The organism is Mesobacterium hydrothermale, assembly GCF_035818635.1.
In the GTDB taxonomy this organism is placed as follows: Bacteria; Pseudomonadota; Alphaproteobacteria; order Rhodobacterales; family Rhodobacteraceae; genus Mesobacterium_A; species Mesobacterium_A hydrothermale.
This window is the reverse complement of record NZ_JAYLLH010000003.1, coordinates 167,749-223,500: the sequence shown is the minus strand read 5'-3', so window position 1 is coordinate 223,500 and position 55,752 is coordinate 167,749. Positions and strand designations below refer to the sequence as shown.

57 protein-coding genes (2 of these 57 cut by a window edge) are annotated in these 55,752 nt (G+C 63.2%); 35 read left to right on the top strand and 22 right to left on the bottom strand.

Annotated elements, in window-relative coordinates; translation table 11 throughout:
* The 3 genes in view from VK792_RS03960 to VK792_RS03950 are tightly spaced (at most 21 nt apart) and all read left to right on the top strand, a layout consistent with a single transcriptional unit that may run on beyond the window.
* On the top strand, positions 1-151 hold the 3' portion of the coding sequence (locus VK792_RS03960) for an MmgE/PrpD family protein (protein ID WP_326296050.1). It extends 1,199 nt beyond the left edge of the window; only the last 151 of its 1,350 coding nucleotides appear in the window; its start codon lies beyond the left edge, outside the window; it ends in the stop codon at positions 149-151.
* Between the two features lie 21 nt (positions 152-172).
* Complete coding sequence (locus tag VK792_RS03955) at positions 173-2,581, top strand: GcvT family protein (protein WP_326296049.1); 2,409 nt, start codon at positions 173-175, stop codon at positions 2,579-2,581.
* A 17-nt stretch (positions 2,582-2,598) separates the two neighbouring features.
* Entirely contained in the window at positions 2,599-3,855 is a 1,257-nt protein-coding gene (locus tag VK792_RS03950) for an aminotransferase class V-fold PLP-dependent enzyme (RefSeq protein ID WP_326296048.1), read from the top strand.
* Positions 3,856-3,861: 6 nt separating this feature from the next.
* On the opposite strand, the gene VK792_RS03945 is transcribed toward VK792_RS03950, so the two are convergent.
* The 6 genes from VK792_RS03945 to VK792_RS03920 all read right to left on the bottom strand — a co-directional run bounded on the left by VK792_RS03945 (position 3,862) and on the right by VK792_RS03920 (position 11,288).
* Complete coding sequence (locus VK792_RS03945) at positions 3,862-4,332, bottom strand: DUF2314 domain-containing protein (RefSeq protein WP_326296047.1); 471 nt, start codon at positions 4,330-4,332, stop codon at positions 3,862-3,864.
* A 26-nt stretch (positions 4,333-4,358) separates the two neighbouring features.
* Positions 4,359-7,802, bottom strand: coding sequence for a pyruvate carboxylase (locus VK792_RS03940; protein ID WP_326296046.1), 3,444 nt, complete (start codon positions 7,800-7,802; stop codon positions 4,359-4,361).
* A gap of 217 nt (positions 7,803-8,019) precedes the next feature.
* A complete protein-coding gene (locus tag VK792_RS03935) occupies positions 8,020-9,159 on the bottom strand; it encodes an alpha-hydroxy acid oxidase (RefSeq protein ID WP_326296045.1) in 1,140 nt (379 codons plus the stop codon).
* A 152-nt stretch (positions 9,160-9,311) separates the two neighbouring features.
* A complete protein-coding gene (locus tag VK792_RS03930; RefSeq protein ID WP_326296044.1) occupies positions 9,312-10,376 on the bottom strand; it encodes a YeeE/YedE family protein in 1,065 nt (354 codons plus the stop codon).
* Between the two features lie 88 nt (positions 10,377-10,464).
* Complete coding sequence (locus tag VK792_RS03925; protein WP_326296043.1) at positions 10,465-10,812, bottom strand: ArsR/SmtB family transcription factor; 348 nt, start codon at positions 10,810-10,812, stop codon at positions 10,465-10,467.
* 26 nt (positions 10,813-10,838) lie between these two features.
* Positions 10,839-11,288 carry a thioredoxin fold domain-containing protein gene (locus tag VK792_RS03920; RefSeq protein WP_326296042.1) on the bottom strand — a complete coding sequence of 150 codons (450 nt, stop codon included), beginning with the start codon at positions 11,286-11,288 and terminating at the stop codon, positions 10,839-10,841.
* Here VK792_RS03920 and VK792_RS03915 point away from each other — a divergent pair.
* The 12 genes from VK792_RS03915 to VK792_RS03860 all read left to right on the top strand — a co-directional run bounded on the left by VK792_RS03915 (position 11,287) and on the right by VK792_RS03860 (position 22,792).
* On the top strand, positions 11,287-12,024 hold the full coding sequence (locus tag VK792_RS03915) for a cytochrome c biogenesis CcdA family protein (protein ID WP_326296041.1): 738 nt from the start codon (positions 11,287-11,289) through the stop codon (positions 12,022-12,024). The genes VK792_RS03920 and VK792_RS03915 overlap by 2 nt on opposite strands.
* Before the next feature lie 28 nt (positions 12,025-12,052).
* Positions 12,053-12,631 (top strand): thioredoxin family protein, encoded by a 579-nt coding sequence (locus VK792_RS03910; RefSeq protein ID WP_326296040.1) that lies wholly within the window; start codon positions 12,053-12,055, stop codon positions 12,629-12,631.
* A 125-nt stretch (positions 12,632-12,756) separates the two neighbouring features.
* Positions 12,757-13,230, top strand: coding sequence for a sulfur oxidation c-type cytochrome SoxX (soxX, locus tag VK792_RS03905; RefSeq protein ID WP_326296039.1), 474 nt, complete (start codon positions 12,757-12,759; stop codon positions 13,228-13,230).
* Between the two features lie 30 nt (positions 13,231-13,260).
* The gene (soxY, locus tag VK792_RS03900) at positions 13,261-13,677 is read left to right on the top strand and encodes a thiosulfate oxidation carrier protein SoxY (RefSeq protein ID WP_326296064.1); all 417 of its coding nucleotides are present in this window, start codon (positions 13,261-13,263) and stop codon (positions 13,675-13,677) included.
* 25 nt (positions 13,678-13,702) lie between these two features.
* Positions 13,703-14,029, top strand: coding sequence for a thiosulfate oxidation carrier complex protein SoxZ (gene soxZ / locus VK792_RS03895; protein ID WP_326296038.1), 327 nt, complete (start codon positions 13,703-13,705; stop codon positions 14,027-14,029).
* 61 nt (positions 14,030-14,090) lie between these two features.
* The gene (gene soxA, locus VK792_RS03890; protein WP_326296037.1) at positions 14,091-14,942 is read left to right on the top strand and encodes a sulfur oxidation c-type cytochrome SoxA; all 852 of its coding nucleotides are present in this window, start codon (positions 14,091-14,093) and stop codon (positions 14,940-14,942) included.
* A 100-nt stretch (positions 14,943-15,042) separates the two neighbouring features.
* Positions 15,043-16,740, top strand: a complete 1,698-nt coding sequence (gene soxB / locus VK792_RS03885) for a thiosulfohydrolase SoxB (protein ID WP_326296036.1) — start codon at positions 15,043-15,045, stop codon at positions 16,738-16,740.
* Positions 16,741-16,764: 24 nt separating this feature from the next.
* Positions 16,765-18,051, top strand: a complete 1,287-nt coding sequence (gene soxC, locus VK792_RS03880) for a sulfite dehydrogenase (RefSeq protein WP_326296035.1) — start codon at positions 16,765-16,767, stop codon at positions 18,049-18,051.
* Positions 18,035-19,219, top strand: coding sequence for a c-type cytochrome (locus VK792_RS03875; protein ID WP_326296034.1), 1,185 nt, complete (start codon positions 18,035-18,037; stop codon positions 19,217-19,219). The genes soxC and VK792_RS03875 overlap by 17 nt, the downstream gene beginning before the upstream one ends.
* 285 nt (positions 19,220-19,504) lie before the next feature.
* Positions 19,505-20,239 carry a c-type cytochrome gene (locus tag VK792_RS03870; protein ID WP_326296033.1) on the top strand — a complete coding sequence of 245 codons (735 nt, stop codon included), beginning with the start codon at positions 19,505-19,507 and terminating at the stop codon, positions 20,237-20,239.
* Positions 20,240-20,489: 250 nt separating this feature from the next.
* Positions 20,490-21,752 (top strand): NAD(P)/FAD-dependent oxidoreductase, encoded by a 1,263-nt coding sequence (locus VK792_RS03865; RefSeq protein ID WP_326296032.1) that lies wholly within the window; start codon positions 20,490-20,492, stop codon positions 21,750-21,752.
* 119 nt (positions 21,753-21,871) lie between these two features.
* Positions 21,872-22,792, top strand: a complete 921-nt coding sequence (locus tag VK792_RS03860) for a cation diffusion facilitator family transporter (RefSeq protein ID WP_326296031.1) — start codon at positions 21,872-21,874, stop codon at positions 22,790-22,792.
* On the opposite strand, the gene VK792_RS03855 is transcribed toward VK792_RS03860, so the two are convergent.
* Positions 22,789-23,970 (bottom strand): FAD-binding domain-containing protein, encoded by a 1,182-nt coding sequence (locus VK792_RS03855; RefSeq protein WP_326296030.1) that lies wholly within the window; start codon positions 23,968-23,970, stop codon positions 22,789-22,791. The genes VK792_RS03860 and VK792_RS03855 overlap by 4 nt on opposite strands.
* Before the next feature lie 163 nt (positions 23,971-24,133).
* On the opposite strand from VK792_RS03855, the gene VK792_RS03850 reads away from it, so the two are divergent.
* From VK792_RS03850 to VK792_RS03825, 6 genes are all read left to right on the top strand, one after another.
* Positions 24,134-24,766 (top strand): ATP-dependent Clp protease proteolytic subunit, encoded by a 633-nt coding sequence (locus tag VK792_RS03850; protein WP_326296029.1) that lies wholly within the window; start codon positions 24,134-24,136, stop codon positions 24,764-24,766.
* 149 nt (positions 24,767-24,915) lie between these two features.
* On the top strand, positions 24,916-26,187 hold the full coding sequence (clpX, locus tag VK792_RS03845) for an ATP-dependent Clp protease ATP-binding subunit ClpX (RefSeq protein WP_326296028.1): 1,272 nt from the start codon (positions 24,916-24,918) through the stop codon (positions 26,185-26,187).
* Positions 26,188-26,258: 71 nt separating this feature from the next.
* Entirely contained in the window at positions 26,259-26,618 is a 360-nt protein-coding gene (locus VK792_RS03840; protein WP_326296027.1) for a RidA family protein, read from the top strand.
* 80 nt (positions 26,619-26,698) lie between these two features.
* Positions 26,699-27,082 (top strand): NADH:ubiquinone oxidoreductase subunit NDUFA12, encoded by a 384-nt coding sequence (locus VK792_RS03835; RefSeq protein WP_326296026.1) that lies wholly within the window; start codon positions 26,699-26,701, stop codon positions 27,080-27,082.
* Between the two features lie 4 nt (positions 27,083-27,086).
* A complete protein-coding gene (gene mlaD, locus VK792_RS03830) occupies positions 27,087-27,545 on the top strand; it encodes an outer membrane lipid asymmetry maintenance protein MlaD (protein ID WP_326296025.1) in 459 nt (152 codons plus the stop codon).
* Entirely contained in the window at positions 27,542-27,901 is a 360-nt protein-coding gene (locus tag VK792_RS03825; protein WP_326296024.1) for a DUF2155 domain-containing protein, read from the top strand. The genes mlaD and VK792_RS03825 overlap by 4 nt, the downstream gene beginning before the upstream one ends.
* Here the strand turns inward: VK792_RS03825 and aat are convergent.
* From aat to VK792_RS03805, 4 genes are all read right to left on the bottom strand, one after another.
* The gene (aat, locus tag VK792_RS03820; protein WP_326296023.1) at positions 27,865-28,503 is read right to left on the bottom strand and encodes a leucyl/phenylalanyl-tRNA--protein transferase; all 639 of its coding nucleotides are present in this window, start codon (positions 28,501-28,503) and stop codon (positions 27,865-27,867) included. The two genes, VK792_RS03825 and aat, sit on opposite strands and share 37 nt — an antisense overlap.
* A gap of 10 nt (positions 28,504-28,513) precedes the next feature.
* Positions 28,514-29,866, bottom strand: a complete 1,353-nt coding sequence (gene accC, locus VK792_RS03815) for an acetyl-CoA carboxylase biotin carboxylase subunit (protein ID WP_326296022.1) — start codon at positions 29,864-29,866, stop codon at positions 28,514-28,516.
* 13 nt (positions 29,867-29,879) lie between these two features.
* A complete protein-coding gene (accB, locus tag VK792_RS03810; RefSeq protein WP_326296021.1) occupies positions 29,880-30,368 on the bottom strand; it encodes an acetyl-CoA carboxylase biotin carboxyl carrier protein in 489 nt (162 codons plus the stop codon).
* Between the two features lie 108 nt (positions 30,369-30,476).
* On the bottom strand, positions 30,477-30,836 hold the full coding sequence (locus tag VK792_RS03805) for a hypothetical protein (RefSeq protein ID WP_326296020.1): 360 nt from the start codon (positions 30,834-30,836) through the stop codon (positions 30,477-30,479).
* 175 nt (positions 30,837-31,011) lie between these two features.
* Here VK792_RS03805 and VK792_RS03800 point away from each other — a divergent pair, with 175 nt between their 5' ends.
* Entirely contained in the window at positions 31,012-32,295 is a 1,284-nt protein-coding gene (locus tag VK792_RS03800) for an MFS transporter (protein ID WP_326296019.1), read from the top strand.
* A gap of 100 nt (positions 32,296-32,395) precedes the next feature.
* Here the strand turns inward: VK792_RS03800 and acs are convergent, their stop codons facing one another.
* From acs to VK792_RS03770, 6 genes are all read right to left on the bottom strand, one after another.
* The gene (acs, locus tag VK792_RS03795; RefSeq protein ID WP_326296018.1) at positions 32,396-34,345 is read right to left on the bottom strand and encodes an acetate--CoA ligase; all 1,950 of its coding nucleotides are present in this window, start codon (positions 34,343-34,345) and stop codon (positions 32,396-32,398) included.
* 87 nt (positions 34,346-34,432) lie between these two features.
* Positions 34,433-35,188: an ABC transporter ATP-binding protein gene (locus tag VK792_RS03790; RefSeq protein WP_326296017.1), complete on the bottom strand. Its 756-nt coding sequence runs from the start codon at positions 35,186-35,188 to the stop codon at positions 34,433-34,435.
* A gap of 84 nt (positions 35,189-35,272) precedes the next feature.
* Entirely contained in the window at positions 35,273-36,028 is a 756-nt protein-coding gene (locus VK792_RS03785; RefSeq protein WP_326296016.1) for an ABC transporter ATP-binding protein, read from the bottom strand.
* Between the two features lie 12 nt (positions 36,029-36,040).
* Positions 36,041-37,228 carry a branched-chain amino acid ABC transporter permease gene (locus tag VK792_RS03780; RefSeq protein ID WP_326296015.1) on the bottom strand — a complete coding sequence of 396 codons (1,188 nt, stop codon included), beginning with the start codon at positions 37,226-37,228 and terminating at the stop codon, positions 36,041-36,043.
* A gap of 3 nt (positions 37,229-37,231) precedes the next feature.
* A complete protein-coding gene (locus tag VK792_RS03775; RefSeq protein ID WP_326296014.1) occupies positions 37,232-38,281 on the bottom strand; it encodes a branched-chain amino acid ABC transporter permease in 1,050 nt (349 codons plus the stop codon).
* Between the two features lie 103 nt (positions 38,282-38,384).
* A complete protein-coding gene (locus VK792_RS03770; RefSeq protein WP_326296013.1) occupies positions 38,385-39,731 on the bottom strand; it encodes a substrate-binding protein in 1,347 nt (448 codons plus the stop codon).
* A 219-nt stretch (positions 39,732-39,950) separates the two neighbouring features.
* Between VK792_RS03770 and VK792_RS03765 the strand changes: the two genes are divergently transcribed.
* The 5 genes from VK792_RS03765 to VK792_RS03745 all read left to right on the top strand — a co-directional run bounded on the left by VK792_RS03765 (position 39,951) and on the right by VK792_RS03745 (position 45,881).
* Complete coding sequence (locus tag VK792_RS03765) at positions 39,951-41,276, top strand: helix-turn-helix domain-containing protein (RefSeq protein WP_326296012.1); 1,326 nt, start codon at positions 39,951-39,953, stop codon at positions 41,274-41,276.
* Positions 41,277-41,363: 87 nt separating this feature from the next.
* Complete coding sequence (locus VK792_RS03760; RefSeq protein WP_326296011.1) at positions 41,364-41,732, top strand: response regulator transcription factor; 369 nt, start codon at positions 41,364-41,366, stop codon at positions 41,730-41,732.
* Complete coding sequence (locus VK792_RS03755; protein WP_326296010.1) at positions 41,729-42,013, top strand: hypothetical protein; 285 nt, start codon at positions 41,729-41,731, stop codon at positions 42,011-42,013. Before VK792_RS03760 ends, VK792_RS03755 begins: the two co-directional genes overlap by 4 nt.
* Positions 42,014-42,018: 5 nt before the next feature.
* Positions 42,019-44,703, top strand: a complete 2,685-nt coding sequence (locus VK792_RS03750; RefSeq protein ID WP_435404827.1) for an ATP-binding protein — start codon at positions 42,019-42,021, stop codon at positions 44,701-44,703.
* 68 nt (positions 44,704-44,771) lie between these two features.
* Positions 44,772-45,881, top strand: coding sequence for a flagellar motor switch protein FliM (locus VK792_RS03745; protein ID WP_326296008.1), 1,110 nt, complete (start codon positions 44,772-44,774; stop codon positions 45,879-45,881).
* Positions 45,882-45,921: 40 nt separating this feature from the next.
* Here the strand turns inward: VK792_RS03745 and VK792_RS03740 are convergent, their stop codons facing one another.
* The 4 genes from VK792_RS03740 to VK792_RS03725 all read right to left on the bottom strand — a co-directional run bounded on the left by VK792_RS03740 (position 45,922) and on the right by VK792_RS03725 (position 48,164).
* Entirely contained in the window at positions 45,922-46,344 is a 423-nt protein-coding gene (locus VK792_RS03740; protein WP_326296007.1) for a protein tyrosine phosphatase family protein, read from the bottom strand.
* A 4-nt stretch (positions 46,345-46,348) separates the two neighbouring features.
* A complete protein-coding gene (locus tag VK792_RS03735; RefSeq protein ID WP_326296006.1) occupies positions 46,349-46,789 on the bottom strand; it encodes a DUF6691 family protein in 441 nt (146 codons plus the stop codon).
* Positions 46,789-47,214: a YeeE/YedE family protein gene (locus VK792_RS03730; RefSeq protein WP_326296005.1), complete on the bottom strand. Its 426-nt coding sequence runs from the start codon at positions 47,212-47,214 to the stop codon at positions 46,789-46,791. Before VK792_RS03730 ends, VK792_RS03735 begins: the two co-directional genes overlap by 1 nt.
* Before the next feature lie 86 nt (positions 47,215-47,300).
* Positions 47,301-48,164 carry an MBL fold metallo-hydrolase gene (locus tag VK792_RS03725; protein ID WP_326296004.1) on the bottom strand — a complete coding sequence of 288 codons (864 nt, stop codon included), beginning with the start codon at positions 48,162-48,164 and terminating at the stop codon, positions 47,301-47,303.
* A gap of 133 nt (positions 48,165-48,297) precedes the next feature.
* Here VK792_RS03725 and VK792_RS03720 point away from each other — a divergent pair, with 133 nt between their 5' ends.
* The 3 genes from VK792_RS03720 to VK792_RS03710 all read left to right on the top strand — a co-directional run bounded on the left by VK792_RS03720 (position 48,298) and on the right by VK792_RS03710 (position 51,008).
* Complete coding sequence (locus VK792_RS03720; RefSeq protein ID WP_326296003.1) at positions 48,298-48,633, top strand: TraR/DksA family transcriptional regulator; 336 nt, start codon at positions 48,298-48,300, stop codon at positions 48,631-48,633.
* A gap of 40 nt (positions 48,634-48,673) precedes the next feature.
* Entirely contained in the window at positions 48,674-48,904 is a 231-nt protein-coding gene (locus VK792_RS03715) for a hypothetical protein (protein WP_326296002.1), read from the top strand.
* Between the two features lie 118 nt (positions 48,905-49,022).
* The gene (locus tag VK792_RS03710; RefSeq protein WP_326296001.1) at positions 49,023-51,008 is read left to right on the top strand and encodes an enoyl-CoA hydratase-related protein; all 1,986 of its coding nucleotides are present in this window, start codon (positions 49,023-49,025) and stop codon (positions 51,006-51,008) included.
* A gap of 6 nt (positions 51,009-51,014) precedes the next feature.
* Here the strand turns inward: VK792_RS03710 and VK792_RS03705 are convergent, their stop codons facing one another.
* The gene (locus VK792_RS03705) at positions 51,015-51,230 is read right to left on the bottom strand and encodes a hypothetical protein (RefSeq protein WP_326296000.1); all 216 of its coding nucleotides are present in this window, start codon (positions 51,228-51,230) and stop codon (positions 51,015-51,017) included.
* Between the two features lie 120 nt (positions 51,231-51,350).
* Here VK792_RS03705 and VK792_RS03700 point away from each other — a divergent pair, with 120 nt between their 5' ends.
* From VK792_RS03700 to VK792_RS03680, 5 genes are all read left to right on the top strand, one after another.
* On the top strand, positions 51,351-51,608 hold the full coding sequence (locus VK792_RS03700; protein WP_326295999.1) for a DUF2312 domain-containing protein: 258 nt from the start codon (positions 51,351-51,353) through the stop codon (positions 51,606-51,608).
* Positions 51,609-51,818: 210 nt separating this feature from the next.
* The gene (gene ppk2 / locus VK792_RS03695; protein WP_326295998.1) at positions 51,819-52,841 is read left to right on the top strand and encodes a polyphosphate kinase 2; all 1,023 of its coding nucleotides are present in this window, start codon (positions 51,819-51,821) and stop codon (positions 52,839-52,841) included.
* A gap of 124 nt (positions 52,842-52,965) precedes the next feature.
* The gene (locus tag VK792_RS03690; RefSeq protein WP_326295997.1) at positions 52,966-53,601 is read left to right on the top strand and encodes a DUF1007 family protein; all 636 of its coding nucleotides are present in this window, start codon (positions 52,966-52,968) and stop codon (positions 53,599-53,601) included.
* On the top strand, positions 53,601-54,485 hold the full coding sequence (locus VK792_RS03685) for a nickel/cobalt transporter (RefSeq protein ID WP_326295996.1): 885 nt from the start codon (positions 53,601-53,603) through the stop codon (positions 54,483-54,485). The genes VK792_RS03690 and VK792_RS03685 overlap by 1 nt, the downstream gene beginning before the upstream one ends.
* Positions 54,486-54,551: 66 nt before the next feature.
* Positions 54,552-55,752, top strand: the 5' portion of a protein-coding gene (locus tag VK792_RS03680) for an MATE family efflux transporter (protein WP_326295995.1). The gene runs 173 nt beyond the window's last position; only the first 1,201 of its 1,374 coding nucleotides appear in the window; it begins with the start codon at positions 54,552-54,554; its stop codon lies off the right edge, out of view.

Below are 55,752 nucleotides of genomic sequence, written 5' to 3'. Positions count from 1 at the left end.
GCCCGAGGATATCACCGCGAAATACATGGAATTCGCCGGTCCCGTGCTGGGACAGGCGCGCGCCGCCGCCCTGCGCGACGCCATCCTGAACCTGCCGAAAGGCGGCGATTTTTCTGCCGTCGCGGCCCATCTTTATGACCCCACCGTTTGACGACCCCGGAAAGGACGCCCCATGCGCACCCATGCTCAGGCCGTTGTGATCGGCGGCGGCCTTGTCGGCTGCTCCATCCTCTATCACCTGACGAAACTTGGCTGGACCGACGTGGTTCTGCTGGAACGCTCTGAACTGACCTCTGGCAGCACCTGGCACGCCGCCGCCAACATTCACGGGCTGCACGACAGCACAAATATCTCGCGGCTCCAGCACTATACGATGACCCTGTATAAACAGTTGGAGCAAGAGACCGGCCAAAGCTGCGGCGTTTACCAGCCCGGCTCTTTGTACCTTGCGCAGACAGAAGCCCGCGAACACCAGCTGCGCTTGCAAGAGGCCAAGGCCCGCCGCTATGGCATGAATTTCCACGAGGTCAGCCGCGACGAGGCCGAACGCCTGCACCCGCTGGTCGATTTCGACGGTATCCGCTGCATCATGTTCGAACCCGATGGCGGCAATGTCGATCCGTCGGGCGTGACCCATGCCTATGCGGCGGGCGCCCGCCAGAACGGGGCAGAGATCCATCGCTTCACCCCGGTCACGGGAACCGAGGCGCAGACCGATGGCACTTGGATTGTGCGTACGGAACAGGGCGATATCCGTACACCCTGGGTGATCAACGCCGCCGGTCTCTGGGCGCGCGAAGTGGCGGCGATGGCGGGGCTGGAGCTGCCGCTCTTGCCGACCGAACACCAGTATTTCGTCACCGAAACGATTGCCGAGATCGCGGCGCTGGATCGCCGCCTGCCCTCGGTCGCCGACCGCGACGGGGAATATTACCTGCGGCAGGAAGGCAAGGGCCTGCTGGTCGGGGCCTATGAAAAGGACATGCGGTTCTGGGCCGAGGACGGCACGCCGATGGGTTTTGGCCACGAACTGTTCCCCGACGATCTGGAGCGGATCGAGGAAAACATGCTGCGCGCCATCGACCGGGTGCCGGTTGTGGGCACCGCCGGCATCAAGCGGGTCATCAACGGCCCGATGATCTGGTCGCCGGATTCATCCGCCCTGTTCGGGCCGGTGCCGGAAATGACCGGCTATTTCTGCTGCTGCGGCATCATCCCCGGCTTTTCGCAATCGGGAGGCTTGGGCAAGCTGGCCGCCGAATGGATGGTCGAAGGCGAACCCAGCCTGGACATGTTCGGCTGGGACATGGCGCGCTTTGGCGCTTGGGCGGGCAAGGCGTTCACCCGTGCCCGGGTGCAGGACCAGTATGCCCACCGCTTCAAGATCCATTTCCCGGGCGAAGAACGCGCAGCGGGCCGCCCGGTGCGCACCCGCCCGGTCCACCCCGACCAGCAGGCGCTGGGCGCGGTGTTCGGGCTGAACTATGGCTGGGAACATCCGCTGTATTTCGACGCGGGTACCCCCGACAGCGCCGGGTTCACCCGGCAGCCGTGGTGGGACAGCGTGGGCCGCGAATGCGCGATGCTGCGCGACAGGGCCGGGATCATCGACATTTCGAACTTTGCCAAATACCGCGTCAGCGGGTCGGGGGCGGAACAGTGGCTGAACGCGATTTTCGCCAACCGCATGCCGACGCGCGTTGGCCGGTCCTGCCTGACGCCGCTGATCGGCAAACGCGGCGGGATCGCCGGCGATTTTACTGTAACCCGGCTGGCAGAGGACGAATTCTGGGTGATCGGCTCGGGCATGGCGGAACGGTTCCACCTGCGGTTCTTCCGCCAGGTGCCTCTGCCCGAAGGCACGACATTCGAAAGCCTGACCGAACAGGTCTGCGGCTTCAATGTCGCCGGGCCGTTGTCGCGCGACCTGTTGCAACGCCTGACCAATGCCGACCTGTCGAACGATGCCTTCCCGTTCTTCCGGTCCCAACGGATCACCGTGGCGGGGATCGACGTGGTGGCGGTGCGGGTCAGCTTTACCGGCGATCTGGGCTGGGAACTGCATTGTGCCGAATCCGACCAGCGCGCGCTTTACGCCGCGCTGCTGGAGGCCGGGCAGGCGGTTGGCGCCGGGCCGGTTGGCAGCCGCGCGTTGATGAGCCTGCGTGTGGAAAAGGGCTATGGCAGCTGGGGCCGGGATTATTCGCCGGAATACTGGCCGCAGGAATCCGGTCTGGACGGGCTGATCCGCGCCGACAAGGCGTTCCTGAACAAGGCAGCCTGGGAAAGGATCCGCGACAAGGCCCCCCGCGACCTGATGCTGATGCTGGAAATCGACGTGCAGGATGCCGACGCCACCGGAGGAGAGCCGGTGTTCCTGCCCGATGGCACACCGGTGGGACAGGTCAGTTCCGGCACCTACGGCTACACGGTCGGCAGGTCGCTGGCGATCGCCTACCTCAAGGCGGGGCTTGCGGGGCCGGGCGATGCCGTGCAAGTGGCTATCCTGGGACGGCCGCACGATGCGCGCGTTCTGGACCGCCCACCGTTTGACCCAGAGGGTGCGCGTCTGCGCGCCTGACCGCAAGGAGAGATGCCATGATCGCCGACACCCCCGGCCTGATGCAGGCCGTTCGCGACCGTTTTGCCCATGTCGATGCCTGCCCCTTCACCGGGCCACGGGTGTTTTTCGAAAACGCGGGCGGGGCGCTGCACCTGAAGTCGGTGGTTGAAACCTCGGCCTTCTATGCCTCGATCCCCGACAACCAGGGCCGCGACAACGCCGCCAGCACGGCGCTGGTCGAGACGATCGCGCGGGGCAAGGCCGACATGGCGCTGTTCTTCAACGGGGCGGCCGGCCGCGTCTTCGTCGGCGAAAGCGGGACCGAGGTGCTGTTCCGCCTGATCCGCACCGCGGCGCTGGCGGCTGCCCCGGGGGGCACCATGGTGGGCTCGACGCTGGAACATCCGGCCTCCAACAGCGCCATGGCGCGCTATGCCGATGTGACCGGGCGCAGCCACCTGCGCGTCGCCCATGACGATGCCACAGGCGTGGTCGGGGTCGAGGCCTATCGCGCCCTGCTGACGCCGGACACCCGGGTGGTCAGCATCGTGCACACCTCGCCGGTGACCGGCATGGCGGTCGATGTGGCGGCAGTGGCGGCCCTGGTGCGGGAAATCGCGCCCGAGGCGTTCATCATCGTCGACGGCATCCAGCACGCCAGCCATGGCGCGGTGGACGTGGCAGGGATCGGCGCCGATGGCTATGCGGTGTCACCCTACAAGATGTTCTCGCGCCATGGCTATGGCGTGGGCTGGGCATCGGAACGGCTGAGCCTGACCATGAAGGACCAGCTTGTCGGCTCTGCCGCCGACGCCTGGGAACTGGGGACGCGCGACACCGGGGCCTACGCCACCTTTTCCGACGTGATCGCCTATTTCGACTGGCTGGGCGGAGAGGTAAGCGACGCCACCGATCCCCGATCCCGGCTCGAGGCTGCGGCAGGCGCGATCAAGCTTCAGGAACAGGCGCTTGCGCGCGCCCTGATCGAAGGCACCGGCAACCTGCCGGGGCTGGGCGAACTGCCCGGCGTCACCCTGATCGGCGGTGACCGGATCGAGGGGCGCGAAGGCGTGGTGTCCTTCGTGCTCGAGGGCGCGGCCTCGGCCGATGTGGTGGCGCATCTGAACGCCGCGGGCGTCCGGGTGCACATGCGCAAGAACGACAACTACAGCGGCAACGTGCTGGACCCGCTCGGCCTCGACAGCTGCGTGCGCGTGTCGCCGTCGCACTACAACACGCTGGGCGAGGTGGCCCAGCTTCTGGCAGCGATGAAGGCGTTGGTCGACGGCTGAACGCGGTTACCAGCCGTCGGGCAGAGGCTTGGCCGACAGTAGATCACTGATTTGCTTGGCCTCTTTCTTTGGCAGCGTTGTGACAATGACGCGGGTGGTATAGTGGCCATAAAGCCGTCCGTCGCTGCCAAAGACGCCCCAATCCGCGATCTGATCCAGTCCGAAATCAAGGTGGTCCCCAACTGCGCCGTCAAAATAGACCGGTTCGTTGGCCAGCTCTCCGCGCAAGCCAGTGCCCCTGCGGCGGACTTCGTCGACCCAGATGACTTCGTTGTCCATGCCCGGTGCGTCAACCGGAACCGCCACTTTCAGACTGAGTGCCGGATGGGCGATGCCATCCGGCGCAATCAGGTGGTCCAGAACGGTTGGCAGAAAGCTGCGGGCCTCTTCGATGGCAGCGTTCATCTGCCGGTCGTCGCTATCGAAGTTGATCAGCGGGTCCAGCGCGACAGCCGCGCAGGACAGTGACAGGCTCATGACGCAGGCGGCCAAAACAGTGCGCATCATTCCAGTTCGACCAGCAGGTCCTTGGCGTCGATCTGCGCGCCTGCGCCGACGTGCACAGCCTTCACCACCGCATCACGTTCGGCGTGGATACCGGTTTCCATCTTCATGGCCTCGATCGTCAGCAGCAGGTCGCCTTCCTTGACGGTGTCACCCGCGGCCACCACGATCGACGCCACGACACCCGGCATCGGCGCGCCGATGTGGTTGGCGTTCCCGATCTCGGCCTTGGGCCGTGCGGCGCTGCTGGCCTTGGCCTTGCGGTCGGGCACGCGGATGGTGCGCGGCTGGCCGTTCAGTTCAAAGAACACCCGGACCTCGCCATCGTCCTGCGGCTCGCCCACCGCTTGCAGGCGGATCTCCAGCGTCTTGCCGGGGTCGATTTCCGCGGTGATCTCTTCGCCGGGCTCCATGCCATAAAAGAACGTGCGCGTCGGCAGGGTGCGCACCGGGCCATAGATTTCATGCCGCTCGGCATAGTCGGTGAAGACCTTGGGATACATCAGGTAGCCGTTCAGGTCCTCGTCGTCGATCGCCAGCCCGTTCAACTGCTCCGACAGCTTGGCGCGGGTCTCTTCGATGTCGATCGGCGCGGCATGCAGGCCGGGGCGGTCGGTGAAGGGCGCCTCATCCTTCAGGATCTTCTTCTGGATCGCCTTGGGCCAGCCGCCCGGCGGTTGGCCCAGGCTGCCCTTCATCATGTCGATGACCGAATCCGGGAAGCTCAGTTCGGTCCCCGGGTCTTCGACCTGCGCCCGGGTCAGGCCCTGGCTGACCATCATCAGTGCCATGTCGCCCACCACCTTGGACGACGGGGTGACCTTGACGATATCCCCGAACATCTGGTTCACGTCGGCATAGGTCTGGGCGACCTCGTGCCAGCGTTCCTCCAGCCCCATGCTGCGCGCCTGCGCCTTGAGGTTGGTGAACTGCCCGCCGGGCATTTCGTGCAGATAGACCTCGGATGCGGGGGCCTGCATGCCGGATTCAAACGCGGCATACTGGCCGCGCACGGCTTCCCAGTAGTTGGAAATCTCGCGGATCGCGGCGATGTCCAGCCCGGTGTCGCGCTGGGTGAAGCGGAAGGCCTCGACGACCGAACCCAGCGTCGGCTGGCTGGTGTTGCCCGACAGCGCGTCCATCGCGGCATCGACGGCATCGACCCCGGCATCCGCCGCCGCGATGATCGTGGAAATCGCGGCGCCCGAAGTGTCATGGGTGTGGAAATGGACGGGCAGGCCGACCTCTTCCTTCAGCGCCTTGACCAAAGGCCCGGCGGCAGGCGCCTTGAGCAGGCCCGCCATGTCCTTGAGCCCCAGCACATGGGCGCCCGCGTCGCGCAGTTCCTTGCCCATGGCGACATAGTATTTCAGGTCGTACTTGGCCCGGTCGGGGTCAAGGATATCGCCGGTATAGCAGATCGTGCCTTCCAGCACGCGGCCGGTGTCCAGCACGGCATCCATCGCGACGCGCATGTTTTCGACCCAGTTGAGCGAGTCGAACACCCGGAACACGTCGACACCGGTCTCTGCCGCCTGCTTCACGAAGAACTGCACCACGTTGTCGGGATAGTTCGTGTAGCCCACACCATTGGCCCCGCGCAGCAGCATCTGGGTCATGACGTTGGGCATCGCCTTGCGCAGGTCGCGCAGGCGCTGCCAGGGGCATTCCTGCAGGAACCGATAGGCGACGTCGAAGGTCGCGCCGCCCCAGCATTCGACGCTGAACAACTGCGGCAGCCTGGCGGCATAGGCCGGGGCGACTTCGATCATGTCGCGCGACCGCATCCGGGTGGCCAAGAGCGACTGATGTCCGTCACGCATCGTGGTGTCGGTGATCAGCAGCTTGTCGTGCGCCAGCATCCAGTCCGCCACGGCCTTGGGCCCTTCGGAGTCCAGCAGGGTCTTGGTGCCGGCGGGGGCGTCATCCTTGCGCACCTTGGGCGCGCGGGCGGGTTTCAGGTCGGCAGCCGGTTTCGGACGTCCCTGCACCTCGGGGTGACCGTTCACCGTGATGTCGGCGATATAGGTCAGAACCTTGGTGCCCCGGTCGCGGCGCTTCTTGAAATCGAACAGTTCCGGCGTGGTGTCGATGAATTTGGTCGAATACTGGTTGTTCAGGAAGGTCGGGTGCTTCAGCAGGTTGATGACGAATTCGATATTCGTGCTGACGCCGCGGATGCGGAATTCGCGCAGCGCGCGGTCCATCCGGTGGATCGCCTTTTCCGGTGTCTGTGCCTTGGCGGTGACCTTGACCAGCAGCGAGTCGTAATAGCGCGTGATCACGCCTCCCGCATAGGCGGTGCCGCCATCCAGACGGATGCCCATGCCGGTGGCCGACCGAAAGGCGGTGATGCGGCCATAGTCGGGGATGAAGTTGTTGGTCGGGTCCTCGGTGGTGATCCGGGTCTGCAGGGCATGGCCTGTCAGGCGGATGTCATACTGGCTGGCCTTGCCGGTGGCCTCGGCCAGCGACTTGCCCTCGGCGATCATGATCTGGGCCTGCACGATGTCGATGCCGGTCACTTCCTCGGTCACGGTGTGTTCGACCTGAACGCGGGGGTTGACCTCGATGAAGTAAAACTTGCCGCTGTCCATATCCATCAGGAATTCGACGGTGCCGGCGCATTCGTAATTCACATGGGCGCAGATCTTGCGCCCCAATTCGCAGATTTCCTCGCGCTGTGCCTCGGACAGATAGGGGGCCGGGGCGCGTTCGACGACCTTCTGGTTGCGGCGCTGGACCGAACAGTCGCGTTCATACAGGTGATAGATATTGCCATGCTTGTCGCCCAGGATCTGAACCTCGACGTGGCGGGCCCGGGTGATCATCTTTTCCAGATAGCCTTCGCCGTTGCCAAAGGCGGCCTCGGCTTCGCGCCGACCTTCCAGCACCTTGTCCTTCAGTTCGTCGGGGCCGTTGATCGGGCGCATGCCGCGACCGCCGCCGCCCCAGCTGGCCTTGAGCATCAGCGGATAGCCGATCTCGTCCGCTTCCCTGGCGATGGCGTCAAAGTCGTTGCCCAGCACCTCGGTCGCGGGGATGACCGGGACGCCGGCGGCGATGGCCACCTTGCGGGCGCTGGCCTTGTCGCCGAGCGCGCGCATAGTGTCGGCCTTCGGACCGATGAAGGTGATGCCGTTGGTCACGCAGGCATCGACGAAATCGGGGTTTTCCGACAGCAGCCCATAGCCCGGGTGGATCGCGTCCGCGCCACATTCCTTGGCGACACGGATGATTTCATCGATCGACAGGTAGGCGGCGACCGGGCCCATGCCTTCGCCGATGCGATAGGCCTCGTCGGCCTTGAACCGGTGCAGGCCCAGCTTGTCTTCCTCGGCGTAGACGGCGACGGTTTTCTTGCCCATCTCGTTGGCGGCCCGCATGATGCGGATCGCGATCTCGCCTCGGTTGGCGATCAGGATTTTCTGGAAATCGGGCATCGGGTCGGGGCCTCCTGTCGGCGGAATTTCGTGTTGCACATTGCTAGCGCCACGCCGCAGTGCAGCGCAAGCCTGCTGGGGGGCAGGTGTAAGATTTCTGTAACATTTCGCAACGTGGTGTTGCGCCGCAATCTGCCCGGTGCGGTGACAGGTTGCGGTGTTGGATTTGAGTATTTGAAGAAAGATGAAAGGGTTACGGGGGGAGCCCAGCCATTCGTCACGGCGCGGGCACCAGCCGGGCTGGCAGGTCGGACAGGCGGGCGCAGCCAAGCTGGCCCATGTTGGCCTCAAGATCCTTTTTCAGCATGTCGATGAGGTGCGGCGGGCCGGCGTCGCCGAGGGCCGCCAGCGCGTAATGCCAGGCGCGGCCCATCATCACGAAGTTGGCGCCGAGGGCGAAGGCGCGGAGAATGTCGAGGCCGCCTTCGATGCCGCTGTCGACGATCAGGGGCAGGGGCGTGGTGGTGCGGATCGCGGGCAGGACTTCGATCGGGGCCGGGGCGGCGTCGAACTGGCGGCCGGCGTGGTTCGACAGCCAGATCGCGTCGACGCCCTCGGAGTCGAGCCGGGGCACGTCGGCGACGTTGAGCACCCCCTTGACCACAAGCGGGCCATCCCAGGCGTCACGCAGCCAGCGCAGGTAGTCCCAGTCGGGCGAGGTGCGCAGCAGGTAGCCGGCGTGCTGGGTTGAGCCCAGTCCGGTGATCTGACCGGCGTAGTCGTCGATCAGCCGCATCCGGGGCATACCAAACCGCGCGGTGCCCAGGGCCCAGGCCGGGCGTTGCGCCACCTGCCACAGCAGCCGCGAGGTCAGCCGGGGGGGCGAGGTCAGGCCGGAGCGGACCTGCCGTTCGCGGCGCGAGGCGACGGGCACGTCGACGGTCAGCACGAGCGTGGAAAAGCCTGCGTTTTTCGCGCGTTGCAGCATGTTGCGGCGGATGTCTTCGTCGCGTGGCGGGTACATCTGGAACCAGCCGTTGCCGTCGATGCAGGGCGACAGGTCCTCGGGCGTTCGGGAGGCGACGGTGGACAGGCCGTAGGGCAGGCCGGCCCGGGTGGCGGCGCGGGCCAGGCGGCGTTCGGCATCGGGCCAGAACAGGCCGGACATGCCGACCGGGCTGACGCCGAAGGGCAGGGGAACGTCGCGGCCCAGCAGGGATACGCCGAGGTCCGGGGTCAGTTCGCCGTGCAGGATCGAGGGCATCAGCAGCACTTCGTCGAGCTTCTGGCGGTTGCGGCGCTGGGTGGCTTCGGTTCCCGTGGCGCTTTCGAGGTATTCCCAGACGAACCACGGCATCCGGCGCCGGGCGCGGGACTTGAGGTCGGACAGGGCGGGGTAACGGGCGTGCAGATCCATGGCGCCACGTTTGCCACAGCGCGAAAACTTGTCCAGTGGGAACCGGCGGCCCGGCCCGGAAAACGGGGGGCACATTGCATGCACAGCCTATGCACATCCCATGCGCATGGCGTGCGCCTTGCGCGGGCGGGTCGGTGCCGGCAGGAGAGCGGTTATTCGGCGGGCTGGAAGCCGACGATCAACTGGCGCAGGCCAAGCGCCGCGCCGGCGAAGATCGCCGCCATGGTGATCGGGGCCGAGACCGCGAGGACCGACATCGCCGACAGGCCCTGGCCCACGGTGCAGCCAAGCGCGATGACCGCGCCGACGCCCATGATCGCCGCGCCGATGATCTGGCGGCGCAGTTCGCGCGGGTCTTCGCAGGCTTCCCAGCGGAAATGGCCGCGGATCAGCGAGCCGATGAAGGCGCCGCCCCAGATGCCCGCGACCGAGCCCACCGCAAAGCTGAGGGGCCGGGCGCTGCCGGTCATCCACCACAGGATGGTGTCCCCCACGGGGGCCGAGAAGCTGTGCGAGACCACCGGGATCGCCTCGAACCCGGTGTTGGCGATCCACTGGGTGCCGGCCCAGCCCGACAGGATGCCAAGGCCCACCACGGCCGACCAGAAGATCTGCGCCGGTTTCTTGCGCAGGCCCGGGGACAGCAGGGAAAAGCCCAGGATCAGCACACCGATCACGATGCCGACCGTATTGGCGGACATGCCGGTTGCGGCACCAAGGTAGTGGGCGATGCCGGGCGGGATTTCATCGGGCAGGACATCGGTTTGCGGGAAGATGGCGGCGCGCAGGGGGGCGAACGGGCCGTTCAGCACCACGAAGGCCGATACGCCCATCACCAGAACGATGACGAAACTGCGCAGGTCGCCGCCGCCCAGCCGGGCGATGGCACCGAAGCCACAGTTGCCAGCCAGCGCCATGCCATAGCCGAACAACAGGCCACCGACGACAGAGGCGAGCGGCATCCAGCGGATCGACAGATAATAGGTTTCGCGGTCGGTCAGGTAGCCGCTCGCCATCAGGGAAAAACTGCCGATGACGGCAACGCCAATAGCAATGCCCCACATCCGCAGGCGCACGTCCGTGCCGCCGTAAAGATAGTCCTCGATCGCGCCGAGCGTGCAGAACCGGCCAAGACGCGCGGCCAGACCCAGAAGGATGCCGCCTCCAAGGCCGACAAGCGCGGCGAGGTTCGACTCTGACAGAAGATCGAAAAGCATCTTTGCCGGGGCCTCCTTCCGCCCTGACCTAGGAAAAACGAGTTTTCAGTATGCGGCTGTACGCAGACAAGGGCAAGTGCCCCTGCAATCACGTTTTGTCGGCCTCGTCGCCGCAAAACAGGTCATAGACCGTTTCCAGCATCTTTGTCGGGCGCGGATCGGCCAGCCGGTAATAGATCGCCTTGCCGTCGCGGCGGGGCACGACCAGGCCTTCGAGTCTGAGTCGCGACAGTTGCTGAGACACGGCGGCCTGCCGGGCAGAGAGCAGTTCTTCGAGTTCGGTGACGGTCTTTTCGCCCGAGACGAGGTAGCACAGAATCATCAGCCGCCCTTCGTGGCTGATCGCCTTGAGGAAGGACGAGGCCGTGGTCGCCTTGTCGACGATTTCTTCGAGTTCGTCGTCTGTCAGTCCGTTGTGGATCACGGGAAGGGGCATGCGTTCACGTCCTGCGCGTGCGGCGATCAGGAGCCACCTTTGGAAAAATCCGTGTGCTTTTCAAGCATCATGCCCAACAGCCCCCAAAAGAAGTCTTCGCCTGGATAGCCTTCGATTCTGTCGATTTCGGCGCCATCGTCAACCAGGATGAAGGTCGGCGTGAAATTGACCTTGCGGGCATATGTGATGCCTTCGGGCGGGCCGCTGCGCTTGTTGGCATGGACCAGGGGGGCGAACTTGCCTTCAGGGGTCTTGGGATAGATCGGACCGATCGTGCGTTCCCACGCCTCGCAATAGGCGCAGCCGGGCTGCGAGACCATGACAAGCTGCGGTTCGGCCGCAACGACCTGGGCTGCAAGGCACCACGCGGCGGTGGCCAGTGTCAGAATTCTTTTCGCGAACATCACGCCACCGATTGACCAAGGTATAACCCACAACATAATCTGAATATGTGAATTGATCAAGGGAGGGGTCATGTTCGACATATCATATGTCGGCGCGTTCTTGGCAGGGCTGGGGGCGTTTTTCACGCCCTGCATCCTGCCGATGGTGCCGTTTTACCTGTGCTACATGGCGGGTATATCCATGTCCGAACTGCGCGAGGAGGGCGGAATCGCCCCCGGGGCGCAGCGCAGGCTGGTTGTTTCGGCCATCATGTTCGCGCTGGGCGTGACCACGATCTTCATGCTGCTGGGCATGGGCGCCACCGCGCTCGGGCAGGCATTCGCCGACTGGAAACGCCCGCTGAGCTATGTCGCGGCGGCGGTGATCTTCCTGTTCGGGCTGCATTTCCTGGGGATCATCAAGATCGGCTTTCTGTATAACGAGAAGCGCGTCGAGGCGAAGACCGACCCGACCACCGTGCTGGGCGCCTATGTCATGGGGCTGGCATTCGGATTCGGCTGGACGGCCTGTGTCGGACCGGTGCTGGCGACGATCCTGATGATCGCCTCGGGCATGGGCGACATCCTGCAGGGGGCGCTTTTGCTGGCGGTGTTCGGGCTGGGCATGACAGGGCCGTTCGTCATCGCTTCGTTGTTCGCGAAACCGTTTCTTGCCTGGATGCAGCGGAACCGCAAATATCTCAACCATGCCGAGAAGATCATGGGTGCCATGCTGATTCTGTTCGCGATCCTGATCGCGACCGATTCGGTGAACATCATCTCGGACTGGATGATCGCCACGTTCCCGTCGTTCGGGAACCTGGGCTAATTTTCAGACTATGGAGGGAGAGCCGACCATGAAACGTTTTGCACTGACAGTTGCTGCGGCGCTGATGGCGATGCCCGTCTGGGCGGTCGAGATCGGCGATGACGGGCTGCACAAGGAGCCGTTTTTCCATGACACGTTCAAGGACATGCGCGAGGATCTGGCCGAGGCCAATGCCGAAGGCAAGCGCCTGGTGCTGTTCTTCGAACAGCGTGGATGCATCTATTGCAAGAAGATGCATGAAGAGGTGTTTTCCGACCCCGACCTGAACGCCTTTATCGACGAGAACTTCTTTGCGGTGCAGCTGAACCTGCATGGCGACACCGAAGTCATTGATTTCGATGGCGAAGCCTTGTCGGAAAAGGACATGGCGCGGAAATGGCGCGTGATGTTCACGCCGAACATCATGTTCATGCCCGAAGAGGTGCCCGAAGGCCTGTCCGCAGCCGAAGCCGCCGTCGTGGTGATGCCCGGCGCCTTTGGCAAGGGGACCACGAACGACATGTTCACCTGGGTTCTGGAGAAGCGTTACGAGCTTGATAACGGGGAAGATTTCCAGCGCTACCATGCGCGCCGAATCTCGGAACGGGCGAACGGGTCAACGGAGTGACCCGCGACAAATCGGATCACTAATTCACAGAAGTGAATTTGATGTTGCGAAAGGCCCCCACGGTGGCCTACGGTATACACCAGCCGAAGAATCCGAAAATCATCGGTCAAGCCTAGGGAGGGAATATGAGGCTTACAGTTATTTCGATCGCAGCGGCTTTCGCTGCGACCACCGCACTGGCAAACCCTGTCGCACCGGACGACGTGGTGTTTGGCGAATACGGTGAAGTCGAGGCATCGCTTACCGGCGTTCCTGGCGATGCCGCAAACGGTGCCAAGATCATGTACAACCGTGGTCTGGGCAACTGCATCGCTTGCCACGAAGTCACCGCACTTAAGGACCAGCCGTTCCACGGTGAAGTGGGTCCGACCCTTGACGGCACCGGCGACGTCCGCACCGAAGCGGAACTGCGCGGGATCGTCATCAATGCCAAGATGACCTTCGAAGGGTCGGTGATGCCTGCGTTCTATCGCACCTCTGGCTTCACCCGTCCCGGCGATGGCTACACCGGCAAGGCGGCTAAAATGCCGATCGCGCCGATCCTGAGTGCTCAGGAAATCGAAGATGTCGTCGCTTACCTGATGACGTTGAAAGACTAAACGCTTCCCCAAACCTTGAGGAGATACATGATGGAGTTTACCCGTCGCGAGACGCTGGCAATCGGTGCCGGCGCGGCGCTGATGACCGTCCTGCCCTTCCGTGCAAACGCATCGGCAGACGACGCAATCGCCGCATTCACCGGTGGTGCCGCAATGGCAGATACCGGCGTTGAACTGGGCGCACCGGAAATCGCCGAGAACGGCAACACCGTTCCGATCGACGTTTCGGCACCCGGCGCATCGGCCATTCTGGTTCTGGCCGCCGGCAACCCGACCCCGGGCGTTGCAACCTTCAACTTCGGCCCGCTGGCGGGTGATCAGACTGCAAGCACCCGCATTCGTCTGGCAGGCACGCAGGACGTGATCGCCGTGGCCAAGCTGGCCGACGGCACGTTCGCCCGCGCTTCCAAGACCGTTAAAGTGACCATCGGCGGCTGCGGCGGCTGATCGGTATATCCAGGAGAAAACGAACATGGCATCTGGTGTTAAGCCCCGCGTCAAGGTCCCGAAGAGCGCCTCGGCTGGTGAAGTCATCACCATCAAGTCGCTGATTTCGCACCCGATGGAATCGGGTCAGCGCAAGGACGGCAGCGGCAATATCATCCCGCGGTCGATCATCAATCGCTTCACTTGTGAATATAACGGCCAGTCGGTGATCGACATCACCCTGGAGCCGGCGATCTCGACCAACCCGTATTTCCAGTTCGACGCAACCGTCCCCGAAGCCGGTGAATTCAAGTTCACCTGGTACGACGATGATGGTTCTGTCTACGAAGATACGAAAAAAGTCAGCGTCTGATGACGTTGGTCCTGCCCCCGGTCAGCGGGGGCAGGGCAATCTCATGGGAGGGAACAACATAATGAAATTCAAGGCACTGACCGCTGTCGCCGCGCTGATGCTGACGTCGACGGTTGCCGTCGCCGGTGGCGCTGACGACGACTCGCTGGTGATCAACGGCGATATCGAGATCGTCACCAAAACCGCTGCCCCGGCGCATCTGGACGGCCACCTGGACGAAATCATCTCTGGCTGGCATTTCCGCGATAACGAAACTCAGGCCATGGAAATGGACGACTTCGACAACCCCGGCATGATTTTTGTCGATCAGGCACGTGAAACCTGGGCCACCGTCGATGGATCGGAAGGCAAGTCCTGCGCATCCTGCCACGGCGAGCCCGAGGACATGGCCGGCGTGAAAGCCGTCTATCCGAAGTGGAACGAAGGCGCTGGCGAAGTCCGTACCCTGGTGATGCAGATCAACGACTGCCGCACCACTCGCATGGGTGCCGACGCGTGGAAATATGACGGTGGCGACACCACCGCCATGGAAGCGCTGCTGGCCTCTGTGTCGCGCGGTATGCCGGTGAACGTCGCCATCGACGGTCCGGCGGCAGCAACCTGGGAAAAGGGTAAGGAACTTTATTACACCCGTACCGGTATCCTGGATCTGTCCTGCGCGTCCTGCCACGAGCAGAACTATGGCAACTACATCCGCGCAGACCACCTGTCGCAGGGTCAGATCAACGGCTTCCCGGCGTACCGTCTGAAAAACGCCAAGCTGAACGGTGCACACAACCGTTTCAAGGGCTGCGTTCGTGACACCCGTGCCGAGACCTACAAAGAAGGCTCGCCCGAGTTCATCGCGCTGGAACTGTATGTCGCATCGCGCGGCAACGGCCTGTCGGTCGAAGGTCCGTCCGTCCGTAACTAATCGCCGGGACCCCGCGTTCTTGATTGACGCGGGGTTTCTTCTACCTAACAAATTCACACATGCGCATGTGTGTCGCGAAAGCTAAAGAAAGATCCCTCCCATGATCTCAAGACGCGATTTTCTGCAGGTTTCGATGGCCGCTTCGGCGATCGTCGGCGCCTCCGGTTTCGGTAATTGGGCTCGTCTGGCTGCACAACAAAGCCTGACCCAGGACCAACTGCTTCAGTTCGATACGTTTGGTAACGTGTCGCTGATCCACGTGACCGACATTCATGCTCAGATGGTGCCGATCTATTTCCGCGAGCCGGAAATCAACATCGGCGTCGGCGGCAACAAAGGGGCCGTCCCCCACATCACCGGCGCGGATTTCCGCAAGGCCTATGGTATCGCAGACGGCTCTCCCTCCGCCTATGCGCTGACCTACAACGACTTCTCGTCGTTGGCCCAGATGTACGGCCGTGTCGGTGGTCTGGACCGCATGTCGACGGTGATCGACGCGATCCGCGCCGACCGCCCCGATGCGCTGCTGCTGGACGGCGGCGACACCTGGCACGGCTCCATGACCTGCTACAAGACCGCAGGCCAGGACATGGTCAACGTGATGAACGCGCTGAAGCCGGATGCGATGACCTTCCACTGGGAATTCACCCTGGGGTCGGGCCGCGTGAACGAACTGGTCGAAAGCCTGCCGTTTGCCGCGCTGGGTCAGAACATCTTTGACGCCGAGTGGGACGAACCCGCAGAGCTGTTCAAGCCCTACAAGTTCTTCGAGCGTGGTGGCGTGAAGGTTGCCGTGATCGGTCAGGCCTTCCCGTACATGCCGATCGCCAACCCGCGCTGGATGTTCCCGGAATACAGCTTTGGTATTCGCGACGAGAACATGCAGGCGATGGTCGACGAAGTGCGCGAAGCCGGGGCCGAGCTGGTTGTCTGCCTGAGCCACAACGGGTTCGACGTGGACAAGCAGATGGCGTCGGTGGTGACCGGCATCGACGTGATCCTGTCGGGCCACACCCACGACGCGCTGCCGGAACCGGTTCAGGTCGGCAACACCTTCATCATCGCGTCGGGGTCGAACGGCAAGTTCGTCAGCCGCGTCGATCTGGACGTGCGCGACGGCAAGATGATGGGCATCAAGCACAAGCTGATCCCGATCTTCGCAGACGTGATCGCGCCGGACCCTGTCATCACCAAGATCATCGAAGACGAGCGCGCGCCGTTCCAGGCCGAGCTGTCGGAAGTGATCGGCCAGACCGATTCGCTGCTGTATCGCCGCGGCAACTTCAACGGTTCGTGGGACGATCTGATCTGCGATGCGCTGATTTCCGAGCGTGAAGCAGACATCGCGATGTCGCCGGGCGTGCGCTGGGGTCCGTCGATCCTGCCGGGCCAGGACATCACCCGCGAAGACATCTTCAACGTCACCTCGATGACCTACGGTGAAGCCTATCGTTCGGAAATGACCGGCGAATTCATCAAGGTGATCCTGGAAGACGTGGCCGACAACATCTTCAACCCCGACCCGTATTACCAGCAGGGCGGGGACATGGTCCGCATCGGCGGCATGGGCTACCGGATCGACATCACCAAGCCGCAGGGCGAGCGCATTTCGGAAATGACGCTGCTCAAGACCGGCGAGGCGATCGACCCGTCCAAGTCCTACGTGGTTGCAGGCTGGGCCTCGGTCAACGAAGGGACCGAAGGGCCGCAAATCTGGGACGTGGTCGAAAGCCACATCCGCAAACAGGGCACGATCAAGCTCGAGCCCAACAACAGCGTTACGGTTGTCGGTGCGTAAGCATTGCCAAAGAAGGAGCCAGACATGACGACTGAGACAAAGGGAAAGGGCGCTTCGCGCCGTCAGTTCCTGACCGGTGCAGCCGCCATCGGCGCGGGCACCGTTGCCGCGGGGTTTGCCCGCGCGGCCGAGCCCGATCCGCTGATCACCGAAGTGCAGGATTGGGCCAGCGCCACCGGCGCCGGGGTTGACGAAACCCCCTATGGCCTGCCGATCGAGTTCGAGAGCGACGTGATCCGTCGCAACGTCCCGTGGCTGACCGCGGATCCGATTTCCTCGATCAACTTCACGCCGATCCACGCGCTGGACGGCACGATCACCCCGCAGGGTTGTGCGTTTGAACGTCACCACTCGGGCGCGATCGAGCTGAAGAAAGAAGACTATCGTCTGATGATCAACGGCCTCGTTGATGCACCGCTGGTCTTTACCTACGAAGACCTGGAGCGTTTTCCGCGTGAAAACCACGTGTATTTCTGCGAATGCGCGGCAAACACGGGTATGGAATGGGCCGGTGCCCAGCTGAACGGCGCCCAGTTCACCCACGGCATGATCCACAACATGGAATATTCCGGCGTGTCGCTGCGCACCCTGCTGGAAGAAGCCGGCCTGGACGCCGCGGGCGACCTGGCGGACAAGTGGGTTTACGTTGAAGGTGCCGACGCATCGTCGAACGGCCGTTCGATCCCGATGGAAAAGGCGCTGGACGACGTTCTGGTGGCCTTCAAGGCCAACGGCGAAGCGCTGCGCATGGAGCATGGCTATCCGGTTCGCCTGGTCGTTCCCGGTTGGGAAGGCAACATGTGGGTCAAGTGGCTGCGCCGCATCGAGGTGACCAACCAGGCGGTCGAAAGCCGCGAGGAGACCTCGAAATACACCGACACCCTGGCCGATGGCACCAGCCGCAAGTGGACCTGGGTCATGGACGCCAAGTCGGTTGTGACTTCGCCCAGCCCGCAGTCGCCGATCAAGCATGGCCATGGTCCGATCGTCATCACCGGCATGGCATGGTCCGGCCACGGCCGTATCACCCGCGTCGATGTGTCGACCGACGGTGGCATCACCTGGCAGACCGCGCGCCTGGGCAGCACCCAGGGGGCGACCAAGGCGGTCACCCGTTTCTACCTGGAAACCGAGTGGAACGGCGAAGAGTGGCTGTTGCAGTCGCGCGCAATGGACGAGACCGGCTATGTTCAGCCCACCAAGGCAATGCTGCGCGAAGTGCGTGGCGAGAACTCGGTCTATCACAACAACTGCATCCAGACCTGGCATGTGAAATCGAACGGTGAGGCAGAAAATGTCGAAGTCTCTTAATCTCTTTGGCGGTGCAACCGTCGCGACGGTCGTCGTTCTGACCGGCGCCTACAACTTTGCTGATCGCTTCGTCGAAGGGCTGCCTTCGGACGCGCCGGTACTGGAAGCAACCGAGGCCAACCCGTTCTTCTCGCTGGTGGCCGCTGCCGAGGCGGCGCCGGAACACGTGGGCAAGTACGGTCTGGGCCGTGTCGCCCTGCCGGAAGAAATCGATGCGTGGAACCTGGACGTGTCGCCCGACGGCACCGGCCTGCCGGAAGGGTCGGGGGACGTTCTGACCGGTGAAACCGTGTTCGAAGACAACTGCGCGGTTTGCCACGGTTCCTTCGCGGAAGGTGTCGACAACTGGCCGAAACTGGCCGGTGGTGACGGTACGCTGGCCGACAAGGACCCGCTGAAGACCGTCGGCTCGTACTGGCCGTACCTGTCGACCGTGTTCGACTATGTCCACCGCTCGATGCCGTTTGGCGCCGCGCAGACCCTGTCGGCTGACGACACCTATGCGATCGTCGCGTACATCCTGTATTCGAACGACCTGGTGGATGACGATTTCGTGCTGTCGAAGGAAAACTTCGCGGACTTCGAAATGCCGAACAAGGACGGCTTCATCATCGATGACCGGGCCGAGGCGGAATACAGCATGTGGCGTGCCGAGCCTTGCATGGAAAACTGCAAGCCCGAGGTGAAGATCACGATGCGCGCGACCGTTCTGGACGTGACCCCGGAAGAAGAAGGTGCCGCAGACGAAGCCATGGCGGAACCGGCCGAAGCACCGGCCACCGAAATGGCAGCGGCTGAGCCGGCAGCAGAAGCTCCGGCCGCGGCAGAGCCGGTTGCTGTTGCTGCCGCCGCGATCGACGCGGATCTGGCGGCCAAGGGCGAAAACGTGTTCAAGAAGTGCAAGGCCTGCCACCAGGTTGGTGACGGCGCCAAGCACCGCACCGGTCCGGAACTGAACGGCATCGTCGGCCGCGCTGTCGGTGGCGCCGATGGCTTCAAGTACTCGGCTGCTATGGCCGATCACGGTGGCATCTGGACGGTCGAAGCGCTGGACGCCTATCTGGCCGATCCGCGTGGCAACATCCCGAAGAACAAGATGTCTTTTGCCGGTCTGAAGAAAGAAGACGACCGCGCAGCCGTCATCGAATACCTCAAGACGTTCAACTGATCTGAACGTCTCGCAGGGCCAGTCCTGGCCCTGCACGGGTCAGAAGGGCGGGGTGATAACCCCGCCCTTTTCATTTTGCCAGAGAAATGTGCGAAATGCCCATATCTGCGACATGCCGTGCGTTGACAGACAAAAACATTCCTTCAGAATGTCTTTTATGAACGGCGTCCGGACGGTGCAAAGATGCGCTTTGCCCAGTGTTTGGATCCAGTCAGGAAACGGGAGATTTCCTGGCCGCTGCCGTCATAGCAGGAGGAGGACCCGCTACTGTTTTTTCGTGATCCAATGCCCCAGGTGCGTGCGACGCTGTGGGTTGTTTTATATGCAGGTGCGCTGACGCTGCTGCCGTTTGCCGGTGGCGCCAACGCCGAAGAAAAAGCCGAAGCCATCGGCGACCCCGGCCGGGGGGAACAGGTGTTCAAGAAATGTGTCGGCTGTCACCGTGTCGGCAAGGATGCTGAAAACCGTACCGGGCCACATCTGAACAATATCTTTGGCCGCAAGGCCGCGGATATCGAAGGCTTCTTCTATTCCAAGGGCCTGCAACGCGCGGCACAGGACGGGCTGGTCTGGGACCTGGAACGCCTGGATGCCTATATCGAGAATCCCAAGGCCCTGGTCAGTGGCACGCGGATGTCATTTCGCGGGATCAAAGACCCCCAAGAGCGCCATGACGTGCTGGCCTTCCTGCGGCAATACACCGCAAGTCCGCAGGATATCCCGGAATCCGCCCCGACCATGACAGCGCACGAGGTGCAGTTGCCGCCCGAGATCCTGGCGATTGTCGGGGACCCGGAATACGGCGAATACCTGTCGTCGGAATGCAAGACCTGCCACCAACAGGACGGCTCTGACCAGGGGATCCCGTCGATCACGCGTTGGCCCGAGGAAGATTTCGTAATTGCCATGCATGCTTACAAGCGCAAGCTGCGACCGCATCCGGTTATGCAGATGATGGCGAGCCGATTGTCGGACGAAGAGATCGCGGCGCTGGCCGCGTATTTCCAGTCTCTCGAATAGAACCCGTTAAAGGGGTACCGGAAAAGGGCGCCTTGGCGCCCCTTTCTCATTTCTAAAAAACATAATATATTCAATAATTTATATAGGTATTTCGGAAATGAATTTGTTATTTCCTTGTGTGCTGGCAACGCTAACATGATCTGACTTTCCGGGATGGAGGAGCCTTGGAAAGTCTTGGCAAGCGGGCTGGGGAACCCGCGATCGGGCCGATGGCCCGGGCGTAGAAAAGTGCACTAGGGAGAACTGCAACATGACATTCAACAGACGTTCCTTTCTTGGCGCGGGGGCAGCGGCGGCAGCCATCCTGTCCGCGCCGATGGTACGGGGCCAGGGCAAACCGCGCGTCGTGATCGTTGGCGGCGGCGCCGGCGGGGCGACCGCCGCGCGCTATATCGCCAAGGACAGCAAGGGCGCCATCGACGTCACGCTCGTGGAACCCACGCGCAGCTACTACACCTGCTTTTTCTCGAACCTCTACATCGGCGGGTTCCGTGACCTGTCGAGCATCGAACATTCCTATGGCACGCTGGCCTCGGAATACGGGGTGAATGTGGTTCACGACTGGGCCGTGGGGGTCGACCGCGACGCCAGGACGGTGTCGCTGGCCGGCGGTGCCACGTTGCCGTATGACCGGCTGATCCTGAGCCCGGGCATTGATTTCGTTGAGGGGGCGGTACCGGGCTGGGACGTGTCGGCGCAGAACAAGATGCCCCACGCCTACAAGGCCGGGTCGCAGACCGAACTGTTGAAGGCGCAGATCGAAGCGATGCCGCAGGGCGGGACCTTTGTGATGATCGCGCCACCCAACCCGTACCGTTGCCCACCGGGGCCGTACGAACGTATCAGCATGGTGGCGCACAAGCTAAAAGCGGAAAACCCGACGGCCAAGATCATCATTGCCGACCCCAAACAGGCGTTTTCCAAGCAGGGTCTGTTCGAGGAAGGCTGGAACAAACACTATCCCGGGATGATCACCCGCATCGGCCCGGATTTCGGTGGCGGAAACGTTAGCGTCAATGCCGACGAGATGACCGTGGATGTAGACGGAGAGGTGATCAAGGCCGACGTGGTCAATGTCATCCCGGCGATGAAGGCGGGCCGTATCTGTGACATGGCCGGCGTATCCGAGGGCAATTGGGCCCCGGTCAGCGGCCACACGATGCAAAGCCGGATCGACGAGAACATCCACGTCCTGGGGGATGCGACGAACCAGGGCGACATGCCGAAATCGGGCTTCTCGGCTAACAGTCAGGCCAAGGTGGCGGCGATGGCGGTGCGCGGGGCGTTGACGGGCAGCCGGGTGTTCCCGGCCAAGTTCTCGAACACGTGCTGGTCGTTGATCGACACCGATGACGGCATCAAGGTCGGCGCGACCTATGAGGCGACGGATGAAAAAATCGCCAAGGTTGACGGCTTCATCAGCCAGACCGGCGAAGACGCGGACCTGCGCAAGCGCACCTTTGAGGAAAGCGTGGGTTGGTACGCGGGGATCACAAGCGACATGTTCGGCTGATCCTGGCGTTTGAACAGAGTGCAGCGGGCGGTCCTGTCGGGCCGCCCGTCTTGTTTCAGGTCAAGGCCGGTGCCAAAGCTGCAAGCTAGATATGCCATATCGCTTTGACGGAGTCCTCAATGCCCCACGGCCATCACCACCACCACCATGTCGACCCGAAGGCGGGCGATGCGCGGCTGTTCGGGGCGGTTGCGGTCAATGTCGGGCTGACGGTGGTGCAGGTGATCGGCGGGGTGCTGTCGGGCAGCCTTGCGATGATCGCGGATGCCTTGCACAATTTTTCCGATGCCATGTCGCTGGTCATTGCCTGGGCTGCGCGCAAGATCGCGCGCCGTCCCGCGGATGCCGAAATGAGCTTTGGCTATGCCCGGGCGGAAGTGGTGGCGGCGCTGATCAACTATACCACGCTGATCGTGATCGGGCTGTACCTGCTGTACGAGGCGGTGCTGCGGTTTTTCGCGCCCGAACCGGTGGATGGCTGGCTTGTGGTGATCATTGCCGCCGTGGCACTGGCGGTGGATCTGGGCACAGCAGCGCTGACCTATACGATGTCGAAAGAGAGCGTGAACATCCGCGCGGCGTTCCAGCACAACCTGGCCGACGCGATGGGATCGGTTGCGGTGATCGTGGCGGGGGCGGCGGTGATCTGGTTCGGCTGGGTCTGGGTCGACCCGGTGGTGACGTTGCTGATCGCGGGCTACATCCTGTGGATGGCGCTGTCGGAAATCGGCGGTGTGATCCGAATCCTGATGCTGGGCCGCCCGCCGGATCTGCAACCCGCCGAGGTGCTGACGACCGTGCGCGGGATCGACGGGGTGACCGGGGTGCACAATGCGCATCTCTGGCAGGTCGATGAGCATCACAGCGCGCTCCAGGCCCATCTTGTGATCGCCGAGGGGCACTGGGCCGAGGCCGACGCGATCAAGGCGCGGGTCAAGGCGCGTGTCGGGCTGGCGCACGGAATCAAGCATCTGTCGTTCGAACTGGAATGTGCGCGCCACGCCTGCACCGACGCGCCCGAGATCGGGACGATCGTTTAGACGATCTGCCCCAGCAGCGCCGGAATATGATCCTTGAACCGGAAAAAACCATGCGTGGCATGGGGCCACGCGGCGCTGTCATAGGGGCGGCGGACGCGGCGGACGGGCAGGTCTGTGACCCGGTCCAGCACTTCCGCGACTGGGCCGGTGGGGGCGTAGGCGGTAACGATTTCCTGCGCCCCGTGGGCGCGGGCCAGGACAAGTAGCTCGGCTGCGGTGTGGGCAGGCGCGACCGGCCCCAGTCGGTCCGCCCAACGCTGGGTGACGTCCTGCATCGCGCCGGTCTTGAAGGCCCTGAGCAGGGCAGAGGGCACCAACGGGCTGATCGCATCGGTGGTTTCGAGTGTCACCGTCGCCACCGGCGACAACCCAGCGTCAAACAGGAAACCGGGGTGCAGGTCGTCTTCGTGCAGCACCAGGAGCGCCGGTTTGCCCGGCGCGACGCCGTCGGCAGCAGGCAAGGCCCGCCGGGGCGGATGGTCTGCGCCAGAGAGCGGCGCGGGGGAGGCTTCGAGCCCGACCGGGCGAAACCGCCCTTCGGTGTAGCGGGCGATATTGTCGGAGCGGGCAACGTAATGCTTGCCCCGCGTCTGCAACCCCGCCACCCAGCGCCAACTGAGCGTGTTCGACGCCGGGTCGCCATCAAGCAGGTGCCGCAGGAAGAAATCCGCGCCCAGTTCCCATGGCAGCCGCAACGTGAAGATCCAGATCGAGGCGAACCACATCCGGGCATGGTTGTGCAGATAGCCGGTATCCGCCAGTTCCCGGGCCCAGTGGTCGAACGCGTCGATCCCGGTGGTGCCGGAACAGGCGGCCTGCCAACGGGCGCGCAACCCGGCTTCGCTTTGCACCCGGTCCAGGGCGCGCAGCACACCCGCGCGATAGGCGTGCCAGACACCCGGCCGCATTTCGAGCCAGCCCTTCCAATAGGCGCGCCAGAACACCTCTTGCAGAAATTTATCGACAGTTTTGGGGCTGAAGCGGCCAAGCACGGCGCGCAAGACCTCTTCTTCCGTAATCAGCCTGTGCCGCAGGTAGGGCGACAATTGCGACACAGACCGATGATGCCCGGGGCCGAAATCGAAATTGCGGTCTGCGGCATAGCGTCCGGCGCGCGGCAGGAAATCATGCAGCCGTTCAAGGGCCGCGGTGCGGGTGGGGGCAAGGCCAATCGTCATGGGGCGGAGCTATTGCGCACTGCGGCCTGATCAAGACGTGAAACGGCAAGTCCCGCAAAATCCTTTCGGCCCCTTGCAGCCCCTTCGGCCCAGAACTAAGATTCGGTTAACTGGCGTGCGGTACGGATCGCATGTGGACACCCAAACAGGCAGGCAGGCGGATATGAAAGACCCTTTTGAATTCTACATGAACAATCTCGTCCCGATGGTGGTCGAACAGACCAGCCGGGGCGAACGGGCCTATGACATCTTCTCGCGCCTGTTGAAGGAACGCGTGATCTTTCTGAATGGTCCCGTACACGACGGCATGTCGTCGCTGATCGTGGCACAGTTGCTGCACCTTGAGGCGGAAAACCCGTCGAAGGAAATCAGCATGTATATCAACAGCCCCGGCGGTGTCGTCACCTCTGGCCTGTCGATCTATGACACGATGCAATACATCAAACCGAAGGTCAGCACGTTGGTGATCGGGCAAGCGGCCTCGATGGGCTCTTTGCTGCTGACTGCCGGGGAAAAGGGTATGCGATTCTCGTTGCCCAACAGCCGTGTGATGGTGCACCAGCCGTCCGGCGGCTATCAGGGCCAGGCGACGGACATCATGATCCACGCCGAGGAAACGCTGAAGCTGAAGCGCCGCCTGAACGAGATCTACGTGCGCCACACCGGCCAGACGCTGGAAAACGTGGAGAAGGCGCTTGAGCGCGACAACTTCATGTCGCCCGAGGAAGCCAAGGACTGGGGCCTGATCGACGACATCCTGGTCAGCCGCGTCCAGCCCGAGGGTGACGACAAGTAAGACCGGTCCCGGCACGCGGTGTCGGGACAATTTTTGCGATTGTAGACCGGTAGGGGCTGCCCTAAGCTAGGTCAGATGGGCGGCCTATGTGGATACATAGGGGGCATGCGGTCGCGCGCGAACGAACCGAAGGCCTGAAAGGTTAAGACATGGCAACGAATTCTGGCGGAGACAGCAAGAACACGCTCTACTGCAGCTTTTGCGGCAAGAGCCAGCACGAGGTGCGCAAGCTGATCGCCGGCCCGACCGTGTTCATCTGTGATGAATGCGTGGAACTGTGCATGGACATCATCCGCGAAGAGACCAAGAGCTCCGGGCTCAAGTCGTCTGAAGGGGTGCCTACGCCACGCGAAATCTGTGATGTGCTGGACGACTACGTGATCGGACAGGCGGTGGCCAAGCGGGTGCTGTCGGTGGCCGTGCACAACCACTACAAGCGTTTGAACCATTCGCAGAAGTCGTCCGATATCGAACTGGCGAAATCGAACATCCTGCTGATCGGTCCGACCGGCTGCGGCAAGACCCTTCTGGCGCAGACTCTGGCGCGTATCCTGGACGTACCGTTCACCATGGCCGACGCCACCACGCTGACCGAGGCAGGTTACGTGGGCGAGGACGTGGAAAACATCATCCTCAAGCTGTTGCAGTCGAGCGAATACAACGTCGAACGGGCGCAGCGCGGCATCGTCTATATCGACGAGGTCGACAAGATCACCCGCAAGTCGGAAAATCCCTCGATCACTCGCGACGTGTCGGGCGAGGGCGTGCAGCAGGCGCTGCTGAAGCTGATGGAAGGGACCGTTGCATCGGTGCCGCCACAGGGGGGGCGCAAGCATCCGCAGCAGGAATTCCTGCAGGTGGACACGACCAACATCCTGTTCATCTGCGGCGGCGCCTTTGCTGGCCTCGACCGGATCATCGCGCAGCGCGGCAAGGGCTCTGCCATGGGCTTTGGGGCCGATGTGCGTGACAACGATGACCGCGGCGTGGGCGAGATTTTCAAGGACCTGGAGCCCGAGGACCTGCTGAAATTCGGCCTGATCCCGGAATTCGTGGGTCGTCTGCCCGTCATCGCGACGCTGGAAGATCTGGACGAAGACGCGCTGATCACCATCCTGACCAAGCCCAAGAACGCGCTGGTCAAGCAGTATCAACGGCTGTTCGAACTCGAAGACGCCAAGCTGACCTTTACCGAGGAAGCGCTGTCGGCCATCGCCAAGCGCGCGATCGAACGCAAGACCGGCGCGCGTGGCTTGCGGTCGATCCTGGAAGACATCCTGCTTGACACGATGTTCGATCTGCCGGGCATGGACAATGTCGACGAGGTGCTGGTGAACGAGGAAGCGGTGACCGCCAAGGCCGCGCCGCTGCTGATCTATTCGGATCAGAAAAAGGAAAAAGAGCCGGCCAGCGCCGGGTGATCGCCGGACATATCAATTTTCGGGCGGGGGCGGTTCCCCGCCCTTTTTCATGTTTCTTGGGAAAACGGACCATGACCATCAAACGCATCTCTTCTGGCGGGGAATTCGAAGCGAAAATCGGCTATTGCCGCGCGGTTGTCGCCGGCGGCTTCGTGCATGTTGCGGGCACCGTGGGGCAGGGTGACACCGTGACCGACCAGTGCCGCAGCGCGCTGGACGTGATCGGCAAGGCGCTGGCAGAGGCCGGCAGCAGCTTTGCCGACGTGGTGCGGGTAAATTACTACCTGCCGGACCGCGCCGAATTCGAACCCTGCTGGCCGATCCTTGCGGAAACCTTCGGGGAAAACCGCCCGGCGGCGACCATGGTTGAATGCGGGCTGATCGACGACAAGTACCGGATCGAGATCGAACTGACGGCATTGGCACGCTGAGTGCCTGTGCCGCAAGCCCCGGCACTGGACCTTTGCCGGGGCTTGGGTCATAACTCTGACCAGACCAACGGGAGTCACCTATGGGTATTCTGAACACGCTGTTGCGCGCCGTGACCTGGTGGAACGGATCGACGATCAACACGCAGATCTATACCTGGCGCAAGGGCGTCAAGGTGGGCGAAGACGCGCAAGGCAACGTCTTTTACCAATCCCGCGACGGCAAGCGCCGCTGGGTGATGTTCAACGGCGAAGCCGAGGCCAGCCGGATCGACGCCGATTGGCACGGTTGGCTGCACCACACCTACAAGGACGCACCGACCGAAAAACCGCTGGCCCACAAGCCGTGGGAAAAGCCGCATGTGGAAAACCTGACCGGGACGACGCTGGCTTATGTGCCGGCCGGATCGCTGCGCCGCGAAGCGCCGGTGGAGCGCCGCGACTACGAGGCGTGGTCGCCGGAATAATCCCATGGCGGAAAACACAACCGAAACTCTAGTCGGCGCGGCGGTTCTGGCCGTGGCCATCGGCTTTGGCGCTTATACGGCGCAGACAGCGGGCCTGTCTTTGGGCAGTTCGGGTTACGAACTGACCGCCAGCTTCCGTTCGCTTGAAGGGGTCAGCGTCGGTACCGACGTGCGCCTTGCGGGCGTCAAGGTGGGCACGGTGACGGAAATGGCGCTGAACCCGCAAACCTTCCGCGCCGATGCGACGGTGACGATTCAGGACGGGATCGAGATACCGGACGACAGCGCCATCGTGGTCGCGTCCGAAGGGCTGCTGGGGGGGAATTTCGTCGAGATTTCGCCGGGCGGGTCGCCGTTCTTCTTTTCCCCGGGGGACGAGATCCTTGATACGCAAGGCGCGGTCAGCTTGATTTCCCTGCTGCTGAAATTCGTCAGCGGTGACAGCGGGAGCAGCGGCCAATGATCCGCGGTGCCTTGATTGCGCTGTTTGCCATGGCCCTGCCGGCCGTGGCGCAGGAACAGGTCAACGAAGGAACCGGAGCGCGGTTGCGTGCGCTGGACAAGCTGACCGGGCACGTCGAGGACCTGGTCATTGTCAACGGGGGCACGCAGGCTTTTGGCCGGATCCGGGTTGCCCTGCGCGAATGCCGTTATCCAGAAGGCAACCCTGCCGGCGATGCCTATGCCTTTGTCACGGTGACCGAAACCGGCAAGGACGTACCGGTGTTCAGCGGCTGGATCGTGGCGTCGTCGCCCGCGCTGAACGCGATGGACCACCCGCGCTATGATATCTGGGCGTTGGCCTGTACCACTTCGTGACCGCTGCCGGGCAGGGGGGAGGCGGTGAAATCCGCGTCATGGTGCAGCGCGTCGGTCAGTTGCGCGCGATACAGCGCGCGCGAGATTTCCACCGCGCCAAGGCTGGCCAGATGCGGCGTCAGGAACTGGGTGTCGAACAGCCGGAAGCCGCAGCGGTTCAGATGAACCACCAGCCACGCCAGCGCGACCTTTGACGCGTCTGTCCGGCGTGAAAACATGCTTTCCCCGAAAAACGCGGCCCCCTGCGTGACGCCATAGACGCCCCCGGCCAGCCTGCCATCCTGCCAGACCTCGAGCGAATGGGCGTCACCACGGGCAAAAAGATCAAGGTAGAGCGCGCGAATCTCGCCGTTGATCCACGTTTCCGGGCGATCGGCACAACCGTCGATGACACCGGCGAAATCGCGGTTGAGCGTGACGCTGAACGTGTCGCGCCGCACCACGCGGGCAAGGCTGCGCGAGATGTGAAACCCGTTCAGGGGGAACACGCCGCGTCGGCGCGGATCAACCCAGAAGATTTCCGGGTCGTCGCGATGCTCGGCCATGGGAAACACGCCCGAGCGATAGGCTTGCAGCAGGAGTTCTGGCGTGACGACGGTCATCGTCGCTGGGTCACTCTTTCTCCAGCGACTTGGCCAGCCATTTTTCCAGCCAGTGGATGTTGTAGTCACCGGAGTGGATATCCGGCTCCTGCAACAGCGCGTGGAACAGCGGCACGGTGGTGTCGACACCATCGACGATCAGTTCCCCCAAGGCGCGGTTCAGCCGAGCCAGTGCTTCCTGCCGGTCGCGGCCGTGCACGATCAGCTTGCCGATCAGGCTGTCGTAGTAGGGCGGGATCTTGTAGCCGTCATACAGCGCGGAATCCATCCGCACGCCCAGACCACCCGGCGCGTGGTACTGGGTGATCTTGCCGGGGCAGGGGGAAAAGGTGGGCAGCTTTTCCGCGTTGATCCGCACTTCGATCGAATGGCCGTTGATGACCAGATCGTCTTGCGTGAAGGACAGCGGATAGCCTTCGGCCACGCGAATCTGTTCGCGCACCAGATCAACCCCGAAAATGGATTCGGTCACCGGGTGTTCGACCTGAAGGCGGGTGTTCATCTCGATGAAATAGAATTCGCCATCCTCATAGAGGAATTCGATGGTGCCGGCGCCGCGATAGCCCATTTCGGCAATCGCCTTGGCGCAGATGCCGCCGATGCGAGCGCGCTCTTCGGGGGTGATGCAGGGACCCGGGGCCTCTTCGAACACTTTCTGGTGGCGACGCTGCAGCGAACAGTCGCGTTCGCCCAGATGCACGCCGTTGCCCTTGCCGTCGCCAAACACCTGCACCTCGATATGCCGGGGCTTTTGCAGGTATTTCTCGATATAGACTTCGTCATTGCCGAAGGCGGCCTTGGCCTCGGCCCGCGCGGTCTGATAGGCGCGCTCCATTTCAGCCTCAGAAGCGGCAACTTTCATGCCGCGCCCGCCACCACCGGCGGTGGCCTTGATGATGACGGGATAGCCGAAATCGGCACCGATCTTCTTGGCGTCCTCGACCGAGGCGACGCCACCGGCAGAGCCCGGCACCACCGGAATCCCCAGGGCCTTGGCGGTTTCCTTGGCGGTGATCTTGTCGCCCATGATGCGGATGTGTTCCGCGCTGGGGCCGATGAAGGTCAGGCCGTGGTCTTCGATCACCTGCACGAAACGGGCATTTTCCGACAGGAAACCATAGCCGGGGTGAATCGCCTGTGCGCCGGTCACTTCGCAGGCGGAAATGATCGCCGGGATCGACAGGTAGCTGTCAGCCGACGGCGGCGGGCCAATGCAGATGGTTTCGTCGGCCATGCGTACGTGCATGGCGTCGCTGTCGGCGGTGGAATGCACGGCGACGCTGGCGATGCCCATTTCGCGGCAGGCACGGATGACGCGCAACGCGATTTCGCCCCGGTTGGCGATCAGGATTTTGTCAAACATGGATCAGGCCGCCTTATTCGAGGATGACCAGCGGCGCCCCATATTCGACCGGTGCGCCATCCTCGACCAGGATGCGCTTGACGGTCCCGGCGCGGGGCGCGGGAATGTGGTTCATGGTCTTCATCGCCTCGACGATCAGCAGCGTGTCGCCTTCCTTGACAGACGTGCCAACGCTGACGAAGGCGGCGGCGCCGGGTTCGGGCGACAAGTAGACCGTGCCCACCATGGGCGACGCCACTGCACCGGGATGGGCTGCGGGGTCTTCGGCGGCAGCGGGCGCTGCGGCGGCGGCAGGGGCCGCGGCCGCCGGCGCGGCGGCGGGCATCTGCATCGCGGCAGGGGCCACGGGGGCGGCCATCATGACACGGCTGACACGCACGTTCAGGCTGTCGTCTTCACCATACTCTCTTTTGACCTGAAGTTCGGTCAGGTCGTTTTCACGCAACAGTTCTGCCAGTGCCTTGATAAAGGCCACGTCCGCTTCATGGTTCTTGTTGGTCATGCCATCCTCGCCCGGAATTCTGCGCCCATGTGGGCGCCTGCCTTGTGTCTTGGCTGATTGCTTATAGGCCAAGGTCCGTCCGGTGAAAAGCAAGGCTGGCGGCCAATTTCAACCGGAATCGTCCTCTGTCCGGCCAAGCTGGGCAGTTGCAGCGCTGTTTTCAATGGCTGCGGGCTGTGTTTCGGCATCGCGTCCCGGCGATGCCGCGCCTGCGTCGCGATGGGATTCCAGCCAGGCGCTGATCTGCAACTGCATCATCGACGGCGGTGCAAGGCGGTCGGGGGCCTGTTGCAGAGCCAGCACTTCCTCTGGTGTCGTGGGACGGTCAGACAGTGTGGCGGCGGGGGCCGTCGTGCCCACAGGTTGCACCTTGCGGGTCTGTTCCGGGCGCGGGACATGTGGGGCGGCTTGTGGCACGGTTGCGAAACCCGCGCCAAACGGTCGGGCGACCGGGGCGATATCGGACATGGCAATGCCTTTCTGCGGTTCAATGCCCCCGACCCGTTGCGCAGCACTGTGCCAGACGCAGCGCGCTTGTGCCACTTAACTTTTGTGCCTTGGTTAACCGCCGGTAAACGTGCGGTTTCTTGCCGAGCCTTCACCAGGCCGCTACCCTTGTCCTGCGGGCACGAAGGGGGTGGGCATGGCACAGGACAACCCGGCAAAGTTGCGCCACCGGATCGTGGCCGGTTTCGCTGGCAATGTTGTCGAATGGTACGACTTTGCGCTGTATGGCTATCTGGCCGGCGTAATCGCCCCGGTGTTCTTTCCGTCCGATGATCCCACCGCCGGGTTGATCGCGACCTATGGGATTTTCGCCGCCGGGTTCCTGATGCGACCGCTGGGGGCGGCGGTGTTCGGCTGGTTCGGGGACCGCTATGGCCGGGCGCGGACCATGCAGATTTCCGTGGCGTTGATGGCCTTGCCGACGCTGCTGCTGGGGGTTCTGCCGACCTATGCGCAGGTGGGCGTTCTGGCGCCGGTGCTGCTGGTGATGGTGCGGCTGTTGCAGGGCCTGTCGGTCGGGGGCGAGTTTTCGTCTTCGGCCACCTATCTTGTCGAAACCGCGCCCGAAGGCAAACGCGGACTGACCGGCAGTTGGGCCAACATCGGGTCGATGACCGGGTCGCTGCTGGGGGTGGGGGCCGCGGCGCTGGTGACCTCGGCGTTTGACGCGCAGGCACTGGCCGACTGGGCCTGGCGGTTGCCGTTTCTGGGTGGCGCGGTGCTGGGGCTTTCTGCGATTGCCCTGCGGCGGAACCTGCACGCGTCCGAGCATTTTGAGGAACACAGCGCCGGGCGCGAGGACACCTCGCCCCTGTTGCAGGCCTTTACCACCAACCGGCACGAGACCTTGCTGGCGATGGCGTTCGCTGCCAGCTATGGCACCTGCTACTACATCGCCTTTGTCTATCTGCCGGAATGGCTGGTCAGTCAGGGGCTGATGGCACGCGACGCGGCGCTGGGGATCAATACCGCGATGACCGTGCTGGTGATCCCGCTGATGCCGCTGTTTGCCATTGTGGGCGACCGGCTTTTGCCGCGCCGGACGTGGATTGCGCTGGCGGTGGGCGGGGTGGCGATGGTGGCCTGGCCGCTGCACCAGTGGATGCTGTCCAGCGGTGGGTCTCTGGCGTCGGTCGTGGTGGCCCATGCGGTGACCTTTGCGCTGCTGTCGGTGCCGCTGGGGTCCGCCCCGGCGCTGTTTGTCGAGATGTTCCCGCAAGAGGACAGGCTGTCGGGGTATTCCGTAGCGTTCAACATCGGGGTTGGGGTGTTCGGCGGGCTGACCCCGATGATCGCGACCAGCCTGATCGCCGCGACCGGGCTGGCGGTGGCACCTGCGGTCTATATGGCGCTGGCGGGGCTGTTGGCCGTGGTGGTGCTGTCGCAGGTTCCCGACCGCAGCCGGGCGCCGTTGCGGTAAGAGGACCGTTCGTTTCCCGTTCCGGCTTCGCATGAACGGGGAGGCTACGAAAAAGGGCCAGCGCATGGCTGGCCCTTTTCAAAGTCCATGACGCGGGCGATCAGCCCTTGTTCATGCGGTTCTCAATCAGGTCGTCGACCACCGACGGATCAGCCAGGGTCGAGGTATCGCCCAGCGAGCCATAGTCGTTTTCCGCGATCTTGCGCAGGATGCGGCGCATGATCTTGCCCGAGCGGGTCTTGGGCAGGCCGGGGGCCCACTGGATCAGGTCCGGGCTGGCGATCGGGCCGATTTCGGTGCGGACCCAGGCGCGCAGTTCCTTGTACAGCTCGTCGGTCGGTTCGACGCCGTTCATCAGGGTGACATAGCAATAGATGCCCTGGCCCTTGATGTCATGCGGGTAGCCGACCACGGCGGCCTCGGCCACTTTCTCGTGCGCGACGAGCGCCGATTCGACTTCGGCGGTGCCCATGCGGTGACCGGACACGTTGATCACGTCATCGACGCGGCCGGTGATCCAGTAATCGCCATCGGCATCGCGGCGGCAGCCGTCGCCCGAGAAGTAATAGCCTTTGTAGTCCGCGAAATAGGTCTTTTCGAACCGCTCGTGATCGCCCCAGACAGTGCGCATCTGGCCCGGCCAGCTGTCAGCGATGGCGAGAACGCCCTCGGTCGGGTTTGCGTGGATTTCTTCGCCCGATTGCGGGTCCAGAACCACCGGTTTCACGCCGAAGAACGGCTTCATCGCCGCGCCGGGCTTGGTCGCGTGGGCACCCGGCAGCGGGGTCAGCAGGTGACCGCCGGTTTCGGTCTGCCACCAGGTGTCGACGATGGGGCATTTGCCCTTGCCGACCACGTCGTTGTACCAGTTCCACGCTTCAGGGTTGATCGGCTCACCAACGGTGCCCAGCAGCTTCAGGCTGGACAGGTCGCACTTTTCAACGAATTCGTTGCCCTGTCCCATCAGCGCACGGATCGCGGTGGGGGCAGTGTAGAACTGGTTCACCTTGTGCTTTTCGCAGACCTGCCAGAACCGGCTGGCATCGGGGTAGGTGGGCACGCCTTCGAACATCAGCGTGGTCGCGCCATTGGCCAGCGGTCCGTAAACGATATAGCTGTGGCCGGTGACCCAGCCCACGTCTGCGGTACACCAGTAGACGTCACCGTCGTGGTAGTCGAAGCTGACTTCGTGGGTCAGCGACGCATACAGCAGGTAACCGCCGGTGGTATGCACCACGCCCTTGGGCTGACCGGTCGAGCCGGAGGTGTAGAGGATGAACAGCGGGTCCTCGGCGTTCATTTCCACCGGGCGGCAATAGTCGTCCGCTTCCAGCGCCATTTCGTTATAGTCGAAGTCGCGGCCATCGACCCAGGTGGTCTGTTCGCCGGTGCGCTTGACCACAAGACATTTCACGTCGTCCTTGCAGTGCAGCAGCGCCTTGTCGGCGTTCGACTTCAGCGGGGTCTTGCGGCCGCCACGCGGGGCGTGGTCGGCGGTGATGACAACCTTGGCGTCGCAACCGTTGATCCGGGCCGCCAGCGCATCGGGCGAGAAGCCGGCGAACACGATGGAATGGATCGCGCCGATGCGCGCACAGGCCAGCATCGCATAGGCGGCTTCGGGGATCATCGGAAGATAGATGATGACCCGGTCGCCCTTGCGCACACCCAGGCTTTCCAGAACGTTTGCCATGCGGCAAACCCGGCGGTGCAGGTCGTTATAGGAAATCGACTGCGCCTGTTCCTTGGGATCATCGGGTTCAAAGATGATCGCGGTCTGGGTGCCGCGGGTTTCCAGGTGACGGTCGATACAGTTGGCCGCTACGTTCAGCGCGCCATCTGAAAACCATTCGATCTTGACCTGGCCAAGGGTGAAATCGACGTTCTTGATCTGGGTGGGCTTTTTCATCCACTGCAGACGGTCGGCCTGTTCGGCCCAGAACGCTTCGGGGTCGTTGATCGACGCGGCGTACATCGCATCGTATTTCGCGGCGTCGACATTCGCATTCGCTGCGAACTCTGCGGACGGAGCGTAGGTTTTATCGGACATATCTTCTGTTCCTCGCAAAGGCGTCTTCTTGGTGTGCCGCCCCCCGGCGGCATTGGCAAACAGCAGCGCCGGGGGGCGGCCCTGGCCTTAGATGGCCAGGTATTCGGCGCGCAGGTTTTCGTTTTCCAGAACCTCGGCGGCAGAGCCATCGAAGACGATGGAACCGGTGTCGAGGATAATGGCACGGTCGGCCAGTTGCAGGGCGCGCACGGCGTTTTGTTCCACGATCACTGTGGTCATGCCCTGTTCCTTGATCAGGCGCAGGGTCTTTTCGATCTCGTCCACGATCACCGGGGCCAGGCCTTCATAGGGTTCGTCCAGCAGCAGCACCTTGACGTCTCGCGCCAGCGCCCGCGCAATGGCCAGCATCTGTTGTTCGCCGCCCGACAGGGTCACGCCTTCCTGGCTGCGGCGCTCGCCCAGGCGCGGGAACAGGTCATACAGGCGTTCGATCGACCAGCCCAGCGGCGGGGCGATCTGGGCCAGCTTCAGGTTCTCCTCGACCGTCAGGCCGGGGATGATGCAGCGGTCTTCGGGCACGAGGCCCAGACCGGCGATCGACGCCTGGTAGCTGGTCATGGTGTGCAACGGCTGGTGGTCCAGCCAGATTTCACCGTGGTTCACCTGCGGGCTGTCCATCCGCGCGATCGACCGCAGCGTGGTGGTCTTGCCAGCGCCGTTGCGGCCCAGCAGGGCCAGGATTTCGCCTTCGTGCACGTTAAAGCTGATGCCCTGCACGATGTAGCTTTCGCCGTAGTAGGAATGCATGTCCCAGACGGACAGGAACGCCGGGGCGGTTTCGGCCTGGTTGGCGTTCTTGGAAAAGTCGGGTCTGACGTTCATCGGTCTTATCCTCCCGTCCCGGCGTTATCCGGGAATTCGTGGGTCAGAAGGCCCCGGCGAACGGCGCCGGGGCTGAGGCTATGTTTAGTGCGCTTCGCCCAGATAGGCTTCTTGGACTTTCGGATGACCCTTGATGTTTTCCGGGGTGTCCTCGACCAGGGGGGTGCCCTGCGCCAGAACCGTGATCCGATCCGCCAGAGAGAACACGACGTGCATGTCGTGTTCGATGATGGCGATGGTGATGTCGCGCGTTTCCTTGATCTCCTTCAGCAGGTCGATCGTGTTGTTGGTGTCGGCGCGCGCCATGCCCGCGGTCGGTTCGTCCAGAAGCAGCAGGCGCGGATCCTGCACAAGGCACATCGCCATTTCCAGACGCCGCTTGTCGCCGCGCGACATCGAGGCAGAGTGCATGTTGCGCTTGTCGATCATCTTCACGTCGGTCAGCATCTGTTCTGCCTGCTCGACCAGGTCCTTTTCGCGGCTGACGCTTTCGATGGCGTGCAGGCGGAAGGCCCCGTCACGTTTCGCGAACAGCGGGATCATCATGTTTTCCATGACGGTCAGGTCACCGAAGATTTCAGGCGTCTGGAACACCCGGGAAATCCCCATCTGGTTGATCTGGAACGGCGTCCGGCCCAAAACCGACTGGCCGTCGAACATGACAGAGCCGGTGTCGGGGATCAGCTTGCCCACAAGGCAGTTCAGCAAGGTGGACTTACCCGCGCCGTTCGGGCCGATGATGGCGTGAACCGTGTTTTCCGCGACCGAAAGGTTCACCTTGCCAAGGGCCTGGAGACCGCCGAAGCGCTTGTTGACGTCTTTGACTTCAAGAATACCCATTCTTCAGCCTCCTTATTCCGCCGGCTCGGTGCTGGCTTTTTCTTTGCCGCCACCGCTTTTCTTGCTCGAGACCCAGGCTTTCAGGCGTTGACCACCTTCGACCAGACCGCCGGGCAGGGCGATGATGACAAGCATGAAGATGGCGCCAAGGGTCAGGTGCCAGCCTTCGCCGGTAAATTTCGAGATCACCCAGACCACGACGCTTTCCAGACCGTCCGGAAGGAACGAGAACCAGTCATGCAGGAGCGACTCGTTCATCTTCGAGAAGACGTTCTCGAGGTACTTGATGGTGCCCGCGCCCAGGATCGGGCCGATCAGCGTGCCTGCACCGCCGAGGATGGTCATGATGACAACCTCGCCAGAGGCGGTCCACTGCATCCGTTCGGCACCGGCCAGCGGGTCCATCGAGGCCAGCAGGCCACCGGCCAGACCGGCATACATGCCCGAGATCACGAATGCCGCCAGCGTGTAAGGCTTGGGGTTCAGACCGGTGTAGTTCATCCGGGTCTGGTTCGACTTGATCGCGCGCAGCATCAGGCCAAAGGGCGACCGGAAGATGCGGATCGCGATGTAGAAGCTGACCAGCAGCAGCACCGCGCAGAGATAGTACCCCACCGGGAAGGTGAATTCCCACGGGCCCAGGGCAACATCCAGCTTCGAGCGCATTTCCAGGCCGAACAGGTGCGGCACGGTCGGGCCGTTGCCCAGCAGGTACTGCGGGTCGTCGTTATAAACCTGAAGGCCGGTTTCCCCGTTGGTCAGCGGCGTCAGGACAGAATAAGCCAGACGATAGGACATTTCGGCGAAGGCCAGAGTCAGGATCGAGAAGTAGATGCCCGAACGGCGCAGCGAAACGAAACCGATGACCAGCGAGAACACGCCCGCGACGATGATCGACAGGATGATTGCCGGAACCACGTTGTAGCTCAGCAGTTTGAACATCCAGACCGCGGCGTAGGACCCCACACCCAGGAAGGCGGCGTGGCCGAACGACAGGTAGCCGGTCAGGCCGAACAGGATGTTGAAGCCGATGGCGAAGATCCCGAAGATCACGAAGCGCTGCATCAAGTCGGGGTAGCCGCCGTTGAAGAACGCCAGAGCCGAGTCGCTCGGGAAGATGTTGAGGATGACCGGAGCCGCCAGCGCGAGGATGGCCACGACGATCAGGAGGGTGGTGTCTTTTGCGTTGAGACCGAGCATGAATTAGTCCTCCATCACGCCTTTTCTGCCCATCAGGCCGCGTGGGCGGGTGAGCAGGATGATGATTGCAACGAGATAGATCACGATCTGGTCGATCGAGGGCAGGAACAGCCAGTTCTCGAAGAAGTTCTTGATCGGCGACCACGAGGCGAGGCTTTCCAGCACGCCCAGCAGGAAGCCGGCCGCGACCGCGCCGGGCAGCGACCCCATGCCACCGACGACCACCACCACGAAGCTGAGCACGAGGAAGTCCATGCCCATGTGATAGTTCGGAGCGTTGATCGGGGCGTACATCACACCCGCGACACCGGCCACTGCGGCGGCCATGCCGAACATGATGGTAAAGCGCTTGTCGATGTTGATGCCCAGCAGGCCCACGGTTTCGCGGTCCGCCATACCGGCGCGCACGACCATCCCGAAGGTGGTGAACTGCAGGAAGGCGAAGACACCGCCGATGACCGTTGCCGCGAAGGCAAAGTAGATCATCCGCCAGTAGGGATAGATGATGACGTTCGGGTCAAAGCCCAGCAACACGCCGAAATCGAACGACCCCTTGAAGGCGTCAGGCGCGGGGGTCTGGATCGGGTTGGCGCCGAAATAGCCGCGCACCAGTTCCTGAAGAATGATGGCAAGGCCAAAGGTCACGAGGATCTGGTCAGCGTGGGGACGCTTGTAGAAATGCTTGATCAGCCCGCGCTCCATCACGAAGCCGATGATGATCATCACCGGAATGGCCATGAGGATCGCCAGCGGCACGGACCAGTTGATGATCGCAGAGCCGACGTCCTGGCCGAACCAGCTTTCGACATAGGGCGTCTGAACCTTCAGCGGGTTGCCCAGAAAGTCCTTCTGGGTCGGGTCTTCCGTCACGAAGGAAGCGCCCAGGATACGTTGCAGCGCGACGGCGCAGAAGGCGCCGATCATGAACAGCGCGCCGTGGGCGAAGTTGACCACGCCAAGCGTGCCGAAGATCAGCGTCAGCCCCAGCGCGATCAGCGCATAGGCCGAGCCTTTGTCGAGCCCGTTGAGAAGTTGCAGGATGATTGCGTCCATTGTCCCCACCTGGATAAGTGCAAGGGCGGGCCGCGCTTTGCGCTGGTCCCGGAATGTTGGAGTTAGGGCGGGGAAATCCCCGCCCTCTCAGTCTTTTCGTGGATCAGGCACCCGGGTTGCACTGGCCCAGGTCGCCACCGGCGAACATGGGGTGATCCGGTGCGTACTCGACCTGCGCACGCGGCGTCACTTCGACGATTTCCAGCGTGTCGTAGGGGTTGGTCGGGTTTTCGTTGCCCTTCATGACCAGCACGTCCTTGAAGCACTGGTGGTCTTCGGCACGATACAGGGTCGGGCCGTTGCCCAGACCATCGAATTCGAAGCCTTCCAGCGCCGCGGCGACGCCGCAGGGGTTGAAGGTGCCAGCGCGTTCGCAGGCATCTGCATACAGCAGGGTCTGCACGTAGCAGGTGTGCGCCGAGTTCGACGGCGGACGGCCGTACTTTTCACCGAAGGACTTGACGAATGCCTTGGTGCCTTCGTCCGACAGCTGCCAGTTCCAGTTCATCGAACCCAGCACGCCCTTGATGTTCTCGCCTGCACCGGCGGCCATCAGTTCGGAATACAGCGGAACGACGATTTCGAACTGCTTGCCGTTGACCATCTTGTCACGCAGGCCGAACTGAACCGCGTTCGACAGCGAGTTCACCATGTTCCCGCCGTAGTGGTTCAGAACCAGCACGTCGGCACCCGAGTTCAGAACCGGGGCGATGTAGGACGAGAAGTCGGTGGTCGCCAGCGGGGTCAGAACGTTGTTGACGGTTTCCCAGCCCATGGCTTCGGTAGCTGCCTGCATCGACTCTTGCTGGGTCCAGCCCCAGGTGTAGTCGGCGGTCAGGTGATAGGCGCGACGTTCCTTGCCATAGGCATTGGCCAGCACCGGCGCCAGTGCGGCACCCGACATGTAGGCGTTGAAGAAGTGACGGAAGCCGTTTGCCTTCTTGTCCTTGCCGGTGGTGTCGTTGGAGTGGGTCAGGCCGGCCATGAAGATCACGCCAGCTTCCTGGCAGAGACCCTGAACAGCCACGGCCACGCCCGAGGACGAACCGCCGTTGATCATCACGGCACCGTCTTTTTCGATCATCGACTTTGCCGCGGCGCGGGCTGCGTCGGACTTGGTCTGGGTGTCGCCGGTCACGTACTGGACTTTCTTGCCCAGGATGCCGTTGCCTTTCAGCGCCTTCGAGCTGAAGGTGTTCAGCATGCCGCCGTCGCCTTCGCCGTTCAGGTGCTCGACTGCCAGCTCCTGTGCGCGCAGTTCGTCCAGGCCTTCTTCAGCATAAGGACCGGTTTGCGGCACGTTGAAGCCCAGGGTCACGGTCGAGCCGGTCGGCTCGTTCGTGTATGCGGCTGCAGACGACGCGGTGAAGATGGTCGGCATCGCGACGCCGGCACCGGCGACTGCGCCCGACTTGAGCACGCCACGACGTGTCAGGTTGGTTTTGGACATGTAATCCTCCCGATTGCATTGGATGCGGCCCCCAGGCTCCTCAACCAGGGATCGCGGGCACTTTTGTGCAAATGTAAAATGTCTGGGGAAAGAAAATTTCGCAACAAGTCATTCATACAAATAGATTTTTTTGTTAATAAGTGAAAAGGATACTATGGTATTCAGTAAAGAACTTTTATTGCTGTTGCAGAAAGGCGTTGAAATGGCAGGGAAATCACGATGTCGCGAGATACGCTGACAGGGACGCGGGTGCGCGAAAGGCGCACCATTCTGGGGCTGAAGCAGGCGGATCTGGCGCGAAGCGTCGGCATTTCTGCCTCCTACCTCAACCTGATCGAACACAACCGGCGCAGAATCGGGGGCAAGCTATTGCTCGCCATCGCCGATGCGCTGTCGGTCGAGCCGTCGGTTTTGTCGGAAGGGGCAGAGGCCACGTTGATCGCCACGCTGCGCGAAGCGGCGTCCGATCAACCCGATGCCCGGGCGGAAATCGACCGCGCGGATGAATTTGCCGGGCGTTTTCCCGGGTGGGCGGGCCTGCTGGCCGAAGATCGAAAGCGGATCGACACGCTGGAACGCACGGTGGCGACGCTGACCGACCGTTTGACCCATGACCCGCATCTGGCCGCCAGCCTGCACGAGATGTTGACCAACGTCACCTCGATCCGGTCCGCGGCGTCGATCCTGGCCGAGCCCGGAGAGATCGAGCCGGAATGGCACGACCGTTTCGTGCGCAACGTGAACGAAGACAGCGCCCGGCTTGCGGAAACCAGCCAGGCACTGGTCAAGTATCTCGACAGTGTTGACGACGCCACCGCCGATATCCGCGCGCCCCAGGAAGAAATCGACGCGGTGCTGGCCCGTCACGGCTATCACTTCAACGCGCTGGAAGATCCCGAAACCGATCCCGTCGCGCTGGCGGCCGACCTTGCGGCCGAGCAATCCGCCGTGGCCCGCACCATGCTGGCTGAGGTCATGACGTGGATGCACAACGATGCCTGCGCGGTCCCTCTGGACACGGCCACCGACGGATTGCAGACGCTGGGACCGGAACCGTTCGAGCTTGCGACCCGCTGGGGCGTGGACCCTGCGGTGGCCATGCGGCGCATCGCGGGGCTGTCGCAAAAGCTGGGGCAGGGGGCCGTTGGGCTGGCGATCTGCGATTCCTCGGGGTCGTTGATCTTTCGACAACCGATGGAAGGTTTTCCCCTGCCACGCTTTGGTGCCGGGTGTCCGATGCTGCCGCTGTACCAGGCGCTGGGGCGCCCGTTGTTCCCGATTGCGGTCCCGGTGATCCCGCCGCTGCGCGATGAACGCCGGTTCCGCGCCTTTGCCTTCGCCCGGCCGGTGGGCACATGGCAGCCCAACCGTGCGCCGCTGTCCCGTGCCCATATGCTGGTGATGCCCGAACAGGCCCCGGACCCGGCGCGCAGCGCGGTTGAAATCGGGGTCAGCTGTCGGATCTGCCCACGCGACGGTTGTCCGGGACGGCAAGAACCGTCGATCCTGACCCCGGGGGCTGTGATCGGGCGCTTGACGCTTTGACACGCGGCGTTGAAACATTGATAAATTACGTGACCGCGGAGGAGGCGATTGAAAAATCGTGCCGGTCATGTGGGGGGAAGGATTGAAATGGGTAAAACCGTTCTGTTGATCGAGGACGAACCGAACATCATCGAAGCCATTCGGTTTATTCTGAAACGGGACGGCTGGACGGTGGACACGCATTCGGATGGCCGCGACGCCGTCGATGTGGTGCGCGGCAAGCAGCCCGACGTTCTGATCCTGGACGTGATGCTGCCGGGCAAAAGCGGCTATGACATCCTGCGCGAACTGCGCGCCGATTTTTCGCCCGAGGCGTTGCCGGTGCTGATGCTGACCGCCCGAGGCCAGAGCAAGGACCGGGAAGTCGCCACCCAGATCGGCGCCAACCGGTTCATGTCGAAACCCTTTGCAAACGCCGATGTTCTGGACGCCGTCAGGGCGCTGGCGGGGGCATGACCGACCGGTTGCCGCCCAAGGTAAAACCCCCGGTCTTTGTCGAACGGCAGACCTATCGCCAGCGTCGGGTGATGGATGCAGCCCGGATGCTGCCGATCCTGGGGGCGTTCCTGTGGCTTTTGCCGCTGCTGTGGTTCAGTTCCGGCGGCGGACCCGCGACATCGCGCGCGGTGCTTTACATCTTTGGCGTCTGGTGCCTGCTGATCTTCGGCGCGGCGCTGTTGTCCAAGGGGCTGCGCGATGCCACCGGGACCGAGGGTAGCGAGACAGACCTGTCATGACGGCGATGCTGAACACGCTGGTCGCGGTGTGTCTGGCCTATGTGGTCTTTCTCTTCCTTGTCGCCTTTTTTGCGGAACGCGCAGCGCAGCGGGGGCGCACCCGTTGGTTGCGCTCGCCCATCGTATATACGCTGTCGCTGTCGATCTACTGCACCGCGTGGACATTTTACGGCGCAGTCGGCAATGCCGCTCGGTCCGGGTTGGAATACCTGACAATCTATATTGGCCCGACGCTGGTCATGGTCGGTTGGTGGTGGGGGCTGCGCAAGCTGGTGCGCATCGGACGGACCCAGCGCATCACCTCTATTGCAGACCTCGTGTCGGCGCGGTTTGGGAAATCGAACTTGCTGGCGGTCGGGGTGACGATCCTTGCGGTGATTGCCACGACGCCCTACATCGCGCTGCAATTGCAGTCCGTGACCCTGTCGTTCGAAGTCTTCGCCCAAGGGGACATGCCGGCCCGAACCGGGGATCAGACCCATACCGCGCTGTGGCTGGCCATGGGCCTGGCGATCTTCACCGTCTTGTTCGGTACCCGAAACCTGGATGCGAACGAACGTCACCACGGCGTTGTCATGGCCATCGCGGTGGAAGCGGTGGTGAAATTGACCGCGCTGTTGGCAGTGGGGGCCTTTGTGGTTTGGGGGGTCAGCGATGGACCTTCGGCCATGTTGGCCAAGATCGATGCTTCGGATCTTGGTCACTGGCAAGCCGATGGCGGACGTTGGGCCGGGCTGACGCTTTTGTCGGCAGCGGCCTTCCTGACCTTGCCGCGCATGTTCCAGGTCTTGGTGGTGGAGAATGAAAACGAAGGCCACCTGCGCACCGCCAGCTGGGCCTTCCCATTGTATCTGATGCTGATGAGCCTGTTTGTTGTGCCCATTGCCGTCACCGGCCTTGAACTGATGCCCGAGGACGCCAACCCCGATACGTTCGTTCTGACGGTCCCGCTGTCGGAGGGGGCCAACGGCCTTGCGATCTTGTCGTTCCTGGGCGGGTTTTCGTCGGCCACGTCGATGGTGATCGTGGCGGCAATCGCCCTGTCGACGATGGTGTCGAACCACATCGTTATGCCGATCTGGCTGCGGGCGACCGGGGCCGGGGCGTCGTTTTTTGGTGATGTGCGCAATATCGTGCTGTTGGCGCGGCGGGTGTCGATCGTGGGGATCGTGCTTCTGGGCTATCTCTATTACCGGGTGTCGGGCGGCGGCGCTGCGCTGACCAGCATCGGCCTGGTGTCCTTTACCGGCATTGCGCAGGTCTTGCCGGTGGCGGTTGGCGGCATCTTTTGGCGCGGAGCAACGCGGACGGGGGCCTTTGCCGGGCTGACGGTGGGGCTTGCGCTATGGCTGTTCACGTCTTTTCTGCCCAGTGTCGGGACGGGCGTGCTGCTGAGCGAACGCATTTTCACCGAGGGCCTGTTCGGTCTTGGAATCCTGCGCCCGCACGCGCTGTTCGGGATCGAGGGGATCGACAGCACGCTGCATGCCTTGCTTTGGAGCCTGTCGCTGTCCACCATTGCGTTTGTCGGCACCTCGCTGGTCAGCTTTCCGTCGCCGCTCGAGCGTTTGCAGGGCGCGCAGTTCGTCAACATTTATCAGCACACCGGTGGCCCCCGCAGCTGGAGCGGCGGCCCGGCGCAATCCGAAGATCTGATGATCATGTCGCAACGCATCCTGGGCGCAACCGAAGCGCAGGCGTTGTTCCTGCGCGAAGCGCGCCGGCAAGGGGTTTCGGGACACCTGCCCGATCCGTCGCCGGATTTCCTGGAAATTCTGGAAAAGGAATTGTCGGGGTCGGTGGGCGCGGCCACGGCCCACGCCATGGTCGGCCAGATCACCGGCGGGATGCAGGTGTCCGTCGAAGACCTGATGGCGGTGGCAGACGAAACCGCCCAGATGATGGAATATTCGTCGCAACTGGAAACCAAGTCGCAGGAATTGACCCGCACCGCGCGCCAGTTGCGCGATGCCAACGAAAAGCTGACCCGCCTGTCGGTGCAGAAGGACGCCTTCCTCAGCCAGATCAGCCACGAATTGCGCACGCCGATGACCTCGATCCGGGCGTTTTCCGAAATCTTGCGCGACAGCGAAGGGATGTTGGAGTCCGACAAGATCCGTTATGCCTCGGTCATTCATGACGAGGCGATCCGCCTGACGCGGCTGCTTGATGACTTGCTTGATCTCAGCGTTCTGGAAAACGGTCAGGTCAATCTGAACATTCGGCAGGGGCGGCTGGGCGACGTGCTGGACCGCGCCGAAGCGGCGGCCGCGGCGGCCAGCGATGGTGGCGCGCGGATCGTCATCAAGCGCCGGGCCAAGGACGAGAGTATCGTGCTGAACACCGATCTGGATCGGCTGACGCAGGTTTTCATCAACCTGATCGCAAATGCGCGGAAATATTGCGATGCCGCTGCACCGGAACTGGAAATCCGGGTGCGGTCGAACCTTGGGGGTGTGGTCCTGGAATTTGTCGACAACGGCACCGGCATCGCGGCCGAATCCCAGGACCTGATTTTCGAAAAATTCGCCCGCGTCAGCGACCAGAAGGCCGGTGGCGCTGGTCTGGGCCTTGCGATCTGTCGCCAGATCATGCGGCGGCTGGGCGGCGAGATCAGCTATCTTCCCGGCCAGTCAGGCGCGGCGTTTCGCGTCGAATTGCCGGCCGAACTGGCGATGGCGGCACAATAGGCGGCCTTCAACCGCTTGGTAAGGTTCTTTGGCGATAACTGCGAAAGCCGCCCTTTACCGGACAGACGATGCCAGCCATTCCTGAAACAGACGTGTTGCACCGCAAGGTGCATCAGGGCACCCGCCGCCGCGATGCCAATGTCGTGCTTCCGCCGCGCGCGCTGCGGCAGGCACTCGCGCGCGTGGCGGAAGAGTTGTGGGGGATGGCCGTCACCTCTCAGGGAATTTCGCAGGAAATGCTGGATCAGGAAGGGGCGGTTTCCCGGCTTGGGGCCGACGACCTGATCCTTGTCCTGACCGCGCCGGACGGCACTCATGCGATCGCCGCGATCGACCGGGCGGTGCTGGCCGCGCTGATCGAGGTGCAGACCCTTGGCATCGTAAGTGACCGGGCATTTGACGAACGGCCCTACACCACGACCGATGCGGCGATGGCCTGGTTGTATCTGGATCGCGTCATCGCGGGGTTCGCCGCGGCCTTGCAGGCCCATCCGATGGCCCCGCTGGCCATCGGCTTGCGGTTCGAAGAGCGGGCTGTCGATCCGCGCACCGCCGCATTGTTCATGGAGGCTGCGCAATACCACGCGATGACCGCCGCGGTGGACATTGCCGGGGGGCGGCGTCGCGGCGACGTGCGGTTGTTGCTGCCGCTGCGCCATGTCAAGGCCCCGGCCCCGACCCCGGCAGCAGAGGCGCGCGGCAGCCACGCGGCGACGCTGCGGATGCTGCCCGCCCCGGTGCAGGCGGTTCTGGGCCGGATCACGGTGCCGTTGTCGCGCGCCTGCGCGCTGCGCTCCGGTGACCTGTTGCCCTTGCCCGATGGTATCCTCGACATGGCGGAGCTTGTCGCAGTAGGCGATCACGTTGTGGCCAAGGGTCGGTTGGGGCAGATGAACGGGTTTCGGGCGATCCGTCTGACCGTGCCCGACCACTACGCAGAGCGTGGGCGGGACGCCCCAGACACGGCCGCGACCGATCCCGCGCCGACGTCCTTGCCGGACGACGGGGACACAGACAGCGCACTGGCGACCGAATTTGCCCCGGCAGAGCCGCCGTTGCCTGTGGCACAGCAGCCGTTACCTGTGGCAGAGCCGGAGGACGACGAGACTGCGGATTTCGCGGCCATGGCCGGGCTCGACATGCTGGATGGTTTGGCGGATTGGGAGGAAGAAGAATAGCGTGCCCCGGCGCATCGGCCGGAGCACCGCGTGTCATACCTCAGCCGCGTTGGCTCAGGGCCATCAACGTGGGCTTCAAACCGTCCAGGTTGTATCCGGCGTTGCGGGTGGCGGTCAGGATGTCGTCCACCGACATCTTCCCGACCTGACCAAGGGCCCAGACCACGGAACTGCGGGTACCGGAATTGCAATAGGCCAGTACCGGACCATCCGAGGCCTCGGTCAGTTCCATCTGTCGCGCGATGGTTTGCGGTGTCATCCCCTGGTGCGTGACCGGAAGGACCTCGAACCGCAGCCCGGCGGCTTCGGCGGCCGCGCGGATCGTATCGGCCTGCAGGTCAGGCGGCACTTCAAAATCCGGGCGGTTGCAGATGATCGTGGAAAATCCCGCCGATTTGATCGACGGGATATCCTCGGCGCTGATTTGCGGTGAAACGCTGTAGCGGTCCGAAAGCGGGATCACGGGGTTATTCCGCCGGGACCGCGCGTTCCAGCAGACGGGTGCGCAGGAACGGTGCGATTGCCATGCCGGTGATCATCGCGGCGACAAAGACATAAAGCCCCGTGCCGCCATAGCTGAGCGCCGCGATCGACGGCCCCGGGCACAGGCCCGCAAGGCCCCAGCCCATGCCGAACATCAGCGACCCGGCCACAAGGTTCCGGTCGATCTTGGTCGACGGTTTCGGCGGGAAGGTGGTGCCCAGCACCGACGTCGTCCGACGCCGCACGATGGCCCAGGCGATGAACATCGGGATCATCGCGCCGCCCATGACGAAGGCCAGGGTCGGATCCCAGGCGCCGAACACGTCCAGCCAGCCCTGCACCTTGGTGGTATCGGTCATGCCGGAAATAAACAGGCCGCCCCCGAAAAAGCCGCCTGCAATGAATGCTCCAACCATACGCAACATCAGATGACCCCCAGGATGTGACGGAAGATGACGACGCCGACGCCGCCGGCGAAAATATAGCAGCAGGTGGCGACGAAGCCGCGCACCGAAAGGCGCGACATGCCGCAGACCCCGTGCCCCGAGGTACAGCCATTGGCAAACCGTGTGCCGACGCCCACCAAAAGGCCAGCGGCGACCAGAACGGCAAAGTTATCGGTGATGTGCGGGTTTACCTCGCGGTACAGCGGGTAAAGGATGATCGGCAGCAGGAACACGCCGATCAGAAAGGCGACCCGTTCCCACTTGGTATTGCCGGCACTGCCATCCACCAAACCGCCGATGATGCCAGAGGCACCCATGATGCGGCCGTTGAACAGCAGGTAAAAGGCTCCGCCGGTGCCGATCAGCAAGCCGCCGATCAGCCCCCAAATCCAGTCCTGTTGCATATACGTTTCCTAACGTCCTGTATTTTTCTTGTTGAAGTCCCGGGGGCGGGTTCGCGCGCCCGCCCCCGGGGAAAGTCGTGTCTGTGTCAGAGTTTGTTGACGGGTACCTTCAGGAACACGTCGCCGTGCTCGTCAGGTTCCGGCATCTGGCCCGCGCGCATGTTCACCTGCAGCGACGGGATGATCAGCTTGGGCATGGCCAGGGTTGCGTCACGTTCGGTGCGCATCTTGATGAATTCGCCCTCGTCCTTGCCTTCGCCGACGTGGATGTTCTTGGCTTTCTGCTCGCCCACGGTGGTTTCCCACGCGTAGACGTCGCGGCCCGGCGCCTTGTAGTCGTGGCCAACGAAAATGCGGGTTTCGTCCGGCAGGGCCAGGATCTTCTGGATCGAGTTGTACAGCGTTTCCGCCGAACCGCCGGGGAAGTCGCAGCGCGCGGTGCCGAAGTCGGGCATGAACAGCGTGTCGCCGACAAAGGCCGCGTCGCCGATGACGTAGGTCAGGCAGGCCGGGGTGTGGCCGGGGGTGTGCAGCACGTCGCCGCGCATCTGGCCGATCATGAAGCTGTCGCCTTCGACGAACAGCTTGTCGAACTGAGAGCCGTCGCGCTGGAATTCGGTGCCTTCATTGAAGACCTTGCCAAAGGTGTCCTGCACCACGGTGATGCGGTCGCCGATGCCGATCTTGCCGCCAACGCGTTCCTGAATATAGGGCGCCGCCGACAGGTGATCGGCGTGGACGTGGCTTTCCAGCAGCCATTCGACGTTCAGGTTGTTGTCCTGAACGAACTTGATCACGGCATCCGCCGATCGGGTGTCGGTGCGGCCCGACGAATAGTCAAAGTCCAGCACGCTGTCGACGATCGCGCAGCTGCTGCCTTCGGGGTCCTTGACGACATAGGAAATGGTGAATGTGGCGGGGTCAAAGAAAGCTGTGACTTCAGGTGACATGAGAATCCTCCGTTTTGTTAAGTCATATACACATGTTTGAATGTGTTTCAAGAGAAGCCTTCGCTTGACCTGCGTCAAAGTGATCCGGCCCCGACCGCTCATATAGTCATCTTCGGCTCAAGAAGGAGTGACCATGTCTCATCACGGCTACAAAATTAAGATGCTCAGGCGGCTCAAGGAACTGGGTGGCCGGTTGGAGCATGTCGAGGCCGAACTGGGGGCCGAGCATTCCAAGGACTGGGAAGAACTGGCCGTCGAACGCGAGGGCGAGGAAGTGCTGGAAAGCCTGGGCGCCGCCGGTCAGGCAGAGATTGCCCGTATCCTCGCCGCGCTCAAGCGTATGACAGATGGTGAGTATGGTTATTGCGTTGAATGCGGGGCAGAAATCGCGGCAGAGCGATTGAATGTCTTGCCCGAAACGCCACTGTGCCATGCCTGCGCATCGCGCCACGAGGCGCACCGCGCCTGAGGTATTGAACCGCTGTCCGGCAGGGTTGTCCGACAGGGAAATGAAAGGGAAGGCCACGATGAACGACACGCTCAAATCCCGGCTTGATGCGCTTGAAGCGATCTTTCCCGACGCCGATTTCGAAACCCGCGCCAAGTTGGTCGGAGAGGTCGAAACCCTCGTCGCCCGGATGGAGGCAGAAGGGCTGCCTATTTCTGAGGCAGACAAGGCTCGTCTGCACGATCTGGTCGAGGACGAGGTCGAATCAGGCTTCGACAACATGCCGGTCTGACATCCAGCAATGCCTTGCCTAACCGGGCAAGTTCGATTCTACTGTCTGCAATGGCGCGGGGTACACGCGCTGCAAGAACCGCGCGGTGCCTGGTGTGCCGCCAAGGCGGGGCAGTGGCATGGCAGAGACAGGCAAATACAGCGTGATTGATGGCGTAGCGGTGATGTTGCTGCATCACCCGCCGGTCAATGCGCTGACCCCGGCGGTTATCTTGGCGCTGGACACGCAGCTTACACAGGCGCTGGACGATCCGGCAGTGTCTGAAATCCTGCTGATCGGTGAGGGTCGCGTGTTCTGTTCCGGCACCGAGATCGCCGAGTTCAACAGCGATGGCGATGCCGCGCCCTTGGCAGAGCTTTGCCAGCGTCTGGAAATCAGTCCGAAACCGGTCGTCGCCGCGCTGCACGGGCTGGCGCTGGGGCCGGGGCTGGAACTGGCGATGGCCGCGCACTATCGCGTTGCTCATCCCGCAACGCAGGTCGGCCTGCCGGAAGTCAAGCTGGGCCTTGTGCCCGGGGCCGGCGGCTCACAGCGGTTGCCGCGGCTGGTCGGGCCAAAGGCGGCACTGGATTTGCTCTTGTCCGGCGCAAGCCGGTCAGTGCGCGATGTGGCGCTGAAGGGCCTGATCGACCGACTGGACGATCAACCCCCGTTGAAGGCCGGACAGGCGTTCTGCCGATCGCTTCGCGACGCAGATGTCGGTCCGCGCCCGACCCGCGACCGCCGAGAGGCGCTGGCAGGGTTTGCCGCGTACCAGCAAGACTTCGTTCGCCGCCGGGCCCAGATCGAAGGTCAGCCCGAAACCGCCCCGGCGGAAATTGTGAACTGCGTCGAGGCCGCGGCGCTGCTGCCCTTCGACGCCGGTTCGGAATATGAACGCGCCGCCTACGAGGCCAGCGTGGTTTCCGACCAGTCGCGCGCACTACGCCATGCGTTTTTTGCCGAACGGCGGATTTCGCAAACGGCGAAACCACAGGCCGAAGGGCTGACACTTGACACCGTGGCAGTGCTGGGCGCCGGGGGTCTGGCCACACAGATTGCGGCGGCGCTGCTGCTGGCGGGGCTGCGGGTCGACTGGGGCGTACAGGACTCGCAACTGCTGCACGATTGCCACACCCGTCTGCGCCAGACCTTGGATCAGACGATCGCAGTCGGACGGCTGGACACCGCCGGGCGCGACAAGGCGTTGGCGCGGCTGTCGCAGGGTCTGAGCGCCGAGATGGTCACCCGTGCCGGGATCGTGTTGCACGCCGCGCGCGGGCAGGGGGCGGTGCCGGTCCCGGACCGCACGCCGCGGCTGGTGTGCTTTGCCGGCGGCGTCGATCAGGTCGGGCTGCGCTTTACACCACCGGTCACGCTCAGCCGCCTGGTCGAGGTGGTCGAAGGCCCCAATGCCAACGATGCGCAACTGGATGCCGCCTTTTTGCTGGCGCAAAAACTCAACCGCCTTGCGGTGCACACCGTTTCGGGCGGCGTAACCATTGCCGAGCGGATGCTGGCCGCCTGTCACCGCGCCGCCGACGCGCTGGTCGACAGCGGGTTGTCACCCTACGAGGTTGACGCGGCGATGCTGTCCTGGGGGTGGCGGCGTCCGCCGTTCCAACTGCGCGACCTTTTGGGGCTGGAACCAACCGCGTCGCTGGTACGGGCCAAGGGCGCGCAAAACTGGACCTCGGTCATTATGGCGGCGGGACGACGCGGACGTGGGCAGGGCGGCGGGTTCTATGATTATCCCACCGGGCAGGGGCCCAAGCCGTCGCGTGCCGTGCTGGGGGCGGTCAACGCCGTACGCCCGGCACATCGCGGCATGTCCAAGGCCACGGCACAGGCGCTGATCGTGGCGGCAATGGCGAACGAAGGCGCGCGTATTCTGGCCGATGGCTGGGCGGCGTATCCGTCCGATATCGACGTGGTCTGCATGTACGCGATGGATTTTCCGCGCTGGCGCGGAGGGCCGATGATGGCCGCCGACCTGATGGGCCTGTTTACCGCGGTGCGCGCGATGAACGCCTTCGATCACCCCGACGATGCGTTCTGGGAGCCTCACAAGCTGGTCAATGACCTGGTGAAGAACGGTCGCGGATTCGGATCGCTGAACGGCTGACGCGCGTCAGCCCAGGAACACGCCGACGATCACGGCCATCAGGCCGATCACCGCAACGAAGAGCCCGCCCATGTTCAGCGGCATCGCCTTGCGCACGGCCTCGCGCATTTCGTCATCCGACAGGTTGGCACGGCGGGCGCTGGCGACCTTGACGATGCTCAGCACCAGTCCGATAAGCCCCAGCAGGGCGATCCCGGTTCCCGTCCAGATCAAGATCGGCATGGCGTGTCCTTTGGCTGGGCCTGACCGGTGCGCGGATAATTCAATCGCCGCCCTGTCGCAACCCCTTGAAGGGCTGCACCGGGCCGGGTATCGAAAAGGCCCCGTTGGCAGGAGGTATCCATGGACGAGCAAGGCACCGACAGCTATGGCATCGCCGCAGGCGAATTGCGCAGCTTCATCGAACGTTTCGAACGGCTTGAGATCGAAAAGAAAGAGATCGCCGAACAGCAGAAGGAAGTGATGGCCGAGGCCAAGGGCCGTGGCTATGACACCAAGGTGATGCGCAAGGTCATCGCGTTGCGCAAACGCGACAAGGACGACATCGCCGAGGAAGAGGCGGTTCTGGAAATGTACAAGGCCGCGCTGGGCATGGCCTGAACCCGGCTGAACCGGCCTGCACCAGCCTGAACCGGGCGGATCCGCGTGACAGACGACAATCGACAAACGGCGGGGGCACCCCCGCCTTTTGTTTTTTGGGGCGCGCGCATGTTTCGTAACAGTTTCTTGACGCATCTCAAGGCGGCCCGCGCGCCGCGCTTTTATTCTTGCACCAAGAATAAATGAACCGGACGCGACAAGGAGACGCTCATGACCGCAGACGCCATCGCAAATACCGACGCGCAGCACACGACCGCCAGCGATGCCAAGGCTGCCGCCAAGGTGGCGTTGCCCTCCGAGGTCAACGGCACGGCCCCCGAGGCCGCAGCAGACGTTGCAGTCAAACCGGCAGCCAAACGGCCTGCGGGTCATCACCCGACGCCGGCCGAAATTCGCCATGCGTTCGAAACCGGCGAATATCCCTATGATACGAAGATGCCGCGCCGAAGCTATGAGAGTCAGAAGGCGAAACTTCAGGCAGAGTTGCTGAAAGTTCAGCTTTGGGCGCAGGAAACCGGCCAGAAATTCGTCATGCTGTTCGAAGGCCGCGATGCCGCCGGCAAGGGAGGCACGATCAAGCGCTTCACCGAACACCTCAACCCGCGCGCCGCGCGCGTTGTCGCCCTGAACAAGCCCAGCGAGGAAGAGCAGGGCCAGTGGTATTACCAGCGCTATATTCAGCACCTGCCGACCGCGGGCGAAATCGTCCTCTATGACCGCTCATGGTACAATCGCGCGGGCGTGGAACGGGTGATGGGGTTCTGTGAACCCAACGACTACCTGGAATTCATGCGCCAGACGCCCGATCTGGAACGGATGCTGGTGCGGTCGGGGATCCGGCTTTACAAATACTGGTTCTCTGTCACTCAGGACGAACAGCGCACCCGCTTCCAAAGCCGCGAAACCGACCCGTTGAAACAGTGGAAACTGTCGCCGATCGACAAGGCCAGCCTGAACAAGTGGGACGACTATACCGAAGCGAAAGAGGCGATGTTCTTTTACACGGACACCGCCGACGCGCCTTGGACCATCATCAAGTCGAACGACAAGAAACGTGCCCGCCTGAACTGTATGCGGCACTTCCTGTCGACCCTCGATTACCCGGGCAAGGACCCGCGTGTGGCCACGCCTCCGGACCCGCTGATCGTGGGGGGCGCCAACCATGTGATCCACAAGTCGGAACACATCCTCGGCACCGCGCTGCACCCTGAGTCGCGCCGCGTCACCAGCTGACAGCGCCAACGCACGCCCCGGGGTCCGACGCCCCGGGGCACCTGCCTGTCTGGCCCGGCGGGACCTTGCCAAGTGCAGTTCGACCCATCTTGCGGGGCGTTTGGGGCTGGTTTACCTGTGGCGCATGACACCGCGTCTTTTCCTTGCCCTGCCGCTGATCCTCTGCGCCGTCCAGGCGCAGGCGCATCCGCACATCTTCGTCGACACCGCCTTGCACATCGACGTCGACGATGCGGGGCAGGCAACCGGCATTTCGGTCACCTGGACCTATGACGATTTCTTTTCGTTGCTGATCTTCGAGGACATGGGCCTTGATCCCGATGGCGATGCGCACCTGACCCAGGCAGAACTGGACAAGCTGCGCGGCTTCGACATGATCGAATGGCCAGACGGGTTCGAGGGCGATCTCTACATGTTCCGCAACGGTGAAAAGCAGCCGCTGGATTTCCCCGAGGTGACCGGCATCGACGTGGTCGACGGGCGTATCGTCGCCAGCCATCACCGCACGTTCCGCCCTGCGCCCGCAGAGGAACTGGCTTTCCTGCAATACGATCCCACATTCTATGTCGCCTATACTGTCACCGATGACGTGACCGCCGACCACGGCTGCCGCGTCGTGATCGACCGGGTGGACAAGGACGTGGCCGCAGAAACGGTCGAGAACCTGACCAAGTCCGATCCCGAAGCCATGTTCGAAGTGCTGCAACTCGGCATTCACTATGCCGATACGATCCTGCTGACCTGCGGCATGGACGGGTGATGCGTCTTGTCCTGAGCCTGGCCGCGCTGGGGCTGCTTGGTCTGGCGCTTTGGTTGTGGGGATTCGGCGGGGCGACGATGGTCGTGCGTTGGGCCGAGGCCGGGCAACACGATGCCCAGAACGCCCTGGCGCGTGGTTTGCGCGCGCTTCGGGCGGGTGACCCCGGCGCGCTGACGGCACTGCTGGGCCTGTGTTTTGCCTATGGGTTCTTTCACGCGGCGGGACCGGGGCACGGCAAGATCCTGATCGGTGGCTACGGGGTTGCGCGACAGGTGCCTTTGGTACGGTTGGGCGCGTTGGCCGTACTGTCCAGCCTGGCGCAGGCGGCAACGGCTGTCGCGCTGGTCTATGCCGGGGTGTTGGTCTTCGATTGGACGCGCACCCACCTGACCGACCTGGCCGAGGATATCCTGGCCCCCGCCAGCTATGGGGCCATCGCGCTGGTCGGGCTGTGGCTGGTCTGGCGCGGGGTGCGCCGCGCCGTGCGGGCGCCTGCGGCCCATCACGTCAATGACGACACCTGCGGCTGTGGCCACGCCCACGGGCCGACCGCGGATCAGGCCGCCCGTGTCACCTCGTTGCGAGAGGCGCTTGCGCTGATCGGCGCGGTCGCGATCCGGCCCTGCACCGGCGCGATCTTCCTGCTGCTCCTGACCTGGCGCATGGGGCTGGTCTGGCAGGGCATCGCCGGCGCGTTTGTCATGGGGTTGGGGACCGCGTCGGTGACGCTGGTGGTGGCACTGGTCTCGGTCACGCTGCGGGAAAGCGTTCTGGCGCGCCTGTCAGGCGGCGCCGGCGCGCGCCACATCGCCGGCGTGGTAGAGGCCCTGGCCGGAGGCGTCATCGCGGTTCTGGCATTGCAGCTTATGCGCCACGCCTTTTGATGCCTTGGGGACAAACCCGCAGGCACGGGCTTGCCTTTGCCCCCGCGCCCTGACTACTGCGTTGGCATGTCGCACCCAGAGCTGTCCTATACCGGTCACGTCCGGGCCATCCTGACGCTGGGCCTGCCGCTTGTCGGCGGGCACCTGGCGCAGTTTGCCATTGGTCTGACCGATACGATCATGCTGGGCTGGTACGGGGCCGAGCAACTTGCGACGCTGTCGCTGGCGTCGTCGCTGTTTTTTACCTTCTTTCTTGTTGGATCGGGCTTTGCCTGGGCGGTCACGCCGCTGGTGGCAAGCTTTGCCGCGCAGGACGATCAGGTGATGATCCGCCGCACGACGCGCATGGCGCTGTGGCTGTCGGGCCTGTTCTTCCTGTTTTCCATGCCGTTCCTGTGGTTTGCCAACCCGATCCTGCAAGTGCTGGGACAAGAGCCGCAATTGGCCGAAATGGCCCAGACCTATCTGCGGATCGCCGCCTGGGGGCTGCTGCCCGCGCTGGGGGTGATGACACTGAAAAGCTATCTGTCGGCCCTTGAACGCACGCAGGTGATCCTGTGGATCACCGTGCTGGCGGCGATTGTGAACGGAATCGGCAACTGGATCCTGATCTTTGGCAACCTCGGTGCGCCGGAGCTGGGGATTCGCGGGGCGGCCATCGCCTCGACCCTGACGCAGGTTGTCTCGCTTGCGGGAGTGGTGATCTATGCCCACATGGTGCTGCCGGAACACAACCTTTGGGGCCGGTTCTGGCGCCCGGACCCCGAGATGTTCGCGCGGGTGTTCCACCTGGGCTGGCCCATCGGTCTGACCAGCCTGGCCGAGGTCGGCATGTTCGTCATGTCGGCGCTGATGATGGGCTGGCTGGGAACCATCGCGCTGGCGTCACATGGCATTGCCGTGCAACTGGCCACTGCCACGTTCATGGTGCATCTGGGGGTGTCGAACGCCTCGACCGTGCGGGCGGGCAATGCCTTTGGCCGCGGCGACCCGGGGCATCTGGCGCGCGGCGCCGGTGTGGCCTTTGCCATGTCGGTCAGTATCTCGCTGGTGGCCATCGTGATTTTCCTCCTGATGCCGGAACGGCTTGTCAGCCTGTTCCTTGACCCGGCCGATCCGGATCGTGCAGCGATCATTGCGCTGGGTGTGGGTCTGTTGGTTATGGCGGCGTTGTTCCAACTGGTCGATGGCGCGCAAGTGATCGCGCTCGGGCTGTTGCGCGGGGTGCAGGATACGCAGGCCCCGATGATCATTGCGGGCGTGGCCT

Coding starts and splice junctions, on each gene's coding strand:
- VK792_RS03785 (WP_326296016.1), bottom strand. CDS start 36,028: ATGGGTATTCTTGAAGTCAAAGACGTCAACAAGCGCTTCGGCGGTCTC.
- VK792_RS03940 (WP_326296046.1), bottom strand. CDS start 7,802: ATGCCCGATTTCCAGAAAATCCTGATCGCCAACCGAGGCGAGATCGCG.
- VK792_RS03825 (WP_326296024.1), top strand. CDS start 27,542: ATGATCCGCGGTGCCTTGATTGCGCTGTTTGCCATGGCCCTGCCGGCC.
- VK792_RS03870 (WP_326296033.1), top strand. CDS start 19,505: ATGCCCCAGGTGCGTGCGACGCTGTGGGTTGTTTTATATGCAGGTGCG.
- ppk2 (WP_326295998.1), top strand. CDS start 51,819: ATGACCGCAGACGCCATCGCAAATACCGACGCGCAGCACACGACCGCC.
- VK792_RS03925 (WP_326296043.1), bottom strand. CDS start 10,812: ATGCCCCTTCCCGTGATCCACAACGGACTGACAGACGACGAACTCGAA.
- soxB (WP_326296036.1), top strand. CDS start 15,043: ATGATCTCAAGACGCGATTTTCTGCAGGTTTCGATGGCCGCTTCGGCG.
- VK792_RS03910 (WP_326296040.1), top strand. CDS start 12,053: ATGAAACGTTTTGCACTGACAGTTGCTGCGGCGCTGATGGCGATGCCC.
- VK792_RS03725 (WP_326296004.1), bottom strand. CDS start 48,164: ATGTCACCTGAAGTCACAGCTTTCTTTGACCCCGCCACATTCACCATT.
- VK792_RS03775 (WP_326296014.1), bottom strand. CDS start 38,281: ATGGACGCAATCATCCTGCAACTTCTCAACGGGCTCGACAAAGGCTCG.
- VK792_RS03720 (WP_326296003.1), top strand. CDS start 48,298: ATGTCTCATCACGGCTACAAAATTAAGATGCTCAGGCGGCTCAAGGAA.
- VK792_RS03715 (WP_326296002.1), top strand. CDS start 48,674: ATGAAAGGGAAGGCCACGATGAACGACACGCTCAAATCCCGGCTTGAT.
- VK792_RS03705 (WP_326296000.1), bottom strand. CDS start 51,230: ATGCCGATCTTGATCTGGACGGGAACCGGGATCGCCCTGCTGGGGCTT.
- VK792_RS03875 (WP_326296034.1), top strand. CDS start 18,035: ATGTCGAAGTCTCTTAATCTCTTTGGCGGTGCAACCGTCGCGACGGTC.
- VK792_RS03780 (WP_326296015.1), bottom strand. CDS start 37,228: ATGCTCGGTCTCAACGCAAAAGACACCACCCTCCTGATCGTCGTGGCC.
- VK792_RS03950 (WP_326296048.1), top strand. CDS start 2,599: ATGATCGCCGACACCCCCGGCCTGATGCAGGCCGTTCGCGACCGTTTT.
- VK792_RS03865 (WP_326296032.1), top strand. CDS start 20,490: ATGACATTCAACAGACGTTCCTTTCTTGGCGCGGGGGCAGCGGCGGCA.
- VK792_RS03850 (WP_326296029.1), top strand. CDS start 24,134: ATGAAAGACCCTTTTGAATTCTACATGAACAATCTCGTCCCGATGGTG.
- clpX (WP_326296028.1), top strand. CDS start 24,916: ATGGCAACGAATTCTGGCGGAGACAGCAAGAACACGCTCTACTGCAGC.
- VK792_RS03765 (WP_326296012.1), top strand. CDS start 39,951: ATGTCGCGAGATACGCTGACAGGGACGCGGGTGCGCGAAAGGCGCACC.
- VK792_RS03770 (WP_326296013.1), bottom strand. CDS start 39,731: ATGTCCAAAACCAACCTGACACGTCGTGGCGTGCTCAAGTCGGGCGCA.
- aat (WP_326296023.1), bottom strand. CDS start 28,503: ATGACCGTCGTCACGCCAGAACTCCTGCTGCAAGCCTATCGCTCGGGC.
- soxZ (WP_326296038.1), top strand. CDS start 13,703: ATGGCATCTGGTGTTAAGCCCCGCGTCAAGGTCCCGAAGAGCGCCTCG.
- VK792_RS03745 (WP_326296008.1), top strand. CDS start 44,772: ATGCCAGCCATTCCTGAAACAGACGTGTTGCACCGCAAGGTGCATCAG.
- VK792_RS03690 (WP_326295997.1), top strand. CDS start 52,966: ATGACACCGCGTCTTTTCCTTGCCCTGCCGCTGATCCTCTGCGCCGTC.
- soxA (WP_326296037.1), top strand. CDS start 14,091: ATGAAATTCAAGGCACTGACCGCTGTCGCCGCGCTGATGCTGACGTCG.
- VK792_RS03935 (WP_326296045.1), bottom strand. CDS start 9,159: ATGGATCTGCACGCCCGTTACCCCGCCCTGTCCGACCTCAAGTCCCGC.
- VK792_RS03760 (WP_326296011.1), top strand. CDS start 41,364: ATGGGTAAAACCGTTCTGTTGATCGAGGACGAACCGAACATCATCGAA.
- VK792_RS03860 (WP_326296031.1), top strand. CDS start 21,872: ATGCCCCACGGCCATCACCACCACCACCATGTCGACCCGAAGGCGGGC.
- accC (WP_326296022.1), bottom strand. CDS start 29,866: ATGTTTGACAAAATCCTGATCGCCAACCGGGGCGAAATCGCGTTGCGC.
- VK792_RS03805 (WP_326296020.1), bottom strand. CDS start 30,836: ATGTCCGATATCGCCCCGGTCGCCCGACCGTTTGGCGCGGGTTTCGCA.
- VK792_RS03700 (WP_326295999.1), top strand. CDS start 51,351: ATGGACGAGCAAGGCACCGACAGCTATGGCATCGCCGCAGGCGAATTG.
- VK792_RS03955 (WP_326296049.1), top strand. CDS start 173: ATGCGCACCCATGCTCAGGCCGTTGTGATCGGCGGCGGCCTTGTCGGC.
- VK792_RS03930 (WP_326296044.1), bottom strand. CDS start 10,376: ATGCTTTTCGATCTTCTGTCAGAGTCGAACCTCGCCGCGCTTGTCGGC.
- soxX (WP_326296039.1), top strand. CDS start 12,757: ATGAGGCTTACAGTTATTTCGATCGCAGCGGCTTTCGCTGCGACCACC.
- VK792_RS03920 (WP_326296042.1), bottom strand. CDS start 11,288: ATGACCCCTCCCTTGATCAATTCACATATTCAGATTATGTTGTGGGTT.
- soxC (WP_326296035.1), top strand. CDS start 16,765: ATGACGACTGAGACAAAGGGAAAGGGCGCTTCGCGCCGTCAGTTCCTG.
- VK792_RS03710 (WP_326296001.1), top strand. CDS start 49,023: ATGGCAGAGACAGGCAAATACAGCGTGATTGATGGCGTAGCGGTGATG.
- VK792_RS03800 (WP_326296019.1), top strand. CDS start 31,012: ATGGCACAGGACAACCCGGCAAAGTTGCGCCACCGGATCGTGGCCGGT.
- VK792_RS03915 (WP_326296041.1), top strand. CDS start 11,287: ATGTTCGACATATCATATGTCGGCGCGTTCTTGGCAGGGCTGGGGGCG.
- VK792_RS03790 (WP_326296017.1), bottom strand. CDS start 35,188: ATGAACGTCAGACCCGACTTTTCCAAGAACGCCAACCAGGCCGAAACC.
- VK792_RS03685 (WP_326295996.1), top strand. CDS start 53,601: ATGCGTCTTGTCCTGAGCCTGGCCGCGCTGGGGCTGCTTGGTCTGGCG.
- accB (WP_326296021.1), bottom strand. CDS start 30,368: ATGACCAACAAGAACCATGAAGCGGACGTGGCCTTTATCAAGGCACTG.
- VK792_RS03735 (WP_326296006.1), bottom strand. CDS start 46,789: ATGTTGCGTATGGTTGGAGCATTCATTGCAGGCGGCTTTTTCGGGGGC.
- VK792_RS03755 (WP_326296010.1), top strand. CDS start 41,729: ATGACCGACCGGTTGCCGCCCAAGGTAAAACCCCCGGTCTTTGTCGAA.
- VK792_RS03835 (WP_326296026.1), top strand. CDS start 26,699: ATGGGTATTCTGAACACGCTGTTGCGCGCCGTGACCTGGTGGAACGGA.
- VK792_RS03840 (WP_326296027.1), top strand. CDS start 26,259: ATGACCATCAAACGCATCTCTTCTGGCGGGGAATTCGAAGCGAAAATC.
- VK792_RS03730 (WP_326296005.1), bottom strand. CDS start 47,214: ATGCAACAGGACTGGATTTGGGGGCTGATCGGCGGCTTGCTGATCGGC.
- VK792_RS03750 (WP_435404827.1), top strand. CDS start 42,019: ATGCTGAACACGCTGGTCGCGGTGTGTCTGGCCTATGTGGTCTTTCTC.
- VK792_RS03945 (WP_326296047.1), bottom strand. CDS start 4,332: ATGAGCCTGTCACTGTCCTGCGCGGCTGTCGCGCTGGACCCGCTGATC.
- VK792_RS03855 (WP_326296030.1), bottom strand. CDS start 23,970: ATGACGATTGGCCTTGCCCCCACCCGCACCGCGGCCCTTGAACGGCTG.
- acs (WP_326296018.1), bottom strand. CDS start 34,345: ATGTCCGATAAAACCTACGCTCCGTCCGCAGAGTTCGCAGCGAATGCG.
- mlaD (WP_326296025.1), top strand. CDS start 27,087: ATGGCGGAAAACACAACCGAAACTCTAGTCGGCGCGGCGGTTCTGGCC.
- soxY (WP_326296064.1), top strand. CDS start 13,261: ATGGAGTTTACCCGTCGCGAGACGCTGGCAATCGGTGCCGGCGCGGCG.